The 54,109-nt window shown below is 73.4% G+C and carries 56 protein-coding genes and 3 pseudogenes (2 of these 59 only partly in view); 24 read left to right on the top strand and 35 right to left on the bottom strand.

Going from position 1 to position 54,109, the window contains the following annotated elements; genetic code table 11:
- On the top strand, positions 1 to 1,164 hold the 3' portion of the coding sequence (locus ACFZA0_RS34580; RefSeq protein ID WP_391024358.1) for a uroporphyrinogen-III synthase. The gene continues 543 nt to the left of window position 1, outside the view; 1,164 of the gene's 1,707 nt are visible here — the last part of the coding sequence; its start codon lies beyond the left edge, outside the window; its stop codon occupies positions 1,162 to 1,164.
- A 110-nt stretch (positions 1,165 to 1,274) separates the two neighbouring features.
- Here ACFZA0_RS34580 and ACFZA0_RS34575 read toward each other — a convergent pair whose 3' ends face one another.
- The 4 genes from ACFZA0_RS34575 to ACFZA0_RS34560 all read right to left on the bottom strand — a co-directional run bounded on the left by ACFZA0_RS34575 (position 1,275) and on the right by ACFZA0_RS34560 (position 5,066).
- Positions 1,275 to 2,183, bottom strand: coding sequence for a type II CAAX prenyl endopeptidase Rce1 family protein (locus ACFZA0_RS34575; RefSeq protein WP_391024356.1), 909 nt, complete (start codon positions 2,181 to 2,183; stop codon positions 1,275 to 1,277).
- A gap of 138 nt (positions 2,184 to 2,321) precedes the next feature.
- Positions 2,322 to 3,005 carry a response regulator gene (locus ACFZA0_RS34570; RefSeq protein WP_391024354.1) on the bottom strand — a complete coding sequence of 228 codons (684 nt, stop codon included), beginning with the start codon at positions 3,003 to 3,005 and terminating at the stop codon, positions 2,322 to 2,324.
- Positions 3,002 to 4,222, bottom strand: coding sequence for a histidine kinase (locus ACFZA0_RS34565; protein ID WP_391024352.1), 1,221 nt, complete (start codon positions 4,220 to 4,222; stop codon positions 3,002 to 3,004). The genes ACFZA0_RS34570 and ACFZA0_RS34565 overlap by 4 nt, the downstream gene beginning before the upstream one ends.
- Positions 4,223 to 4,301: 79 nt before the next feature.
- Positions 4,302 to 5,066 carry a helix-turn-helix domain-containing protein gene (locus tag ACFZA0_RS34560; RefSeq protein ID WP_391024350.1) on the bottom strand — a complete coding sequence of 255 codons (765 nt, stop codon included), beginning with the start codon at positions 5,064 to 5,066 and terminating at the stop codon, positions 4,302 to 4,304.
- A gap of 84 nt (positions 5,067 to 5,150) precedes the next feature.
- Here ACFZA0_RS34560 and ACFZA0_RS34555 point away from each other — a divergent pair, with 84 nt between their 5' ends.
- The 4 genes from ACFZA0_RS34555 to ACFZA0_RS34540 all read left to right on the top strand — a co-directional run bounded on the left by ACFZA0_RS34555 (position 5,151) and on the right by ACFZA0_RS34540 (position 9,530).
- On the top strand, positions 5,151 to 5,966 hold the full coding sequence (locus tag ACFZA0_RS34555; protein WP_391024348.1) for a TSUP family transporter: 816 nt from the start codon (positions 5,151 to 5,153) through the stop codon (positions 5,964 to 5,966).
- 175 nt (positions 5,967 to 6,141) lie between these two features.
- Positions 6,142 to 7,137, top strand: a complete 996-nt coding sequence (gene hemB / locus ACFZA0_RS34550; protein WP_391024346.1) for a porphobilinogen synthase — start codon at positions 6,142 to 6,144, stop codon at positions 7,135 to 7,137.
- A 116-nt stretch (positions 7,138 to 7,253) separates the two neighbouring features.
- A complete protein-coding gene (locus tag ACFZA0_RS34545; RefSeq protein ID WP_391024344.1) occupies positions 7,254 to 8,486 on the top strand; it encodes an aminotransferase class I/II-fold pyridoxal phosphate-dependent enzyme in 1,233 nt (410 codons plus the stop codon).
- A gap of 636 nt (positions 8,487 to 9,122) precedes the next feature.
- On the top strand, positions 9,123 to 9,530 hold the full coding sequence (locus tag ACFZA0_RS34540; protein WP_391024342.1) for a MerR family transcriptional regulator: 408 nt from the start codon (positions 9,123 to 9,125) through the stop codon (positions 9,528 to 9,530).
- 91 nt (positions 9,531 to 9,621) lie between these two features.
- On the opposite strand, the gene ACFZA0_RS34535 is transcribed toward ACFZA0_RS34540, so the two are convergent.
- From ACFZA0_RS34535 to ACFZA0_RS34515, 5 genes are all read right to left on the bottom strand, one after another.
- On the bottom strand, positions 9,622 to 10,524 hold the full coding sequence (locus ACFZA0_RS34535; protein WP_391024340.1) for a DUF4253 domain-containing protein: 903 nt from the start codon (positions 10,522 to 10,524) through the stop codon (positions 9,622 to 9,624).
- 72 nt (positions 10,525 to 10,596) lie between these two features.
- Positions 10,597 to 11,565, bottom strand: coding sequence for a hypothetical protein (locus ACFZA0_RS34530; protein ID WP_391024339.1), 969 nt, complete (start codon positions 11,563 to 11,565; stop codon positions 10,597 to 10,599).
- Positions 11,562 to 12,494 (bottom strand): ATP-binding cassette domain-containing protein, encoded by a 933-nt coding sequence (locus ACFZA0_RS34525; RefSeq protein WP_391024337.1) that lies wholly within the window; start codon positions 12,492 to 12,494, stop codon positions 11,562 to 11,564. Before ACFZA0_RS34525 ends, ACFZA0_RS34530 begins: the two co-directional genes overlap by 4 nt.
- Complete coding sequence (locus ACFZA0_RS34520) at positions 12,491 to 12,886, bottom strand: GntR family transcriptional regulator (protein ID WP_391024335.1); 396 nt, start codon at positions 12,884 to 12,886, stop codon at positions 12,491 to 12,493. The genes ACFZA0_RS34525 and ACFZA0_RS34520 overlap by 4 nt, the downstream gene beginning before the upstream one ends.
- Positions 12,887 to 12,961: 75 nt before the next feature.
- Complete coding sequence (locus ACFZA0_RS34515) at positions 12,962 to 13,771, bottom strand: DUF4232 domain-containing protein (RefSeq protein WP_391024333.1); 810 nt, start codon at positions 13,769 to 13,771, stop codon at positions 12,962 to 12,964.
- A gap of 218 nt (positions 13,772 to 13,989) precedes the next feature.
- On the opposite strand from ACFZA0_RS34515, the gene ACFZA0_RS34510 reads away from it, so the two are divergent.
- Complete coding sequence (locus ACFZA0_RS34510) at positions 13,990 to 15,348, top strand: helix-turn-helix domain-containing protein (RefSeq protein ID WP_391024331.1); 1,359 nt, start codon at positions 13,990 to 13,992, stop codon at positions 15,346 to 15,348.
- Between the two features lie 61 nt (positions 15,349 to 15,409).
- Here ACFZA0_RS34510 and argS read toward each other — a convergent pair whose 3' ends face one another.
- Positions 15,410 to 17,185, bottom strand: coding sequence for an arginine--tRNA ligase (gene argS, locus ACFZA0_RS34505; protein WP_391024329.1), 1,776 nt, complete (start codon positions 17,183 to 17,185; stop codon positions 15,410 to 15,412).
- 219 nt (positions 17,186 to 17,404) lie between these two features.
- Between argS and lysS the strand changes: the two genes are divergently transcribed.
- Positions 17,405 to 19,153 (top strand): lysine--tRNA ligase, encoded by a 1,749-nt coding sequence (lysS, locus tag ACFZA0_RS34500; RefSeq protein WP_391024328.1) that lies wholly within the window; start codon positions 17,405 to 17,407, stop codon positions 19,151 to 19,153.
- Positions 19,154 to 19,237: 84 nt separating this feature from the next.
- Here lysS and ACFZA0_RS34495 read toward each other — a convergent pair whose 3' ends face one another.
- The 3 genes from ACFZA0_RS34495 to ACFZA0_RS34485 all read right to left on the bottom strand — a co-directional run bounded on the left by ACFZA0_RS34495 (position 19,238) and on the right by ACFZA0_RS34485 (position 23,100).
- A complete protein-coding gene (locus tag ACFZA0_RS34495; protein ID WP_391024388.1) occupies positions 19,238 to 20,800 on the bottom strand; it encodes a DUF2637 domain-containing protein in 1,563 nt (520 codons plus the stop codon).
- Between the two features lie 227 nt (positions 20,801 to 21,027).
- Complete coding sequence (locus ACFZA0_RS34490) at positions 21,028 to 21,981, bottom strand: DUF3558 family protein (RefSeq protein WP_391024326.1); 954 nt, start codon at positions 21,979 to 21,981, stop codon at positions 21,028 to 21,030.
- Positions 21,982 to 22,170: 189 nt separating this feature from the next.
- Positions 22,171 to 23,100 carry a DUF3558 domain-containing protein gene (locus ACFZA0_RS34485; protein WP_391024325.1) on the bottom strand — a complete coding sequence of 310 codons (930 nt, stop codon included), beginning with the start codon at positions 23,098 to 23,100 and terminating at the stop codon, positions 22,171 to 22,173.
- A gap of 205 nt (positions 23,101 to 23,305) precedes the next feature.
- Here ACFZA0_RS34485 and ACFZA0_RS34480 point away from each other — a divergent pair, with 205 nt between their 5' ends.
- Positions 23,306 to 24,499 (top strand): RtcB family protein, encoded by a 1,194-nt coding sequence (locus tag ACFZA0_RS34480; RefSeq protein WP_391024323.1) that lies wholly within the window; start codon positions 23,306 to 23,308, stop codon positions 24,497 to 24,499.
- Here the strand turns inward: ACFZA0_RS34480 and ACFZA0_RS34475 are convergent.
- From ACFZA0_RS34475 to ACFZA0_RS34445, 7 genes are all read right to left on the bottom strand, one after another.
- Positions 24,489 to 25,373: a TetR family transcriptional regulator gene (locus ACFZA0_RS34475; RefSeq protein WP_391024321.1), complete on the bottom strand. Its 885-nt coding sequence runs from the start codon at positions 25,371 to 25,373 to the stop codon at positions 24,489 to 24,491. The two genes, ACFZA0_RS34480 and ACFZA0_RS34475, sit on opposite strands and share 11 nt — an antisense overlap.
- Positions 25,374 to 25,384: 11 nt before the next feature.
- Positions 25,385 to 25,996 carry a DCC1-like thiol-disulfide oxidoreductase family protein gene (locus ACFZA0_RS34470; protein WP_391024319.1) on the bottom strand — a complete coding sequence of 204 codons (612 nt, stop codon included), beginning with the start codon at positions 25,994 to 25,996 and terminating at the stop codon, positions 25,385 to 25,387.
- 4 nt (positions 25,997 to 26,000) lie between these two features.
- Positions 26,001 to 26,408: a hypothetical protein gene (locus ACFZA0_RS34465; protein WP_391024318.1), complete on the bottom strand. Its 408-nt coding sequence runs from the start codon at positions 26,406 to 26,408 to the stop codon at positions 26,001 to 26,003.
- A gap of 173 nt (positions 26,409 to 26,581) precedes the next feature.
- Positions 26,582 to 27,871: a GNAT family N-acetyltransferase gene (locus tag ACFZA0_RS34460; RefSeq protein WP_391024316.1), complete on the bottom strand. Its 1,290-nt coding sequence runs from the start codon at positions 27,869 to 27,871 to the stop codon at positions 26,582 to 26,584.
- An 81-nt stretch (positions 27,872 to 27,952) separates the two neighbouring features.
- Positions 27,953 to 28,129 carry a hypothetical protein gene (locus tag ACFZA0_RS34455; protein WP_391024314.1) on the bottom strand — a complete coding sequence of 59 codons (177 nt, stop codon included), beginning with the start codon at positions 28,127 to 28,129 and terminating at the stop codon, positions 27,953 to 27,955.
- Complete coding sequence (locus tag ACFZA0_RS34450; protein ID WP_391024313.1) at positions 28,126 to 28,905, bottom strand: SDR family NAD(P)-dependent oxidoreductase; 780 nt, start codon at positions 28,903 to 28,905, stop codon at positions 28,126 to 28,128. Before ACFZA0_RS34450 ends, ACFZA0_RS34455 begins: the two co-directional genes overlap by 4 nt.
- Positions 28,906 to 29,077: 172 nt before the next feature.
- Positions 29,078 to 29,413, bottom strand: a complete 336-nt coding sequence (locus ACFZA0_RS34445; protein ID WP_391024312.1) for a YnfA family protein — start codon at positions 29,411 to 29,413, stop codon at positions 29,078 to 29,080.
- A 177-nt stretch (positions 29,414 to 29,590) separates the two neighbouring features.
- Between ACFZA0_RS34445 and ACFZA0_RS34440 the strand changes: the two genes are divergently transcribed.
- From ACFZA0_RS34440 to ACFZA0_RS34420, 5 genes are all read left to right on the top strand, one after another.
- Positions 29,591 to 30,079 (top strand): hypothetical protein, encoded by a 489-nt coding sequence (locus ACFZA0_RS34440; protein WP_391024311.1) that lies wholly within the window; start codon positions 29,591 to 29,593, stop codon positions 30,077 to 30,079.
- Positions 30,080 to 30,382: 303 nt separating this feature from the next.
- Entirely contained in the window at positions 30,383 to 31,498 is a 1,116-nt protein-coding gene (locus ACFZA0_RS34435; protein WP_391024309.1) for a CE1758 family FMN-dependent luciferase-like monooxygenase, read from the top strand.
- Positions 31,495 to 32,172 carry a CE1759 family FMN reductase gene (locus tag ACFZA0_RS34430; RefSeq protein ID WP_391024307.1) on the top strand — a complete coding sequence of 226 codons (678 nt, stop codon included), beginning with the start codon at positions 31,495 to 31,497 and terminating at the stop codon, positions 32,170 to 32,172. The genes ACFZA0_RS34435 and ACFZA0_RS34430 overlap by 4 nt, the downstream gene beginning before the upstream one ends.
- A 114-nt stretch (positions 32,173 to 32,286) precedes the next feature.
- Entirely contained in the window at positions 32,287 to 33,027 is a 741-nt protein-coding gene (locus ACFZA0_RS34425; RefSeq protein ID WP_391024306.1) for a response regulator, read from the top strand.
- A 33-nt stretch (positions 33,028 to 33,060) separates the two neighbouring features.
- A complete protein-coding gene (locus ACFZA0_RS34420; protein WP_391024386.1) occupies positions 33,061 to 34,527 on the top strand; it encodes an ATP-binding protein in 1,467 nt (488 codons plus the stop codon).
- A gap of 25 nt (positions 34,528 to 34,552) precedes the next feature.
- Here ACFZA0_RS34420 and ACFZA0_RS34415 read toward each other — a convergent pair whose 3' ends face one another.
- On the bottom strand, positions 34,553 to 35,608 hold the full coding sequence (locus ACFZA0_RS34415; RefSeq protein ID WP_391024304.1) for a LysR substrate-binding domain-containing protein: 1,056 nt from the start codon (positions 35,606 to 35,608) through the stop codon (positions 34,553 to 34,555).
- 192 nt (positions 35,609 to 35,800) lie between these two features.
- Between ACFZA0_RS34415 and ACFZA0_RS34410 the strand changes: the two genes are divergently transcribed.
- From ACFZA0_RS34410 to ACFZA0_RS34395, 4 genes are all read left to right on the top strand, one after another.
- Complete coding sequence (locus tag ACFZA0_RS34410; RefSeq protein WP_391024303.1) at positions 35,801 to 36,496, top strand: DJ-1/PfpI family protein; 696 nt, start codon at positions 35,801 to 35,803, stop codon at positions 36,494 to 36,496.
- Between the two features lie 58 nt (positions 36,497 to 36,554).
- Positions 36,555 to 37,082, top strand: coding sequence for an SRPBCC domain-containing protein (locus tag ACFZA0_RS34405; RefSeq protein ID WP_391024301.1), 528 nt, complete (start codon positions 36,555 to 36,557; stop codon positions 37,080 to 37,082).
- A 64-nt stretch (positions 37,083 to 37,146) separates the two neighbouring features.
- Positions 37,147 to 38,244, top strand: coding sequence for an NADH:flavin oxidoreductase/NADH oxidase (locus ACFZA0_RS34400; protein WP_391024299.1), 1,098 nt, complete (start codon positions 37,147 to 37,149; stop codon positions 38,242 to 38,244).
- 46 nt (positions 38,245 to 38,290) lie between these two features.
- On the top strand, positions 38,291 to 39,220 hold the full coding sequence (locus tag ACFZA0_RS34395) for a zinc-binding dehydrogenase (protein ID WP_391024298.1): 930 nt from the start codon (positions 38,291 to 38,293) through the stop codon (positions 39,218 to 39,220).
- 53 nt (positions 39,221 to 39,273) lie between these two features.
- Here the strand turns inward: ACFZA0_RS34395 and ACFZA0_RS34390 are convergent, their stop codons facing one another.
- On the bottom strand, positions 39,274 to 40,002 hold the full coding sequence (locus tag ACFZA0_RS34390) for a DUF4241 domain-containing protein (RefSeq protein ID WP_391024297.1): 729 nt from the start codon (positions 40,000 to 40,002) through the stop codon (positions 39,274 to 39,276).
- 234 nt (positions 40,003 to 40,236) lie between these two features.
- On the opposite strand from ACFZA0_RS34390, the gene ACFZA0_RS34385 reads away from it, so the two are divergent.
- A complete protein-coding gene (locus ACFZA0_RS34385) occupies positions 40,237 to 40,830 on the top strand; it encodes a SigE family RNA polymerase sigma factor (RefSeq protein WP_391024295.1) in 594 nt (197 codons plus the stop codon).
- A complete protein-coding gene (locus ACFZA0_RS34380) occupies positions 40,823 to 41,623 on the top strand; it encodes a hypothetical protein (RefSeq protein ID WP_391024293.1) in 801 nt (266 codons plus the stop codon). Before ACFZA0_RS34385 ends, ACFZA0_RS34380 begins: the two co-directional genes overlap by 8 nt.
- A gap of 78 nt (positions 41,624 to 41,701) precedes the next feature.
- Here the strand turns inward: ACFZA0_RS34380 and ACFZA0_RS34375 are convergent, their stop codons facing one another.
- From ACFZA0_RS34375 to ACFZA0_RS34345, 7 genes and pseudogenes are all read right to left on the bottom strand, one after another.
- Entirely contained in the window at positions 41,702 to 42,367 is a 666-nt protein-coding gene (locus ACFZA0_RS34375) for a hypothetical protein (protein ID WP_391024292.1), read from the bottom strand.
- Positions 42,364 to 42,939: a sigma-70 family RNA polymerase sigma factor gene (locus tag ACFZA0_RS34370; protein WP_391024291.1), complete on the bottom strand. Its 576-nt coding sequence runs from the start codon at positions 42,937 to 42,939 to the stop codon at positions 42,364 to 42,366. The genes ACFZA0_RS34375 and ACFZA0_RS34370 overlap by 4 nt, the downstream gene beginning before the upstream one ends.
- 92 nt (positions 42,940 to 43,031) lie before the next feature.
- Positions 43,032 to 43,946 (bottom strand): hypothetical protein, encoded by a 915-nt coding sequence (locus tag ACFZA0_RS34365; RefSeq protein ID WP_391024290.1) that lies wholly within the window; start codon positions 43,944 to 43,946, stop codon positions 43,032 to 43,034.
- Positions 43,947 to 44,340: 394 nt separating this feature from the next.
- A pseudogene (locus ACFZA0_RS34360) lies at positions 44,341 to 44,460 on the bottom strand (DUF397 domain-containing protein); the annotation flags it as partial.
- Positions 44,432 to 44,764, bottom strand: a pseudogene (locus ACFZA0_RS34355) (Scr1 family TA system antitoxin-like transcriptional regulator); the annotation flags it as partial. The pseudogenes ACFZA0_RS34355 and ACFZA0_RS34360, both read right to left, overlap by 29 nt.
- A gap of 87 nt (positions 44,765 to 44,851) precedes the next feature.
- Positions 44,852 to 44,971 (bottom strand): annotated as a pseudogene (locus ACFZA0_RS34350) (DUF397 domain-containing protein); the annotation flags it as partial.
- On the bottom strand, positions 44,943 to 45,857 hold the full coding sequence (locus ACFZA0_RS34345) for a Scr1 family TA system antitoxin-like transcriptional regulator (RefSeq protein WP_391024385.1): 915 nt from the start codon (positions 45,855 to 45,857) through the stop codon (positions 44,943 to 44,945). The pseudogene ACFZA0_RS34350 and the gene ACFZA0_RS34345, both read right to left, overlap by 29 nt.
- 168 nt (positions 45,858 to 46,025) lie before the next feature.
- On the opposite strand from ACFZA0_RS34345, the gene ACFZA0_RS34340 reads away from it, so the two are divergent.
- Together ACFZA0_RS34340 and ACFZA0_RS34335 are read left to right on the top strand one after the other, a co-directional pair.
- On the top strand, positions 46,026 to 46,550 hold the full coding sequence (locus tag ACFZA0_RS34340) for an ATP-binding protein (RefSeq protein ID WP_391024288.1): 525 nt from the start codon (positions 46,026 to 46,028) through the stop codon (positions 46,548 to 46,550).
- 29 nt (positions 46,551 to 46,579) lie between these two features.
- Complete coding sequence (locus tag ACFZA0_RS34335; protein WP_391024286.1) at positions 46,580 to 47,302, top strand: zinc ribbon domain-containing protein; 723 nt, start codon at positions 46,580 to 46,582, stop codon at positions 47,300 to 47,302.
- Between the two features lie 3 nt (positions 47,303 to 47,305).
- Here ACFZA0_RS34335 and ACFZA0_RS34330 read toward each other — a convergent pair whose 3' ends face one another.
- Positions 47,306 to 47,998 carry a DUF4328 domain-containing protein gene (locus ACFZA0_RS34330; protein ID WP_391024284.1) on the bottom strand — a complete coding sequence of 231 codons (693 nt, stop codon included), beginning with the start codon at positions 47,996 to 47,998 and terminating at the stop codon, positions 47,306 to 47,308.
- Between the two features lie 360 nt (positions 47,999 to 48,358).
- Here ACFZA0_RS34330 and ACFZA0_RS34325 point away from each other — a divergent pair, with 360 nt between their 5' ends.
- The 3 genes from ACFZA0_RS34325 (at position 48,359) to ACFZA0_RS34315 (ending at position 50,555) form a co-directional block, all read left to right on the top strand.
- Positions 48,359 to 49,090, top strand: coding sequence for a GntR family transcriptional regulator (locus ACFZA0_RS34325; RefSeq protein ID WP_391024283.1), 732 nt, complete (start codon positions 48,359 to 48,361; stop codon positions 49,088 to 49,090).
- A 442-nt stretch (positions 49,091 to 49,532) separates the two neighbouring features.
- Positions 49,533 to 49,958 carry a DUF6415 family natural product biosynthesis protein gene (locus ACFZA0_RS34320; protein ID WP_391024281.1) on the top strand — a complete coding sequence of 142 codons (426 nt, stop codon included), beginning with the start codon at positions 49,533 to 49,535 and terminating at the stop codon, positions 49,956 to 49,958.
- 129 nt (positions 49,959 to 50,087) lie between these two features.
- Positions 50,088 to 50,555 carry an excalibur calcium-binding domain-containing protein gene (locus tag ACFZA0_RS34315; protein ID WP_391024279.1) on the top strand — a complete coding sequence of 156 codons (468 nt, stop codon included), beginning with the start codon at positions 50,088 to 50,090 and terminating at the stop codon, positions 50,553 to 50,555.
- A 22-nt stretch (positions 50,556 to 50,577) separates the two neighbouring features.
- Here ACFZA0_RS34315 and ACFZA0_RS34310 read toward each other — a convergent pair whose 3' ends face one another.
- The 5 genes from ACFZA0_RS34310 to ACFZA0_RS34290 form a co-directional block, all read right to left on the bottom strand.
- The gene (locus tag ACFZA0_RS34310) at positions 50,578 to 51,114 is read right to left on the bottom strand and encodes a hypothetical protein (protein ID WP_391024278.1); all 537 of its coding nucleotides are present in this window, start codon (positions 51,112 to 51,114) and stop codon (positions 50,578 to 50,580) included.
- Positions 51,092 to 52,366 (bottom strand): WXG100 family type VII secretion target, encoded by a 1,275-nt coding sequence (locus ACFZA0_RS34305; RefSeq protein ID WP_391024277.1) that lies wholly within the window; start codon positions 52,364 to 52,366, stop codon positions 51,092 to 51,094. Before ACFZA0_RS34305 ends, ACFZA0_RS34310 begins: the two co-directional genes overlap by 23 nt.
- 16 nt (positions 52,367 to 52,382) lie before the next feature.
- Positions 52,383 to 52,685 (bottom strand): DUF6317 family protein, encoded by a 303-nt coding sequence (locus ACFZA0_RS34300; protein ID WP_391024275.1) that lies wholly within the window; start codon positions 52,683 to 52,685, stop codon positions 52,383 to 52,385.
- Positions 52,685 to 53,212, bottom strand: coding sequence for an SAV_915 family protein (locus ACFZA0_RS34295; RefSeq protein ID WP_391024274.1), 528 nt, complete (start codon positions 53,210 to 53,212; stop codon positions 52,685 to 52,687). Before ACFZA0_RS34295 ends, ACFZA0_RS34300 begins: the two co-directional genes overlap by 1 nt.
- A 279-nt stretch (positions 53,213 to 53,491) precedes the next feature.
- Positions 53,492 to 54,109, bottom strand: partial view of a ricin-type beta-trefoil lectin domain protein gene (locus ACFZA0_RS34290; protein WP_391024272.1) — the 3' portion only. The gene runs 666 nt beyond the window's last position; 618 of the gene's 1,284 nt are visible here — the last part of the coding sequence; the start codon falls outside the window, past its right edge; it ends in the stop codon at positions 53,492 to 53,494.

The following is a 54,109-nucleotide window of genomic DNA, read 5'->3' as shown; positions in this document are numbered from 1 at the left end:
TGCTGGACCGAGGTCGGCGCCTCGGACGGCACGGTCGTCGTCTCGACCACGCTCGACTCGGTCGCCTCGGCGGCCGGGGAGCTGGTCTCGGCGGGCCGCAAGCCCGACACCCCGATGACGGTCACCGTCGCCGGTACGACGACCCGGCAGCGCACCTGGAACACCACGCTCGGCACGGTGGCCCAGACGCTGAAGCAGGCGAAGGTGCTGCCCTCCCCGGAGGGCGGCCGGCCGGTGATAGCCGTGGTCGGTGAGCGTTCCGCCGTCGCCAGGCGCGACGAGCTGTCGTGGTTCGAGTCCAAGCCGCTGTTCGGCTGGAAGGTGCTCGTCCCGCGCACGAAGGAACAGGCGGTGTCGCTCTCCGACCAGCTCCGGTCCTACGGCGCGGTGCCGGAGGAGGTCCCGACGATCGCCGTCGAGCCGCCCCGCACCCCGCAGCAGATGGAACGTGCCGTCAAGGGCCTCGTCACCGGACGCTACGAGTGGATCGCCTTCACCTCGGTGAACGCGGTCAAGGCCGTCCGGGAGAAGTTCGAGGAGTACGGGCTCGACGCCCGTGCCTTCGCCGGCATCAAGGTCGCCGCGGTCGGCGAGCAGACGGCGAACGCGCTGATCTCCTTCGGCGTGAAGCCCGACCTGGTGCCCAGCGGCGAGCAGTCGGCCGCCGGTCTCCTGGAGGACTGGCCGCCCTACGACCCGGTCTTCGACCCGATCGACCGCGTCTTCCTGCCGCGCGCCGACATCGCCACCGAGACGCTGGTGGCCGGCCTGATCGAGCTGGGCTGGGAGGTCGACGACGTCACGGCCTACCGGACCGTGCGCGCGTCGCCGCCCCCGGCGGAGACCCGGGAGGCCATCAAGGGCGGCGGCTTCGACGCGGTCCTCTTCACCTCGTCGTCGACCGTGCGGAACCTGGTCGGCATCGCGGGCAAGCCGCACAACGTCACCGTCATCGCCTGCATCGGCCCGGCCACGGCGAAGACCGCCGAGGAACACGGCCTGCGGGTGGACGTGATGGCTCCCGAGCCGTCGGTCCTCAAGCTGGCGGCGGCCCTCGCGGACTTCGGCACGCGGCGCCGCACGGCGGCCCTCGACGCGGGCGACCCGGTCACCCGGCCCAGCGAGCGGCGGGCGGGCGCGCGGCGCAGGCGGACGACGACCTGACGCCGGGGCGCTCGCGCCGGGACGTACGACGGGCGGTGTCCCGTACTCCGGAACTCACTCCGGGGTACGGGACACCGCCCGTTCGGGGTTCGGGTTTCGGGGGTCCGGGTTCAGGAGACCTCGGCCGCGGTGGTCGCGCCGCCCCGCCCGTACAGGCGGCCGCGGCGCTTCGCCGTGCGCAGGAACAGGACGGTGGCGACGGTGCACACCAGCAGGGAGAAGACGCTCGCCTCGGGTCCGAAGTCGCCGCCGCTCAGGATCGCCGGGCCGGACACGACGCCGTGGACCAGCCCCGTCGGGCCGCCCCCGCTGCCCGACACGGTGGTGCCGAACAGGGCGCTCTCGGCGAAGTTCCAGGCGAAGTGCAGGCCGATCGGCAGCCACAGGGTGCGGGTGGCCGCGTAGGCCGCGCCGAGCATCAGGCCCGCCTCGACGGCGATGGCCAGCGCGCCCCACGCCGTGGCGCCGGGGTTGACCAGGTGCAGTCCCCCGAACAGCAGGCTCGACGCGATCAGCGCGCCGCGCGTACCGGCGAGTTCCTCGACGATCCGGAACACGACGCCGCGGAAGAGCAGTTCCTCGGTGACGGCGGCCCCGGCCATCACGCCCAGCAGGGCGAGCGTCCCGCCGAAGGACCCGTAGCCGTGCATGGCGTATCCGCCGCACAGGGCGATCAGCGCGATGGTCACGCAGAAGAGGACGAGGCCGTACAGGGTGCCGCGGCGCAGTCCGGCGGGGGCGGCGGCGCGGTCGAGCTCGTGGACGTCGCGCCGCTCGGTGCCCCGTACGGCGGCCGCGTAGATCTTCAGCGCGCCGACGACCGTGACGGCGCCGGCGAGGAGGGCGAGCACGGGGTTGTCGCCGGCCGCCGTGCGCAGTCCGCCGGCGAGCGCGAGCACCAGGCCGAGCACCACGATCATCAGCACCAGCCGCTGCACGGCCGGCCTCGGCCGGCCGTCCGCGACGAACGGCGCCCTTGCGAACAGGCCCTCCAGCGACGGCACGCTTCTGGTCGACATGCGGATTCCTCCCTGCCCGGCGGTGGCGCGATCGCCTCCGCGTCGGTGGAAGGAACGCTAGGGACAAGGGGTGTTCGGGGGCGTCGCCCCGGGGTGGACAGTCGCGTGTGGCTCACGTGGGGGACACGCAGGCGGGTCTCACTCCCGGGCGGGGGCGACGAGACCCACGCGGTGGGCGAACACCACCGCCTGCACGCGGTCGCGGAGGTCGAGCTTGGTGAGGATGCGGGACACGTACGTCTTGACCGTCTCGCGGCTGATGACCATGCGGGCGGCGATCTCGGGGTTGGACAGGCCCTCCGCGACGAGCCGCAGCACCTCCAACTCCCGTGGCGCCAGGGCGGACACGGCCTCCTGCGCGGCGGGCCTCGGGGTGCGGATGCGGTCGGCGAACCTGCCGACGAGCTGCCGGGTGACGGCCGGGGCGAGCAGGGACTCACCGGCGGCGATCGTCCGTATCCCGTCGACGAGTTGGCGCGGCGGGGCGTCCTTGAGCAGGAACCCGCTCGCGCCCGCCCGCAGGGCCTCGTACACGTACTCGTCGAGGTTGAAGGTGGTGACCACGAGCACCTTGACCGGCTCGGCGACACCGGGGCCGGCCAGCAGCCGGGTGGCCGCGATCCCGTCGAGGACCGGCATCCGGATGTCCATCACCACGACGTCGGGCCGGAGCCGGTGGGCGGCCTCCACGGCGGCCCGGCCGTCGGCGGCCTCGCCCACGACCTCCAGGTCGGGCTGCGCGCCGAAGATGGTGACGTAACCGGCGCGCACCAACTCCTGGTCCTCGCAGACGAGTACGCGAATGCACCCGGGACCGCTCATCGGCCGTCTCCGTCCCCGGTCGGTATGCGGGCGTGCACGCTGAAGCCGCCGTCGGGGCCGTGCCCGGCGAGGAGTTCGCCGCCGAACACGCCCACCCGCTCGCGCAGGCCCAGCAGTCCGTGGCCGCCGCCCCGGCCGAGCGGGGTGGCGGTGGGTCTCGCGGCGGCACCCTCGGTGGTCACCTCGACCTCGATCCCGTCGGGGAGGTAGCGCACGCTGACCGCCGTCCCGTTGCCCGGCGCGTGCTTGAGGGCGTTGGTCAGGGCCTCCTGCACCACGCGGTACGCGGCGAGTTCGACGGCGGAGGCGAGGGGGCGCCGTTCGCCGTGCTCGGACAGCTCCACGGGTTGTCCCGCCGCCCGCGTCCGTTCGACGAGGTCGCCGATCCGGCCGGGCGCCGGCCCCTGCGCGGCCGCTTCGCCGCCGGGGCTCTTGAGCACGCCGAGCAGGTGCCGCAGGTCGGTCAGCGCGCGGCGGCCCGAGTCGCCGATGGCTTCGAGGCCGGTGGCGACCCGGTCGGGAGCGGTGTCCAGGAGGAACTGCGAGGCGTCGGCCTGGACGACCATGGCGGTGACGTGATGGGTGACCACGTCGTGCAACTCCCGTGCGATACGGGCCCGTTCGTCCGCCATGGCGGCCGCGACGCTCAGCCGCCGCCGCTCGGCCTCGCTCAGCTGCCGGGCCCGCACCGCGCGCCCGGCGAGCCAACAGCCCACGAGGATCGCGTAGATGAGGGCGAAGTCGGGCACCCGCTGCGGCGACCCCCTGCCGTGCAGCGCCACCGCGAAGAGCGCGAACACCGCGCAGGCCCCGGCGGCGAGCGCGGCGAGACGGCCCGCGCCGTCCGTACGGTCGCTGTGCGCGCCCGCGCCGTAGAGGGCGACGTAGAGCCCGACGCTCGCGAACGTCTGCGGACAGCCCAGGAGTTCGTGCACGGCGAACGCGACGGCGACCACGGCCAGGCACGCCCCGGGCCATCGCCGCCGGACGACCAGCGGCAGCCAGAGGGCGACGGTGAGGAGGACGCCGAGGGCGTCGTACGGACGCGTCGGCAGATCGCCGAACTCGGCCCCGATGTGCGCGGTGAGGGGGGAGAAGACGACGGGGGCGAGCAGCAGGACACCCACGGCGTCGCGCGTGACGGGACGGAGGGCGCTCCACCGGCGGACGCCGGCGTGGGCCTTCCGCAGCAGGGTTGCAGTCGTCGCCTCGAACACGGCGAGAGCCTAGCCGTCCCGGCGGCGGGCGGTGCCGGGGGAGCCGGACGGGCTCCCGCCGGGCCCGCGGCGGACGGTCTCAGGCTCTCGTGCCGAAGCGGGACGGGGGTGTGCCGAAGGTCCGGGTGAAGGCTGCGGTGAAGGCAGCGGGGGAGGCGTATCCCAGGCGGCCGGAGACCTCCGTGACCGACGCGGTGCGCAGGAGCGGCACGGCCGCGAGCAGCCGTGCCCGGCCGCGCCACACGGCCGGGCTGTCCCCGGTCTCGGTGCGGAATCTCCGGGTGAACGCCCTTTCGCTCATGGCCACGTGGGCGGCCCAGTCGGCGTTGCCGACGCCGGCGTCCGGGCGGGCCAGGTAGGCGCGGCAGAGGCCGGCGAGGTCGGCGGAGTCCGGGATGCGCAGGTGGAACGGGAGCGGGGAGCCCGCCGCGATCTCGTGCAGCAGGAGCGTGGCGATGACGCCCTCGCGTCCGGACAGGCTGTAGTCCGCCTCGAACTCGACCGCCGCGGCGAGCAGTTCGCGCAGCAGCGGGGGCACGTCGACCACCGCGCAGGTGGCCGGCCACCAGGGGACGGCGTCCGGCTCGACGTACAGGCTGTGCGTGGTGACGCCGAGCATGCGTACGCGGTGCCGCACGGCGGCCGGGATCAGGACGGCCCGTTCGGGCGGGACGGTCCAGGTGCCCTGGGCGGTGTCGACGACCATGACGCCGGTGGCGCCGTAGAGGAACTGGGCCCGCCGGTGCTCGTGCCAGTCGAGCAGGTGCCCGTGCGGGTAGTCGGTGCCGATCGGGAGGACGGCCCGTTCGTTGCCGTCCTCGTCGTCCAGGGAAACGTTCCTCACCCCGCCACCGTACCGGCCGGGACGCGAAGGAATCCTGCCGACCTTCGCATGCCCGTCGCCGCCGGTCGCTGATGGGGTGGACACATGGACGTGGCGACGGTGGTGGGACTGCTCGGGATCGGGCTGCTCACCGGGGTGACAACGGTGGTCTTCGGGTTCGGCGGCGGGTTCGTCACCGTTCCCGTGGTGGTGTGGGCGGACTCCGCCCTCGGTGCGGACGCGGTCCGGGTGGCGACGGCGACCTCCGCCCTGGTGATGGTCGTCAACGCCGGTCTCGCGACGGCCGTGACGCCGCGCCGGACGCTCGCCGCCCTGCGGGGCAGCGGCCCAATGGTCCCGCTGCTGGCGGCCGGTGCCGCGGCGGGCGCGCTCGCGGCGGGGGCCGCCCCGGCCGGGTTGGCCCACTGGGCCTTCGTCGGCTACACCACCCTGACCATCGCGGACGTGCTGCTGCGCCCCGGGTTCCTGCGTCCGCGCGACGAGGCCGCCGGCGCCGCGGTGCCGCGTCCGCTGCCCGTCGCGCTGGGCGTGCCCATCGGGGGCGTCGCCGCCTTCCTCGGTGTCGGCGGCAGCGTGATGACGGTCCCCGCGATGCGGCGTGCGGGGCATCCGATGCGGGTGGCGACCGCGCTCGCGAACCCGCTGACCCTGGCCGTCGCGGTGCCGGCGGCGGCCGTCTGCCTGACCGGCGCGGGGGTCCCCGACCCGGCTTCCGCGCAGGTGTCCCTGGTGGGCCTGGTCGACGTCCGGGCGGCGGTGTTCCTGCTGGCGGGCGCGCTGCCGGTGATCGCGATACTGCGACGGCACCCGCTCCGTGTCCCGGACCGGGTGCACGCGGTGGCGTACGTGGCGCTGCTGGCCGTGGTCACCGGCGTGATGATCGCCCTCGGCGACTCCTGACGCGCCGCCCCCGCGCGGGAACGAGCGGCGGTGCGCACGGTGGCCGCGCCGCGGCGGGTCCCGCGACGGAGCGGAACTGCCCCAACGCGGGGCGGACCGCACCCGGGATCCGGGCCCGAACCGTCCGACAGGGAGTCGGCAACGGGGCTCCCGGGGCGGGCGTAACTTAGGTGGTATGTCGAAGTACGGATCATTCCCCGGTACACGTCCGCGTCGGCTGCGCACCACCCCCGCGCTGCGCCGCATGGTCGCCGAGACCCGGTTGCACCCCGCCGACTTCATCCTCCCCGCGTTCGTGCGCGAGGGGATCGGCGAGCCCGTGCCGATCGGGGCCATGCCCGGTGTCGTGCAGCACACCCGGGACAGCCTGAGGAAGGCCGCCGCCGAGGCGGTCGAGGCCGGGATCGCCGGGATCATGCTGTTCGGGGTGCCCGAGGAGGACAAGAAGGACGGTCTCGGCACCCCCGGTACCGACCCGGACGGGATTCTCCAGGTCGCCCTGCGCGACGTGCGCGCCGAGGTCGGCGACGACCTGATCGTCATGTCCGACCTGTGCCTCGACGAGTTCACCGACCACGGGCACTGTGGCGTCCTCGACTCCGAGGGCCGCGTCGACAACGACGCCACCCTGGAGCGCTACGCCGAGATGGCACAGGTCCAGGCGGACGCCGGGGCGCACGTCGTCGGGCCCAGCGGCATGATGGACGGTCAGATCGGCGTCATCCGCGACGCGTTGGACACCATCGGCCGCGAGGACGTGAGCATCCTCGCCTACACGGTCAAGTACTCCTCCGCCTTCTTCGGCCCCTTCCGCGAGGCCGTCGGCTCGTCGCTCAAGGGCGACCGCAAGACGTACCAGCAGGACCCGGCCAACGTGCGGGAATCCATGCGGGAGTTGGCGCTCGACCTCGAAGAGGGCGCCGACATGGTCATGGTCAAGCCGGCCGGGCCCTACCTCGACATCCTCGCCCGGGTCGCGGACGCGGTGGACGTGCCGGTCGCCGCCTACCAGATCTCCGGCGAGTACTCGATGATCGAGGCCGCCGCCGAGAAGGGCTGGATCGACCGCGACAAGGCGATCGTCGAGTCCCTCACCGGCATCAAGCGCGCCGGTGCGCAGAACATCCTCACCTACTGGGCCGTCGAGGTCGCGCGCCAACTGGGCCGCTAGGCGGCGACGTCGGGGCACCGCGGCCGCTGTCCGGATCGCGGAAAGGCAGGTGCGGGCGACGGGTGTCTTCCTAGGCTGCGGGCCAGCCGCCGCCGACCCGCCCCAGGAGCCGCCCCGTGACCGTCGCCCAGCAGCACTCCCCGCACGCCGCCGTCGCCGCGCCCGTGCCCCCGCTCGCGGGGCGGGCGCGGTCGACCGGGGGCTCCGCCGTGCGGGACATCCTCGCCATCACTGCCCGGCCGGAGGTCGTCAGCTTCGCGGGCGGGCTGCCCGCGCCCGAGCTGTTCGACACCGAGGGCATCGCGGACGCCTACCGGGCGGTCCTCGACGAGCAGGGCGCGCGGGCGCTCCAGTACGCGACGACCGAGGGCGAGCCCGCGCTGCGTGCCGCGCTCGCCGCGCGGACGTCCGTGCGCGGGCTCGCCACCGGGCCCGACGACGTGCTCGTCACCACGGGTTCCCAGCAGGCGCTGTCCCTGCTCGCCACCGCGCTGCTCGAACCCGGCGACACCGTCCTCGTCGAGCGCCCCTGCTATCTCGCGGCGCTCCAGGTGTTCGCCTTCGCGGGTGTGCGGGTGGTGGCCGTGCCCGGCGACGAGGACGGGCTCGACCCCGCCGCGCTGGAGGAACTGGTCCTGCGGGAGCGGCCCAAGCTGCTCTACGTCGTGCCCACCTTCCAGAACCCGACCGGCCGCACCCTGCCCGCCGCCCGCCGCGCCGCCGTCGCCGAGGTCGCCGCGCGGTGCGGGCTGTGGATCGTCGAGGACGACCCGTACGGGGAACTGCGCTTCGAGGGCGAGCGGGTGGCGTGGATCGCCACGTACCCCGGGGCCGAGGACCGGACCGTGCTGACCGGTTCGTTCTCCAAGGTGATGGCACCGGGCATGCGGCTGGGCTGGCTGCGGGCGCCGGGGGCGCTGCTGCGGGCCTGCGCGGTCGCCAAGCAGGCCGCGGACCTGCACACCCCGACCGTCAACCAGCTCGCCGCCGCCCGCTACCTCGCCGACCGCGACCTCGACGCGCACGTGGCACGGGTGGCCGGCGTCTACCGGGAGCGCCGGGACGCGATGCTCGCGGGGCTCCCCGGCGCGCTGCCCGAGGGAAGCGCCTGGGCCGTGCCGGAGGGCGGCATGTTCGTGTGGGCGCGCCTTCCGCACGGGCACGACACCACCGCGCTGCTCCCGGCGGTCGTCGCCCACGACGTCGCGTACGTGCCCGGCGCCCCCTTCTACGCCGCGGCACCGGACACGGCGACGATGCGGCTCACCTTCGTCACCCAGGCCCCGGACCGCATCGCGGAGGGCCTGCGGCGCCTGGCCCGGGGGCTGGGGACGGCGGGAGCCCGGTAGCCGCGCCACGGCCCCGCCGGTGATCCATGCCACCCGCATCCGGTTTCCTCATCGGCGGACACGCGGAAATCTATGCTGACCGAGGTAGACATTGGGTGCCGGCGTGGTTATGGTTTTCCTCGTAGCCAAGGAAGACAGAAGGACCTGGCAGACACGAACTGCCGGTCGGCGGTACGCATGTGCAGGACGGTGCGGCGGTGGAGTTCCGAAGCCAGTGGGACGCAGGACGGCGACGGGACTGACGGCCGGACCGGGTGGCCCGCGGTCATCAGGGGCCGCCATCGGCAGGACCGCGCTCCGGCGCGGAAGCAGAACCGCAGAACGCGGTCGCAGTACGTGAAACAGCTTTTCGACCAAGTGATCGTCGAGGGAAGAACGGAGGAACCAGCGCGCCATCGGGATCGCCCGGGGAGAAACCCAGAACCCGGGTACCGCAGGACATCGACAGTGAGGTGGTCTCCGGTCAAGCAACCGCGATCCCCGCGCCCCCGGCAGCACGTCGGCCGGGTCCGCGGAAACAGTGAGCCGGCGCAGTTCTGACGCCGGCGGATGGTCAGGCAGTTCCTCCGGGGTCCTGGTGCCACAAGGCACCAGGACCCCTCGACGCGTTCCCCGAAGATGCACGGAGAGGTGCACATGACAGCAGACGACTCGTACGGCCGTCTGGACGACGACGACTACCCCGCCTACACCATGGGCCGGGCCGCCGAGATGCTCGGCACCACGCAGGGCTTCCTGCGGGCCATCGGCGAGGCCCGTCTCATCACGCCGCTCCGCTCCGCGGGCGGCCACCGCCGCTACTCCCGCTACCAGCTGCGCATCGCGGCCCGCGCCCGGGAACTGGTGGACCACGGAACCTCCGTCGAGTCCGCCTGCCGCATCGTCATCCTCGAGGACCAGCTCGAAGAGGCCCGGCGCATCAACGAGCAGTACCGGCGCGCGGCCGAGTCCGAGTCCGACGCCGACTCCGAGTCCGCCGCCGGGTCCGGGACACCGGCCGCCGCCGGGTCCCCGACCGTCGCCGACAGGGACGGGGACGGCTGAGACCGCCGACGCCGGGCGGGGCCGATCCGCTGCCCGCCCCTTCCGGCAGGCAGCGCCGCCGGTCGGTCGACCGGTGGCGCCACCGGGGTCGTCAGTCCCACCAGAACGCCCAGACCTCCTCGTCCAGGACCTCCTGGTGGGCGTAGTCGCGCAGGGTGTCGTGGTTGCCCCGGAGGACCGCGTCCGGGCAGAACGCGAAGTGCTCGGCGGCCACCGCCTCGGCGTGGGCCGCCGTGGTGGGCGGGGCCGCGACCGAGACGACCAACTCGTCGGCGCGGAGCGCCACCACGCGTATGCCGAAGCGGTCCTCCCAGGAGCGCAGCACCGCGCAGAGACGAGCCGTGTCGTCCTCGAAGGGGGCCGCGCCGGTCCAGCCGATCGCGGCCGGCAGGTCGGCGGAGCGACGGGCGGGGACAAGGGCGAGCCGGCCTTCCTTGACCCGGGTCCCCTCGCGGAGGAGAAGGCCGACGACGTCGGCGGCACACTCGTCCGGGTCCCGGCGGAGCGTGCCCGCGGGGGCCGTGCCCGGCCAGTCGGCCCCGAGCAGCGACACGATCCCGCCCAGGGCCGCCGGGGAGCCGGGTGCGGTGTCCGTGACGTCGATGTCCGTGACGTCGGTGTCCGCGGCGTCGATGCCGGCGTGGTTCTCGTCGGAGTGCAGGGCGTCGGCCATGTGGTCGTCCCAGGAGTGCGCCAGGACCTCTTCGGCGTCGTGGTCGCCCGGATAGGAGACGTCACCGGGGCGCAGATACCAGTCGGGACCGATGTCCGTCGCACCGTCGACGAGCACCGGGAGCAGGCCCACGCGCCGGGCGGGGGCCAGCGCGGACCACTCGCCGGGGGCCGGGGGCTCCCCGGCGCACCACAGCAGTGGCTCGTGCCACCGACCGTGGTCCGTCGTGTCGATCAGTCGCCCGGCGGGGAGTCGGAGCCCGAGCGAGCTTCCGCTCGGGTCGTCAGCGAGGCGCGGCAGCGGGTTGGGAAGGGTCGCCATGCAGCGGACTTTAGGCGGTGGCACCGACAGCGGGCCCGGCCCCCGGCCGGTGCCGCCGCCGGACGCCGCGCCCTACACGGCCCTGCGGCGCAGCAGCAGGAACGCTCCCGCGACGGCGAGGGCCGCGAGCCCCAACAGGATGCCGGTCTCGGCCAGTTGGCGCGGCCAGTAGTCGGGGGAGGGCAGGTAGGTGCGGGTGAAGCCGACCACGTCGTGCCGGGCGAGGCACTTGGCGTTGTCGTAGCAGCCGGGGTCGGGAATCCTCGCGCCGGACGAGGTGATCACCCGGCTGCGGACGGTGAGTTCGGGGGTCTCGTACGCGCGCTGCACCGGCCAGAAGTTGCGGCGCACCGCGAGCGCCACGTACTGGACCAGTCCGGCGAGGACCAGCGCCGGTACCGGGCGGCGCAGCAGCAGACCGCTGAACACCCCGACCGCCAGGCCGAACAGCGGGGCCGCGACGGTGGCGATGCCCATCGTGAAGTAGAGCTGGCGCGGGCCGATGCCGGCGAGCAGCAGGTCGCTGTGCGCGGACCAGAGCAGGCGGTAGAGGGCGACCAGCAGACCCGTGCCGACGGTGATCGCCGCCGCCGGTACGGCCAGCCTGGCGGTCAGCCAGCGGGCCGGCGAGATGCCCTGCGACCAGGCCAACCGGACAGTGCCGCTGACCAGTTCGCGCGAGGTGAGCGTGGCCGCCGCGTACAGCGCGACCAGGAACGAGGCGAGCGTGATGAGGGTGTTGCCGTCGTAGAACAGGTCGTTGTAGGTGGTGGAGAGGTAGTCGCCGGTCACGCCGCGCGACCACGCGTCCTTCTGCACCCCCGCGTAGCCGTAGGCGTCGAACAGCTTCTGGGTCGCGTCCGCGCCCGGTCCGTACAGCCACAGCAGCAGGGCCGCCACCAGCACGACGAAGCCGGACCAGACGTACAACGCCCGCCGCTGGAGGCGCAGTTCCGCGACGAAGAGGCCGCGTGTCGGGTGGTCCCGCCGGGGGCCGGCCGGGGTGGGGGGCGTGGTCTTCGCCACGGGCAGGGTGCTCATCGGGATTCCTTGAGGGGTTCGGCGCAGTCGCGGTCGGCGGTGCCGACGGCCGTGGGCAGTGGTGGTACGGACGGGGCGCGCAGGTGGGCGAGGACCAGTTCTTCGAGGGTCGGCCGGTCGTGGTGCCAGTCGTCGGGGAGCGGCCCCGCCGGGCGGACCAGCGCCCGGACGCCGTGGCCCATGGGCCGGGACTCCACGACCGTGTGGGGGGAGAGGTCGGGCTCGCGTGCCGTGACCACCGCGTGCGCTTCGAGCAGGTCGTCGATGGGGCCGGCCAGCCGCACGACGCCCTCGCCGAGGAGCACCAAGTAGTCGCAAGAGTCGACGAGTTCGGCGACAATGTGCGACGACAGCAGGATCGTCGTGCCGCGTTCGGCGGCGTCCGCCAGCAGTGTGCCCAGCAGTTCGTGCCGGGCGAGCGGGTCGAGGTCGGCCATCGGTTCGTCGAGCAGCAGCAGTTCGGGCCGCTTGCCGAGGACGAGTGCGAGGGCGACGCGGGTGTGCTGGCCCCCGGACAGCGAACGCACCCGCGCGGCCGGGTCGAGCCCGCCCTGCTCGACGACACCGGCCGCGTAACCGGCGTCCCAGCGGCCGGGGTTGAGGTCCGCGCCCAGGGCGAGGGTCTCCGCGACGGTCAGGTGGTCGTACAGCGGCTTGCGCTGGTCGAGGTACCCGACGCGGTCGCGGTGCACGCCTGCCTCCGCGCCGAGGACGGCGAGGGTGCCCGACGTGGGCCGGACCAGGCCCGCCGCCATCGTCAACAGGGTGGACTTTCCCGACCCGTTGGGGCCGACCAGGGCGCAGACGGCGCCCTGGGGTATGCGGAACGAACAGTCGGCCAGGGCGTTCTTCGCGCGCCGGCCGCGACCGTACGTCCGGGACAGGCCGGTCGCCCGTATCGCGTCCGGGACGGTCGGGTTGGTGGTCACTGGTTCCCCTCCGGGAAGTGCTGGTCCAGTACGGACGTCAGGAGGGCCGCCGCGTCCTCGCGGCCGAGCCCGGTCTCGCGGGCCCGCCGGGCCCAGTCGTCGAGTTCGGCACGCAGCGGCGACTCGGCCGCCGTGCCGAGCGACCTGCGCACGAACGTGCCGACACCGCGCCTGGCCTCGACCAGGCCGTCGCGCTCCAGCTCGCGGTACGCCTTCAGGACCGTGTTCGGGTTGATGGCGGTCGCCTCGACCACCTCGCGTGCGGTGGGGAGCTTGTCTCCCGGTTCCAACAGGCCCATGCGGAGGGCCTGTTGGGTCTGCTGCACGATCTGGAGGTACGAGGGGACACCACTCCGCCGGTCGATGCGGTACTCGATGCTGTGCTCGGGCACGCCTGCACCCCCCTTTCACTAATTGATTAGTGAAAGGGGGGTGCAGGGGTTCTGTCAAGCGGGAGGGGTGTGCCGTCAGTAGGTGAGCGCGTCCGCCATCGAGAACTGCCAGTAGGTGACGAACGCCTTGCTGTCGACGTACGCGCTGCCGCCGGGCAGGGAGAGGTTCGTGACACCGCCCACCGAGCCCCGCAGGTCCCGGCCCTGGAAGAAGAGGCGGAGGCCGCTGACCTTGCGGCCGTTGTCGCCGTCGCCCGAGAGGCCGATCGAGGCGTACGCGGACTCGCCCGGTGCCAGGGTGACCACCGCCTGCGGCTTGCTCGCGTCCAGGATCTGGAGCGTCGACTGGTCGCCGTCGAAGCCGAGGAGCGGGGCGCCGTACGCGTCGCAGGAGGTGCCGCCGGTGTTGGTCACCGTCAGCAGGAGGTGGTTGATCGGGCGGGTGACCGGGCTGAGCGTCGCCCTGGTGTCGGCGTCGGTGCAGGTGACCCGCTTGGTGGTCGTGGACGTGGCGTCCGAGCCGGAGCCCGAACCGGAACCGGAACCAGAAACGGAACCCGAGCCCGAGCCGGAGTCGCTGCCGCCGCCGGTGCTCGTGCCCTTGTCCGTCGCCGCCGGGGCCGCGGTGCTCGTGCCGCCGGAGCCGGCCGCGCCGCCCGTGCCCGTCGCGCCGGTGGTCTGCCTGGCGGACGGCGAGGACGAGGGTGCCGGCGAGGACGCCACCGGCTGCGAGTCGGAGGTGCCCGACCCCTGCGTCCCCGCACCGCTCGTGTCGGTCCCGCCCCCGCCGTTGCACGCCGACACCGTCAGTGCGAGGACGGAGACGGCCGTGGCGAGCAGGTAGCGGGTGCGGACGGCGCGGTCGGTGCGGCTGTTGCGAGACATGCTGTTCTCCCGTTGTGGTGCGTGAGTCCGAGGTGGTGCCGGGGGCGCCGCCCGGTGGCTCGGCGGCCTGTCGCCCTGACGACCGCAGAGTGGACCGGGATCCGTCCCACCTGCGAGGGGTGACATGATTTCCGGGACGCTGGAACGCTTACGTGCCGTGTGACCTGCGCGAATACGGGTTGCCTGGGACGCGCGGTGGGACGGGGAGAGGGAGCGCGATGGGTGCGGCCGAGGATTTCGGGACGCTGCTGCGGCAGTTGAAGGACCGTTCGGGACTCAGTTACGGGGTCCTCGCCAAGCGGGCCCACCTGAGCGCGTCGACCCTCCACCGCTATTGCAACGGTGAGGCGGTCCCCCTCGACTACGCCCCCGTCGAACGGCTGGCGCGGGTCTGCAAGGCCGCCCCGGAGGAACTGGTCGCCCTGCACAAGGGATGGGTCCTCGCGGACGCGGCGCGCGGCAAGGCGGAGCCGCCGCCGATCCCCGCGCCGGTCCCCGCCCCGGACCCGGATCCGCAGCCGGAACCGGAACCGGAACCGGAGGTCGGGCAAGAGCCGCACTCCGGCGGGGAGTCGGCCCCCGACCCCGCCTCCGGGGCCGGCACGGACCCCACCGCGGCCGAGGCCGCCCCCGCCGCCGGGGCGCCCGCCCCCGTCGCCCGTGCCCTGCGCACCCGGCGTCGCGCCCTGCTCGCCACCGCGACGGCGGTCGTCCTGCTGGCATGGGGTTCGGCCGTGGTGGTCGGGATGGGGAACGACAACGGGGGCTCCCCGTCCGCCGGTTCGGCCGCCGACGCCGTGGACGGCCGGACCGGTGACGCCTCGCCCGACGGCTCCGCGAGCCCGTCCGCGCGCGCCTCCGCCAGTCCTTCCGTGTCGGCCTCCGGCACCGGGTCCGCCTCCCCGTCGGCCACGGCGACGTCCGCGAGTCCCGCCGCGAACTCCGGTGCGGGGAGCGGCGGTTCGAAGGACGCCGCCGGCGTGCCGGTCACCGCCGTGGTCAGCGGGTACACCTGGGACAGCCCGTGCAGCCAGCACTATCTGATCGACCAGGAGCCCGGCCGGGTGCCGCCCCCGCCCTCCGAGCAGCTCGCGCCCGCCTGGGCCGCCGCCCTGGGCGGGGTCTCGGCCGGAGGGCAGCGGGTCGCCGTCACGCTCCAGGGCACCGGCTCCGCGACCGTGGTCCTGGAGTCGATGCGGGTCCGCGTGGTGTCCAGTTCGGCGCCGCTCGCCTGGAACGACTACGCGATGGGCGACGGCTGCGGCGGCGGTGTCGACACCGCCGGGTTCAAGGTCGACCTGGACTCCGCACAGCCCGCGGTGGTGCCCGGCAAGGGGCAGGGCGACTTCCCGTACAAGGTCAGCGAGAGCGACCCCGAGGTCTTCTACGTCAACGCGGCCACGGCCGCGCACGACGTGAGCTGGTACCTGGAGCTCAACTGGTCCAGCGGCGCCCGGCACGGCACCCTGCGCCTGGACGACTCCGGCTCGCCGTTCCGCTCCAGCGCCAACACCGGGCGGCCCACGTACGTGTACCCGAACGGCACCGGCGGCTGGGTCACGCCCACCGGCGGCTGACACACGGACGGCGGCCGCCCCGTGGGGGGTGGCCGCCGTCCGCGGTCGGCTCGGCGCGGGGTCAGAGCCGTTCGGGCGTCCTGATGCCCAGCAGCGCCATGCCCTGGTGCAGGGTGCGGGCGGTCACGTCGCCGAGGAAGAGGCGGTTCTCCACCTGGGCCGGGGTCTCCGCCTTCAGGACCGGGCACTTGTCGTAGAACGTCGTGTACAGCGAGGCCAGTTGGTAGAGGTACGCGGCGAGCTTGTGCGGCGCGTACTCCTTCGCCGACTCCGCGACCGTCTCCGCGAACTGGTCGGCGTGCAGGCCCAACGCCCGCTCCGCGTCGGCCAGTTCCAGCTCGGGGTGCGGAACCGGGCGGGTCTCGCCGGCCTTGCGCAGGATCGACTGGATCCGGGCGTACGCGTACTGGAGGTACACGCTGGTGTCGCCGTTGAGCGAGACCATCTGGTCCAGGTCGAACTTGTAGTCGCGGTTCGCCGACGTGGACAGGTCGGCGTACTTCACCGCGCCGATGCCCACCTGCGTGCCCCGCTCGACGATCTCCGCCTCGGAGAGCCGCTGCTGGGTGTCCTTCTCCCGCACCACGGCCGTCGCCCGCTCGATCGCCTCGTCCAGCAGGTCGATCAGCCGGACCGTCTCGCCCTCGCGGGTCTTGAACGGCTTGCCGTCCTTGCCGAGCACGGTGCCGAACGCGAGCTGGTGCGCGGTGACGTCGTCGCCGAGCCAGCCGGCCCGCCGTGCCGTCTCGAAGACCATCCGGAAGTGCAGCGCCTGGCGGGCGTCCACCACGTAGAGCAGCGAGGTCGCCTTGAGGTTGAAGACGCGGTCGCGGATCGCGGAGAGGTCGGTGGCCGCGTAGCCGTAGCCGCCGTCCGACTTGCGCACGATCAGCGGGACGGGGTTGCCGTCGGGGCCCTTGACGTCGTCGAAGAAGACGCACAGCGCGCCCTCGGAGCGCACCGCGACACCGGACTCCTCCAGGAGCCGACAGGTCTCCTCGAGCATGTCGTTGTAGCCCGACTCACCCACGATGTCGGGGTCGTCGATCTTCATGTCGAGCTTGTCGAAGACCGAGTAGAAGTAGATCTTCGACTCGTCCACGAACCGCTGCCACACGGCGAGCGTCGCGGGGTCGCCGGCCTGGAGGTCGACCACCCGGCGCCGCGCCCGGGTCTTGAACTCCTCGTCGGAGTCGAAGAGTTGACGCGATGCCTTGTAGAGGCGGTTCAGGTTGGACATCGCCTGTTCGCCGCTCACCTCGTCGGTGCCCAGCTCGTGGTCGAGCGTCTCGGGGTGCTCGTCGACGTACTGGATGAGCATGCCGAACTGGGTGCCCCAGTCGCCGATGTGGTGGCGCCGCACGACGGTCTCGCCGGTGAACTCCAGGATCTGCACCATCGCGTCGCCGATCACCGCGGACCGCAGGTGGCCGACGTGCATCTCCTTGGCCACGTTCGGCTGCGCGTAGTCGATGACGGTGGTGCCGGCGTCGTCCGCGTGCGGCACGCCGAGCCGCTCGGCGGGGTCGGTGGCCCGCGCCGCGAGGTTCTCCAGGATCGCCCGGTCGGTGACGGTGACGTTGAGGAAGCCGGGTCCCGAGACCTCGATCTCCTTGATCACGTCACCGCTCTCGACCCGCTCGACGACCTGGGCGGCCAGCTCCCGCGGGTTCGCCTTCGCCTTCTTCGCGAGGGCGAGGATGCCGTTCGCCTGGTAGTCCGCCCGGTCGCTTCGTCGCAGCAGCGGGTCCGCGTCGGCGGTTCCCGGCAGGGCAGCCGAGAGGGCGGACGCGAGGCGCTGGTGGACGGAGGCGGTGAGGGACGTGACCGAGGCCATGGAGTGGTTGCCGTTCTCCTCGTGCGTACAGATGGATGCCGCCAGTATCCCACGGGGCGCAAAGCGGTTTTCCGTGCGCGGATCCCGGCCGCCCGCCGGAGGGCCGCCGGGCCGGGCCCGACAACCCGTTTTCGTGGATGCCACCGGAGCTGGGAGAATGAAGGACCCCGCCGGGCGCGGGGCCGGAGCAGCTTCCAGGAACTCATCGAAAAAGAGGACGTGCCGATCGTGGCTCAGAGCACCGAGACCACCGACTGGGTCTCCCGTTTCGCGGACGAGGTCATCGAGGCGTCGGAGCGTCGGGCCCCGGGCAAACCGGTCGTCGTCGCCTCCGGCCTGTCGCCGTCCGGGCCGATCCACCTCGGCAACCTCCGCGAGGTCATGACCCCGCACCTCGTCGCCGACGAGGTCAGGCGGCGCGGTCACAAGGTGCGCCACCTGATCTCCTGGGACGACTACGACCGGTACCGCAAGGTCCCGGCCGGCATCGACGGCGTCGACGAGACCTGGGCCGAGCACATCGGCCGGCCGCTGACGTCGGTGCCCGCGCCGAAGGGCTCGTCGTACCCGAACTGGGCCGAGCACTTCAAGGCCGCCATGACCGCGGCCCTCGCCGAGCTGGGCGTCGAGTTCGACGGGATCAGCCAGACCGCGCAGTACACCTCCGGCGTGTACCGCGACCAGGTGCTGCACGCGATGAGGCACCGCGGCGACATCGACGCGATCCTCGACCAGTACCGCACCAAGGCCAAGCCCGGACAGAAGCCGAAGCAGGGGCAGAAGCCGGTCGACGAGGCCGAGCTGGAGGCGGCCGAGGGCTCCGGCGCCGCCGCCGAGGACGACGGGTCCGCGGGCTCCGCCGGGTACTTCCCGTACAAGCCGTACTGCGGCGGCTGCGGCAAGGACCTGACCACGGTGACGGCGTACGACGACGACACCACCGAGCTGACCTACACCTGCGCCGGGTGCGGCTTCTCGGAGACGGTCCTGCTCAGCGAGTTCAACCGCGGCAAGCTGGTCTGGAAGGTCGACTGGCCGATGCGCTGGGCCTACGAGGGCGTGATCTTCGAGCCCAGCGGCGTCGACCACTCCTCGCCGGGCTCCAGCTTCCAGGTGGGCGGACAGATCGTCGGGATCTTCGGCGGCGAGCAGCCGATCGGCCCGATGTACGCGTTCGTCGGCATCAGCGGCATGGCCAAGATGTCGTCCTCGCGCGGCGGCGTGCCCACCCCCGCGGACGCGCTGAAGATCATGGAGCCGCAGCTCCTGCGCTGGCTGTACGCCCGCCGCCGGCCCAACCAGTCCTTCAAGATCGCCTTCGACCAGGAGATCCAGCGCCTCTACGACGAGTGGGACAAGCTGGCCGCCAAGGTCGAGGACGGTTCCGCGCTGCCCGGCGACCTCGCCGCGTACGCGCGTGCCGTCGGCACGGCCGCCGGTGACCTGCCGCGCACCCCGCGTCCGCTGCCGTACCGCACGCTCGCCTCGGTCGCCGACATCACCGCCGGGGACCGCGCGCAGGCCGTGCGCATCCTCTCCGAGCTGGACCCGGCGCACCCGCTGGCCGCGCTCGACGAGGTGCGCCCGCGCTTCGACCGCGCCGAGGAGTGGATCAACACGCAGGTCCCCGCGGACCAGCGGACGGTCGTCCGCGCCGAGCCCGACGCGGAACTGCTCGGCTCGCTCGACGAGGAGGCCCGTACCTCGCTGCGGCTGCTGCTCGACGGCCTCGACGACCACTGGTCGCTGGACGGCCTCACCCACCTCGTCTACGGGGTGCCGAAGGTGCAGGCCGGGTTCTCCGCCGACGCGACGCCCAAGGAGCTGCCGCCGGAGATCAAGGTGGCCCAGCGGACGTTCTTCGCCCGCCTCTACCACCTGCTCGTCGGCCGCGACACCGGCCCGCGGCTGCCCACGCTGCTGCTCGCCGTGGGCCAGGAGCGGGTGCGCACCCTGCTGGGCGGCTGACGCGCGCGACGCGGAAACGGCGGAGGGGCCCGGCGACCATCTGATCGCCGGGCCCCTCCGCCGTTCGTCCCCCGCGGGGGACCGTCACGCGATGTGGTCCTCCTCCAGCTCCAGCTGGAAGCGGTTGGAGAAGCGGCCCACGTAGCGCTTGAGCGAGCCCTCGCCGAGCGTTATGCCGTACGAGGCCTGGAGGCTGTCGCCGAACTCGCGGGGCGTGGGGATGCTCCCGTTGATCGACTGGCGGAACACCTGGTAGTACGCCTCCTCGCGGGACATGTCGTCCGGCAGGCCCGGCTGCGTCTCCTCGCGGGGCGAGGGGATGGCCACCTGCTGGTCGGCCGGGGCGGCACCGCCCGTCAGCTCCGCGAAGACGTCGGGGGCCTCCTGCGGACGGTCCTGCGCGCCGCCCTCGCCGAGCTGCCGGGTACGGCCGGGGCCCGCCGGGATGGGGAAGCTGCCGGTCTCCTCCGAGACCGACTCCCGGTACGGCTGCTGCGGGGCGCGGGGCGCCTGCTCCTGGGGCGCCTGCTGCGGGCCCGGCGCCTGCTGCTGGAACTGCTGCGGGGCGGGGCGGGTCAGGAAGCGGGGGCCGTCCTCCTCGTGACCGGGGCCGCCCTGGAGGTCCTGCGGGTCCGGCGGGTACTGCTCGGCGTACTCGCGCGGGTCGTGGTGCTGCTCCTCGTACCACTGCTCGTACTGCTCGTCCGGGTTGTACGAGGGGTCGTAGCCGCCCTGGTAGTCGACCTCGCGGGGGGTCTGGAACCAGGGGCTCTGGTCGTCCGGGCCGCCGGGTCCGCCGGGGCCGTCCGGGCCGCCCCGGGCGCGCGGGCCGCCGGGGGCCTGCTGCGGGGCGGGGGCGTGGCCGGGCGCACCGGGGTGCGGGGCATGCGCGGGCGCCGGTCCGGAGGTCACCGCGGCGTGGGCCGGGCCGGTGGCGGCCGGGTCGAGGGCGGGGCGCGGTGCCGCCGCGGGCACGACCACCGGTTCGATGCCCGCGGCCGCCAGGCCGTTGGGCGCCGTCTCCGCGAGGGGGACGCCGTAGCGGGCGAGCCGCAGCGGCATCAGGGACTCGACGGGGGCCTTGCGGCGCCAGGCGCGGCCGAAGCGGGAGCGCAACCGGGCCTGGTAGACCAGGCGTTCCTGCTCCAGCTTGATGACCTGCTCGTAGGAGCGCAGCTCCCACAGCTTCATGCGGCGCCACAGCAGGAACGTCGGCAGCGGGGAGAGCAGCCAGCGCGTGATGCGCACGCCCTCCATGTGCTTGTCGGCGGTGATGTCCGCGATCCGGCCGATGGCGTGCCGCGCGGCCTCGACGGACACCACGAACAGCACCGGGATCACCGCGTGCATGCCGACGCCCAGCGGGTCGGGCCAGGCCGCCGCGCCGTTGAACGCGATCGTTGCCACCGTCAGCAGCCACGCCGTCTGGCGCAGCAGCGGGAACGGGATGCGGATCCACGTCAGCAGCAGGTCGAGGGAGAGCAGTACGCAGATGCCCGCGTCGATGCCGACCGGGAAGACGTACGCGAAGTTCCCGAAGCCCTTCTGCAGGGCCAGCGTCCGGACCGCCGCGTACGAACCGGCGAAGCCGATCCCGGCGATGACGAGGGCGCCCGCGACGACCACCGCGATGAGGATGCGGTGCATCCGTGTCAGCTGGATTGGGCCGGCCACCCGTACTCCCCTCCCTGTGCGTGTTGTTGCGCGCAACAGAGTGGCACATGTGTGCGGCGGTCGGGTTGCCGGTACGCGCGGAGCCCGGCCCTCGCGGGGCCGGGCTCCGTCAAAACGCCTTGCTGAGCTGGGAGTTGACCGTCAGTGTGACGGTCGGCTCTTCTTTTGCCTCTTCTGGGCCCGGCCGCCCGGGACTTGGCCTAGGAGCCGGCCTTGGAAGCGGTCGAAGACGGCGAAGCGGACGACTTGGCCGCCGACTTGTCCGCCGACTTGGACGACTTGGACGCGGACGGCGAGGCGGACGGCGAGGCGCTCTTGGACGCGGAGCCGGAGCCGGAGTCCGAACCCGAACCGGAGCCCGTGCTCCTGCTGTCGTCGCCGTTCGACCTGGCGACACCGGCGACGACCTCCGCGGTCGCCTTCTCGGCGTTCTTCGTCAGCCCGTCGGCGGACGGCGTCTTGTCGCCGGAGAGGCCCGCGCCGTTGTAGTCGACGGTGACGACCACGTTCTCGACGCGCGCGACGATTGTCTGCTGCTTGAAGGAGCCTTCCTTCTTCTTCAGGTCGTAGCGCACGGCCGTGGCCGTGTCGCCCGTGCCGGACACCGGCTGGGACTTGACGTTCTTGGCGCCCTCGACGGTCTGCGCGGCCTTGACCTGCTGCGTGTAGTAGTCCTGCGCGCGCTGCTCGCCGGAGCCGCGGGAGGTGTCCGACTCGAAGCGCAGCAGCGAGACGTTGAGCCAGCGGAACTGCGAGCCCTTCACGCCGTTGTCGTCCAGGCTCGACCAGGAGCAGCTCGCCCGGGTCGCGGTGTCCTCGGAGGTGCCCTCCTTGCCGTCGTTCACGGCCTTGGGCACCAGCGAGGACAGGGTCTTCTTGGAGAGGACGTCGCAGGACTCGGGAAGCTTGGCGTACCGCGCGGCCTGCACGGTGGGGGAGGCACTGGCGGAGGCGCTCGCCGAGGCGCCCGACCCCGGCTTCGCACCGTCGCCCGAGGACGACGCGGAGTCGGACCCGGAGCCGGAGGAGCAGCCCGCGGCCACCAGCACCGCGGGTACGGCCGCCGCGCAGACAAGGGCGCGGCGGAGGAGCCTCACGCGCCCGCCGCGCTCGTCGTGCTGTTCACCCTGGGCTCGCTGTGCTCGTCGCTGCATGGTTCCTTCACTCGTGACGCTTGCGGTTCCGTGCGCCCGGCGCGGTCCAGTGCCGCCGATCGGGCCGGGTCCAGGACGCCGAATCCAGCGGTCGGATCGGGTCCGGTGGGCCACGGTACGCGGTGCCGGAGGCGGACCGCCCCGGTTCGGGCGCTTCGCGAACGGGTCCCCGGGGGGCGTCGCGGGCCGCTATTCGCTGAGTGTGCCGACGAGCTGCGCGGCCAGTTTCCGCGCCCTGTCCTGCATTTGTTCGCTGTCCGGCGTGACGCCGATCGTCGCCGGCTGCTCCTCGTACTCGATCGTGACGATCACGTTGGACGTGCGGAACGCCACAGTCACGGTGCGCTGCTGGGCCGTCGAGCCGGCGCTGCCGAGCTGGTCGTCGAGGAACGCCTCGTCGCCGAGTCCGTCCAGCACGCGCGGCTGGAGGTCGGTGGCCGACGCGGAGGGCGAGGAGGAGGGCGACGAGGACGCCCCCGGGTCGCCCGAGGGGTCGCCGGTGCCGGTCGCGGAGGGGGTCGGGGTCGCGGACGTACCGTCACCGGAGCCGGTCGCGTCGCCGCCCTTGCCGGAGTCGTCCGTGCCGCCGGTCTCGTCGGAACTGCCCGAACTGCCCGAACTGCCCGATTCGGTCTGTTCGTTGGCGCTCTCGGTGGTCGTCGGCGCCGGCTCGGGCAGGTCCGCCGCGTCCTGCTTCGTCGCGAACACGGTGTGGGCCTGATTGTCGTCGCTGACGGCGTTGTCGTAGGAGACGACCCGTTCCAGGTCGATCGACAGGTGGTCGGTCGCGTCCGTCGAGGCGACCTTCCACCGGCAGCCCACCCGGCGGTCGGTGTCGTACGTGAGGGTGGCCTCGCCCTCGTAGGCCTTCGCGCGCTGCTCGGTGTCGGTGATCTGCTTGATGCCGGGCAGCAGCGAGTCCAGGGTGCTCTGCGAGACGGCGCCGCACGCCTCGGGCAGGGTCCGGTACTTGCCGGGCTGTGCCGCCACGGAGGCGGTACCGGCCTCGCCGTTCTTCGCCTCGTCCGCCGTCCCGGCGTCGTCCGAGCCGCCGGTGCAGCCGGCCAGCAGGACGGCGAGGAGTGCGGTGGCGCCGGTTACACAAGCCTTCCGCTGCACGGTCGGGCTCCTCTCGACGGATCGGGCTGCTGCCGGGGTGCGGGGCGTCCCCGCTGCTTAATCGCTTGCGGGGCGGGGGCGCCCGCAGAAGACAATGTGTATCGCACGCACTGCCGTGGACGCCGGTCCGTCGTCCCATTCGTGGATCTTGGCGCCGGTTTTGCGATTAAAGACTTCTGTTGTTTTCCGGGGGATTGAGGAAGAAATGTCGTACGTGGAGGTGCCCGGCGCGAAGGTTCCGATCCGGATGTGGGCGGACCCGGCGACCGTGGAGGAGGGCGCGATGCAGCAGCTCCGCAACGTCGCGACCCTGCCCTGGGTGAAGGGTCTGGCGGTGATGCCGGACGTCCACTACGGCAAGGGTGCCACCGTGGGATCCGTCATCGCGATGCGCGGGGCGGTCTGCCCGGCGGCCGTCGGGGTCGACATCGGCTGCGGGATGTCCGCCGTGCGTACGTCGCTGACGGCGAACGACCTGCCGGGCGACCTCTCGCGGCTGCGCTCGAAGATCGAGGAGGCCATCCCGGTCGGCCGGGGCATGCACGACGGTCCCGTGGACCCGGGCCGCCTGCACGGGTACCCGACCGCGACGTGGGACGACTTCTGGGGGCGCTTCGACGGCGTCGCCGACGCCGTCCGGTTCCGCCAGGACCGGGCCACCAAGCAGATGGGCACGCTCGGCGGCGGCAACCACTTCGTCGAGGTGTGCACGGACACGGCCGGCGCGGTGTGGCTGATGCTGCACTCCGGCTCGCGCAACATCGGCAAGGAACTGGCCGAGTTCCACATCGGCGTCGCGCAGAAGCTCCCGCACAACCAGGGCATCGTCGACCGCGACCTCGCCGTCTTCGTCGCGGACACCCCGCAGATGGCGGCGTACCGCAACGACCTGTTCTGGGCCCAGGAGTACGCCCGGCACAACCGCTCGATCATGATGGCGCTGCTCAAGGACGTCGTCCGCAAGGAGTTCCGGAAGGCGAAGCCGCTCTTCGAGCAGGAGATCAGCGCGCACCACAACTACGTCGCCGAGGAGCGCTACGACGGCGTGGACCTGCTGGTCACCCGCAAGGGCGCGATCCGCGCGGGCTCCGGCGAGTTCGGCATCATCCCCGGCTCGATGGGGACGGGCTCGTACATCGTGAAGGGCCTCGGCAACGCGGCGGCGTTCAACTCCGCGTCGCACGGCGCCGGACGGCGCATGAGCCGCACGGCGGCGAAGCGGCGCTTCTCGACGCGGGACCTGGAGGAGCAGACGCGGGGCGTGGAGTGCCGCAAGGACTCCGGTGTCGTGGACGAGATCCCGGGCGCCTACAAGCCGATCGAGCAGGTCATCGAGCAGCAGCGCGACCTGGTGGAGGTCGTGGCGAAGCTGAAGCAGGTGGTGTGCGTCAAGGGCTGAGGGGGCTCTTCCCCCCGTCGTCCTCGGCAGCACCCCCGCCGCCCCCGTCGTCGTTCCCGGCGGGGGCGGACCGCTGCCGCCGCCTCGCCGCCCCGCGGGCCGGGTCGGGGAGGGCGCCGGTCATGCCGGGCAGGAAGTCCGTGAACAGTTCGTGCACCTCGTGCACGAGCGGGCGCAGCACCCGGAACCGGGCCAGTGCCACCCCGCGCGCGGTGAGCCGGGCGCCGCGCGCGGCGAGCCGGTAGCTGCGCTCGCGGTCGGGGGTGCGGTCGAAGACCCAGTACAGGACCAGGCCCATCTGCGAGAGCCACATCAACTCGGGCAGGACGTCCTTGAGTTCGTCCGGGACCTTCGCCTTCGACCCGGCGAGCACCTCGCGGTGCACGGCGACGGCGGCCACGCGCGCGTGCTCCGACTCGGGGGAGAAGGGGCTGAGCGGGCTGTCCGGGTCGGCGGCGTTCTTGAAGAACTGCACGGCGAACTCGTGGTACGGCGTCGCGATGTCCAGCCACGCCTTCAGCACCCCCGCGAGCCGCGCCTCCAGGCCGGTCTCGCGCGCCAGGACCTCCCGGACCGCCTCCTGGTGCTCGCCGGCGATCCGGTCGTAGAAGCCCTGGATCAGGTGCTCCTTGCCGCCGAAGTAGTAGTACGCGTTGCCGACCGAGACGCCGGCCTCCTGGGCGATCGCCCGCATCGTGGTGCGGTCGTAGCCCCGCTCCCGGAACAGCCGCATCGCGGTCTCCAGGATGAGCGCCCGGGTCTGCTCGCTCTTGGCGGGGGCGCTCTTGGCGGGGCCGCGGCCGGTGTCACGGCCGGTGTCGGGGGCGGAGTCGGGGCCGGGGGCGGGGTCGGCGTGGTCGTTCGATGCGGGCACGGTGGGACAGCCTAACGAGGTGCGCAGGTGGCGCCGCCGCCGTGGCAGCCGGGGGCGTCGTAGACCCAGCCCGCGCGGGGGTCGTAGGACCATCCCGCGTCCCGGGCCGCCCCGCCGGCCGGGGCCCACGCGGCGTAGCCGCCCCCGGCCGCGGCGGGCGCCCGGACCGCCGCGCCCCAGGGCTGTCCGCCGGGTTCCCCGCCGGTGCCGGTGCCGGTGCCGGTGCCGGGTGAAAGGCGCGTGCGCGAGCGCCACTTGGCGGCCGCGATCACCGCACCGCGGGCCAGCGCCGCACCGCCCGGCGAGGCCAGCCGGTGGGCGAGCGGGCGGTGGGCGCGCAGGGCCCAGAGGGTGACGATCCAGGCCGACGCGCCCCGGTACACCTGGCCGGCGTCCCCGACCACCGTGATCTCCTCGAAGGTCGCCGCGTGGTCCAGTGCGGGAAAGCGCCTCCGCGCCTCCTCGGACCCGGCGGGCACCAGGTCGAGCGGCACCATCTGGCGCTGCCTCACGAGCCAGTCGCAGAGGTGGACGCAGAGCGGGCAGTCGGCGTCGTACAGGACGGTCAGCGCCCGGACCGGGACGCGGCGGGCGTCCCGGTCGGCGGGGGTGAGGGATGCCACGACCTCACGCCCCGGCCGTGGGCGCGGCCCAGCCCTGCGGCGGGACGGGCGGGACCTGCTCCTGGTCCTGGATGCCCCGGCGCCGGATCCGGCTGAGTACGTACACGTTGCCGAGGTGCAGGACGCCGAGGACGAGCAGGACCACGCCGAGCTTGGTCGACAGGGCCTCGAAGACCCCGCGGGCGTCGTCGATGACGGCGTCGTCGCTCAGGTAGAGGGCGACGAAGCCGAGGTTGACGAGGTAGAAGCCGACCACCAGAAGGTGGTTGACGGCGTCGGCGAGCTTCTCGTTGCCGTGCAGGACGTCCGCGAGGAAGACCCGCCCGTTCTTGCTGAGAGTGCGTGCCACCCAGACCGTCAGACCGATGCTGACGACCAGGTAGATGACGTACGCGACGACCGTGAGGTCCATGTCCCCACCCTTCTTGAACGTGTTCAAAAAGCTGACGGGCATGAATGTAGACCTGTTTTTGAACACGTTCAAGTCCATGCCGGAGGCGCTCGGGCGCAACGCGAAGGCGGCCGGCCACCTCCCGTCGCGGGGGTGACCGGCCGCCTGTGCGCGCCGAGTTGGAAAGGGTGAGGTCAGGGGGACAGCCGCTTCTCCAGCAGCGTCACGGCGTACGGGCTGCCCAACCCGTGCGGCTTCGCCGCCTGTTCGCCCACCACCGTGTAACCGGCCGCCTCGTAGTACGCGCGCAGACGGGAGTTGGCGGCCAGGCAGTCCAGACGGGCCAGGGAGCGGCCGTGCTCCGCGACGCGGGCCTCCGCGCGGGCGAGCATGCGGGCGCCGGTGCCGCGGGGGGCGGTGTGCGGGGCGGTCATCAGGCGGTGCAGGTAACCGGCCTCGGGCGGGCGCGGGCCCCAGGCGGCCGGGTCGTCCCACCAGATCTCCCAGGCACCGGCGAGCCGGCCGTCGGCGTGCGCGAGCCAGACCTCGCCGTCGGCCATGCGGGCGCGGAAGTGTGCCTCGTCCTTCTCGCCGACCCGCCACTGGTCGATGCCGCGCGCCAGTTGCCACAGCGCCGCGCGGTCGCGCAGCCGCACCAGGGCGGGGGCGTCGGCCGGCACGGCGAGCCGGAACTCCAGGTCCGGCCCGCCGTCCCGGCCCAACGGCCCTTCCGCCGGGGCCGGTTCGAGCAGGTGCTCGCGCAGGGACGCGGAGAGTGCGGCGGCGTCCATGCCCAACGCCTTGGTGACGTACCCCTCGACCGAGCCGTACCGCTCGTTCTGCCACGCCAGGAACAGCCGCATGACCTCGCCGGGTGCCCGCCCGACCCACGGCCACGTCGGGGCCCGGCCCCCGTGCCGGGCGCGCCAGTCGGCGAGCAGGGCGGGCGCGGCCAGTTCGGTGAGGCTGTAGTCCTCGACGACGGTGTCCTCGGGTACGCCGAGCAACAGCAGGACCAGGGCGGACAGTTGACCGGTCCGGTCCTTGCCGCCCGCGCAGTGCAGGACGAGGGGTCCGCCCGCGGCGGCCGACGCCGCGATCAGCTCAAGTGCCGTGCGGATCTCGGCCGTTCCGTCCTCGGCGACCTCCGCGTACCGCTCGGCGAGGTACGGGCCGGGAGCGACGTCGGGCGCCTGCGCGGACTGGTCGTAGAAGCGGTGCTCGATGCTGATGTTGTGGTAGCCGAACGAGGGGTGGGCCGGGACGCGCCCCCGCTGGTCGGCCTCCCAGGGGTGGCGCAGGTCGACGACCGTGCGGATGCCGAGGGCGAGGAAGCGGTCCCAGTCCGGTGTGCCCTCGCTCAGCTTGGAGAGCGCGTCGGCCCGGTACACGAGCCCGGGGCGGGTGCGCCGACCGTCGGAGGTGGCGTAGCCGCCCAGGTCACGGAAGTTGTGCAGCCCGTCGAAGGGCACGTGTCTGTCCACGGGGGCGACCCTAGGCGCCGGGGCGGGGAGGGCGCCCGCCGTTTTCCGCCCGGCCCCGGGACAAGGGCCCCGCCGCCCGGCCTACTTGGCGTGCCGGACCGCGTAGATCATCACGAACGCGACGATGTGGATGCCGAAGAGGAAGTACGCGAGGTAGTACCAGACGAACCGCTCGCGCTTCTTCTCCAGGGCCAGCGCCGCCCGTTCGCGGTCGCGGCCCGTGTCCTCGCCGGCGTCCTCCGCGGGGGCCCCGCTCATCGCGGTTCCCGGTGCACCTTGGAGTTGGACGCCTGGGCGCGCGGACGGACCACCAGCAGGTCGATGTTGACGTGGCTCGGCCGGGTCACCGCCCAGCCGATGGTGTCGGCGACGTCGTCGGCGGTCAGCGGCTCGGCCACCCCCTCGTACACCTTGCGCGCCCGCTCCTCGTCGCCGCCGAAGCGGGTCAGCGCGAACTCCTCGGTCCTGACCATGCCGGGCGCGATCTCGATCACGCGGACCGGGGTGCCGACGATCTCCAGGCGCAGCGTCTCGGCGAGGACGTGGGCGCCGTGCTTGGCGGCGACGTAGCCCGCGCCGCCCTCGTACGTGCCGTGCCCGGCGGTCGACGACACCACGACGACCGTGCCGTCGCCGCTCGCGGTGAGCGCGGGCAGCAGGGCCTGGGTGAGGTTGAGGGTGCCGATGACGTTCGTCTCGTACATCGTGCGCCAGTCGGCGGGGTCGCCGGTGGCGACGGGGTCGGCGCCGAGCGCGCCGCCCGCGTTGTTCACGAGGACGCCGACGGTCTTGAACGCCGTGGCGAACTCGTCGACGGCCGCCCGGTCCGTGACGTCGAGCGGGTACGCCGCCGCCTGGTGGCCGGCGGCGTTGATCTCCTCGGCCAGCGCCTCGATGCGGTCCTTGCGGCGGGCGGTGAGGACGACGCGGTAGCCCTCGGCGGCGAGCCGCCGGGCCGTGGCGGCGCCGATTCCGCTGCTCGCACCGGTGACGACGGCGATGCGGGAGGCTGCGGACGGTGCGGCGGTGGCCATGGGGCTGCTCCTCGGTGCGACGGCTGTGCGACGGCTGTGCGGGACGGTACGGCGGGTACGGCGGTGCACGGGCGGCCCGGCAGGGGCCCGGCGCCGGTTTTCCAGAGTAGGCGACGTGCGGGAACGCGCGGCGGGCCGTCCCGGGGCCGCCACGGGCACCCTCCGGGCCGGTTCAGTCGCCGCGCGGCGCCCACATGATCAGGGCCATCCCGGCGAGGCAGACCAGCGCGCCGGCGATGTCGTAGCGGTCGGGCCGGTAGCCGTCGGCGACCACGCCCCACAGGATCGAACCGGCGACGAAGATCCCGCCGTACGCGGCGAGGATGCGCCCGAAGTGCCCGTCGGGCTGGAACGTGGCCACGAACCCGTAGGCGCCGAGCGCGACGAGCCCGCCGCACACCCACAGCCACCCGCGGTGCTCGCGCGTCCCCTGCCAGACCATCCAGGCGCCGCCGATCTCGAAGAGGGCGGCGACCACGAACAGGGCGGCGGAGCGCAGCAGCAGCATGCGCGCCACTTTTTCACGGCTCCCGCCGGGCGCCCCGGCGGGAGCGGCGGCAGGTCACGGCCCGCGTCACCTGTTGGACGGCGCCTGGGGCCCGCCCCGCGTGGGATACATCCGTACGACCCGCACGACTGCTGCGGAACGAAGTGGCCGAGTACGAGGTGGCGAGGAGTGGCGGGCATGCGCTGTGTGCGGGTTCTGCGGGGCGTCGTGGTGGGGGGTGCCGCGCTGGCGGCGGCGGCCGGGGGCGTCCCGGCGGCCCTGGCGGCGGGGGAGCCGCGGGCGGGGGAGGCGGACCTCGCGTACCACGGGGACGCGTCGATGTCCGGCGGCCGGGTGGACCTGCGGGTCACGCCGCGCAACCACGGCCCGTCCGACGTGGCGGACGCCACGGTCCGGGTGCGCTGGTCGACCGCGCTGGAGGTCCGGCAGACCCTGCCGGCCGGCTGTGCCCGCGCGGACGTCCGCACGGTGCTGTGCGGCACGGGCGCGCTGCCGGCGGACGGGGCGGGGGAGCAGATCCGGCTGCGGGTGCGGCTGCGGGGCGCGCCCACCGAGGTGCGGGTGGACCTGGAGACGGTGTGGACCGGTGACACCGCGGACCACAACCGCGTCAACGACCGCCAGCACGTCCTGGTCCTGGACACGGGGGACGCGTACAGCTTCTGAGGAGCCGCCGCGGGACCGGGACCGGGGGCGGCGACAGCACCCCGGGGCATGCGCTACGCTTGATCTTGGTCGAGCGGCGGAGCGCAACTCCGCGGTGTGGCCCGTGCGTTGGTCGTCCAAGGAAAGACGCCCCACTTCCCGTGGGGAAATGCAGGTGCAAGGCCTGCCCAGCGCTCCATCCGGACCCCGTCCCCCTTCGTGGGGGGCGGGGTTTCGTGCGTTCCGGGCGATGCGGAATAACGGGGGGCGGGGGACGGTTCCAGGGGTATAGTTGAACCGTCAACAACCGGAGGGTGAGCGATCATGCAGTTCGGGATCTTCAGCGTCGGCGACGTCACGGCCGATCCGACGACCGGGCGCACGCCGACCGAGCGCGAGCGCATCAAGGCCATGGTCGCGATCGCCCTGAAGGCGGAGGAGGTCGGCCTCGACGTCTTCGCGACCGGCGAGCACCACAACCCGCCGTTCGTGCCGTCGTCCCCGACGACGATGCTCGGCTACATCGCCGCGCAGACCGAGAAGCTGATCCTGTCGACGTCCACGACGCTGATCACCACGAACGACCCGGTGAAGATCGCCGAGGACTTCGCGATGCTCCAGCACCTCGCCGACGGCCGCGTGGACCTGATGATGGGCCGCGGCAACACCGGCCCGGTCTACCCCTGGTTCGGCAAGGACATCCGCGAGGGCATCAACCTCGCCGTCGAGAACTACGCGCTGCTGCGCCGGCTGTGGCGCGAGGAGACCGTCGACTGGCAGGGCAGGTTCCGCACCCCGCTCCAGGGCTTCACGTCCACTCCGCGCCCGCTGGACGGCGTCGCGCCGTTCGTCTGGCACGGGTCGATCCGGTCGCGGGAGATCGCCGAGCAGGCCGCCTTCTACGGCGACGGCTTCTTCCACAACAACATCTTCTGGCCCGCCGACCACACCAAGCGCATGATCGACCTCTACCGCGCCCGGTACGCGCACTACGGCCACGGCACCGCCGAGCAGGCGATCGTCGGCCTGGGCGGCCAGGTGTTCATGCGCAAGAACTCGCAGGACGCGGTGCGGGAGTTCCGCCCGTACTTCGACAACGCCCCGGTCTACGGCCACGGCCCGACGCTGGAGGAGTTCACCGAGCAGACCCCGCTGACGGTCGGCTCGCCCCAGGAGGTCATCGAGAAGACGCTGGGCTTCCGCGAGGTCGCGGGCGACTACCAGCGCCAGCTCTTCCTGATGGACCACGCCGGCCTGCCGCTGAAGACCGTCCTCGAACAGCTCGACCTGCTGGGCGAGGAGGTCGTGCCGGTGCTGCGCGAGGAGTTCGCCAAGAACCGTCCGGCCGACGTGCCGGACGCCCCCAACCACCAGTCCCTGCTGGCCGCCCGTGAGGACGCGGCGGCGAGCACCGGGGCGGAGGAAGTGACCGCGTCATGAAGCTCGTCGTCGTCTCGGCGGGGCTGAGCGTCCCGTCGTCCACCCGGCTGCTGGCCGACCGGCTGGCCGCCGCGGTGGGCGCGCGCACCCCGGTGGACGTCGAGGTCGTGGAGGTGCGCGACCTCGCCGTGGAGATCGCCCACCACCTCACCAGCGGGTTCCCCGGCAAGCACCTGTCCGCCGCGTTCGACGCGGTGACGGGCGCGGACGGCCTGGTCGTCGTCACGCCGGTGTTCTCGGGCTCGTACAGCGGGCTGTTCAAGTCCTTCTTCGACGTCCTCGGGGCGTGGGACAAGGACGCCCTGGCCGGCAAGCCGGTGCTGATCGCGGCGACCGGTGGCACCGCCCGCCACTCGCTGGTCCTCGACCACGCGCTGCGCCCGCTCTTCGCGTACCTGCGCGCGGTGGTCGTGCCGACCGGCGTGTACGCCGCCTCGGAGGACTGGGGCGCGGAGGGCCTGCACGGGCGGATCGAGCGGGCGGGCGGTGAACTGGCCGTCCTGCTGGGCGGTCCGGGCGCGGCCCGCACGGGCGCGCCGGACGTTCCCGCCGCCGCACCCGCCGACGCGCCCGTACCGGTGCCCGTGCCCGAGCAGGCGCCCGCCCCCGCCCCGCGCCCCGACGCCGACGGGGTGGTCCCCTTCGAGCAGCTCCTGGCGTCGCTGCGGCCGTGAGGCGCCGTCCGGCCCCGCGTGACACGCGGGGCCCGTGGTGAGAGCCGAGTAAGAAGGGCACCTCCGGCCCAGCTCGACGGGTGGTCCGCCCGGCCGCCTTGGCACACTGGACCCGTGCCTCAGACCGTGCTGCTAGCCGAAGACGACCGAGCCATCCGCCACGCCCTGGAACGCGCCCTCACGCTGGAGGGCTACCGGGTCGTCGCGGTCGCCGACGGCGTCGAGGCGATCGCGCAGGCCCACCGCACCCCGCCGGACGTGCTCGTCCTCGACGTGATGATGCCCGGCATCGACGGCCTCCAGGTCTGCCGGGTGCTGCGGGCCGAGGGCGACAGCACCCCGATCCTCATGCTCACCGCCCTGGTGGAGACCGCCGACCGGATCGCCGGTCTGGACGCGGGCGCCGACGACTACGTCGTCAAGCCGTTCGACGTCGAGGAGGTCTTCGCCCGTCTGCGGGCCCTGCTGCGCCGCACCGGCCCGGTCCGCGCGGCCGACGCGGCGGACGGTCCGGACGGCACCTTCCCGCCGGGCACCGGCCCGCACACCGACGGCCGGCAGATCGCGGCGGCCGGCCTGCGCGTCGACCCGCAGGCGCGGCGCGCGTGGCGCGGACGGCGCGAACTGGAGCTGACCCGCACCGAGTTCGAGCTCCTGGAGCTGCTCGTCCGCAACGCGGGCGTCGTCCTCGACCACTCGACGATCTACGACCGCATCTGGGGCTACGACTTCGGCCCCGGCTCCAAGAACCTCGCCGTGTACGTCGGCTACCTGCGGCGCAAGCTCGACGAGCCGGGCTCCCCGCAGCTCATCCACACGGTGCGCGGCGTGGGTTACGTGCTGCGGGAGGACTGAGTGGCGCAGCCCGCGGGGCCCGCGCCGGGCGCGGTGCGGCCGGAGCGGTCCCGCTCGCGCTCACGCACCCGGCTGTCGTCCCTGCGGACCACGTTCGCGGTGTCGTTCGCGCTGGTCGCCGCCGCCGTGACCGTGGTCGTCGGCATCCTGTCGTACAGCGCGGCGGCACGGCTCGTGCGCGTCGACCAGCAGTCCGTGTTCGACGAGGTCGTGCAGGACCTGCGCGACGAGGTGCGCCAGCACGACATGACCCCCGAGGACTTCTCCTCCGCCGCGCCCGGCCACGACATCGTCCGGCCCAGCCGCACGGACGTGCAGGTGCTCGGCCCGGACGGCGCGGTCGTCGACAGCGGCAGCCCCGGGCTGCCCGTGACCGCCGCCGACCGCCGGGTCGCGGCCTCGGCCGCCGCCGCGCTGCTGGTCGAGCACAAGGACGTCGGGGTCGGCAGCGACGTCTACCGCAGCGCGACCGTCGCGCTCGGCGGCGGGCGGGGCGCGGTGCAGGTGGCGCAGGAGTTCAGCGACACCGAGGACCTGCTCCGGACCTTGCAGCAGCGGACGTTCCTGATGATGGCGGCCGTCGTGATCGCCGCGGGCCTGAGCGGCTGGTGGCTCGCCCGCCGGATCACGCACCGCCTGGTGATCCTGACCGCCGCCGCCGAGGACGTGGCCCGCACCCGGCGCCTGGGCATCGCGGTGCCGGTCGCGGGCTCCGACGAGGTCGGCCGGCTGGGCCGCTCCTTCGACCGGATGCTCGGCCGCCTCGCGCAGTCCGAGGACGACCAGCGCCGCCTGGTGCAGGACGCCGGCCACGAACTGCGCACCCCGCTCACCTCCCTGCGCACGAACATCTCCCTGCTGCGCCGCATCGACGAGCTGCCGCCGGACTCCCGCGAGGACCTGGTCGCCGACCTCAGCCAGGAGGCGCGCGAACTCACGGACCTGGTCAACGAGTTGGTGGCACTGGCGGCCGGACAGTCCGACGGCGAGCCGGTGCAGCGCATCGACCTCGCCGACGTCGCGGAGGACGTGGCGGGCCTGGCCAGGCGCCGGACCGGCCGCGACATCGTGGTGGACGCGAGCGGCGACACGACCACCGACGGGCAGCCGGCCCTGCTGCAACGGGCGGTGTCCAACCTGGTGGAGAACGCCGCGAAGTTCGACCGGGGCGGCAAGCAGCCCATCGAGATCTCCGTCACCGGCAGGGGGCCGGCCCGCCCCGGCACGGTCCGCGTGGAGGTCCTGGACCGCGGCCCCGGCGTCGCCGAGTCCGACCTCGACCGGGTCTTCGACCGCTTCTACCGCGCCCCGGACGCCCGCTCCCAGCCCGGCTCGGGCCTCGGCCTCTCCATCGTGCGGGAGGTGGCGGTCGCCCACGGCGGCACCACGTTCGCGTTCCGCAGGCAGGGCGGCGGCGCCGTGATCGGCTTCACGGTCGGCGGCGAGGAGGGCGGGGACCCGGCGGGCGGCACGGCGGCCGGCCATCACGGGGGCCGGTGAGGGCCGCCCCGCCCGGTGGTCCCTCTCACCAGGCGCGGGCGCGGTCCTGGAGGCGGGCGCGGACGCGGACGACGTCCGGGTTGGAGTCGGCGCCGGGCCGCTGGACCAGGAACAGGGTGTTGAGCGGCGGCTCGGCGGGGGAGTGCAGCAGGACCAGACGGCCCGTGCGCAGGTGCTCCTCGCACAGTGAGCGCGGCAGCACGCTGTACCCGGCGCCGGCCGTCACCGCCGCGACGACCGCGTGCAGGTTCGGCACGGTGAGGGCGGCCCGGGTGGTGAGCTGCTTGCCGAAGACGGTCCGCCAGTAGCGCCGCGCGATGGGCAGGTCCTCGGCGAACGCGACCAGCGGCACGTGCCGCAACTGGAGCGCCGCGCACGGCAGGTCCGCGCACAGGTCGTCCACGCACAGCTCGCCGTCGACGGTGAACAGCTCCGGCACGCCGTCCTCGCCGGGGCCGCACGCGTCGCCCTCGTCGTGGGCCTCCGCCATCCGCCGCGCCCATTCCGGCGCCGCGACCAGTACGTACTCCTCGTCGGCGAGCGGGTACGACGTGAGGGCCCGGCCGCGCGGGCGGCGGGTGGTGATCACCAGGTCGTGGCGGCCGGCCCGCAGGTCGTCGAGGAGCGGGTCGGTCAGGCCCTGCGCGATCCTGACCTCCACGCCGTCCGCGACGAGCGGCGCCAGCGCGGGCAGGACGCGCGTGCAGAGCAGTTCGGACGGCCCGCCGAGGTGCACGGGCGCGGCCTGGCCCGCCGCCGCGCCCTCGCGTCCGCCGAGGCGGGCGAGGGCGTCGAGCGGGCCGGAGATCTGCCCGGCCAGCTCGTGGGCCGGCTGCGTGGGCTCGGCGCCCCGGGGCAGCCGGTGGAACAGCTCCTGCCCGGTCTGCTGCTCCAGCGAGCGGATCTGCGCCGTGACCGTCGGCTGCGACAGGCCGAGCAGCGGGGCCGCGGCCGTGAAGGAACCCTGGCGGTAGACGGCCAGGAACGTGCGCAGCAGGTTCAGGTCGACGTGCGCGAGGGCCGCCCCGGGACCGGCCAGGTCGGCGGGGTGTGCGGCGGGTCCCGTTGCCGTTGCTGTCATGACCTCAGCGTACCGCTGTCCTCCATCGGAGTTCCGATGGGTGTGATCGGTTCGCCTATTGGATTTCCGATGTCCCGCCTGTCTAGTGTCGGTGGCAGCCGGGGCATGCGGCGTGCTGGGGGTACTCAGTGCCACAGCGTGTCCCGAGACCCCGTACGTCCCGCCCCGCCGCGGGCCGCCCTAGGAGAGCACATGTCGAAGATCCTGTTCGTGATGACCGGCGCCGACACCTGGACGCTGGCCGACGGCACGAAGCACCCCACCGGTTTCTGGGCCGAGGAGGCCGTGGTCCCGCTGGAGGCGTTCCGCGCGGCGGGCCACCGGGTCACCGTGGCGACGCCCGGCGGCGTGGTCCCGCCCGTCGACAGGGGGAGCCTCGCGGCCGAGGCGAACGGCGGCGCCGAGCAGGCCGCCCACCTCAAGGAGGTCGTCGAGAGCGCACCCGAGTTCGCCGCCCCCGTCGCGCTGACCGACGTGGACCTCGCCGACTACGACGCCGTCTACGTCCCCGGCGGCCACGGCCCGATGGAGGACCTGGCGGTGGACGCCGACTCCGGCCGCCTGCTGACGGGCGCGCTGAAGGGCGGCGTGCCGCTCGGCGTGGTGTGCCACGGCCCGGCCGCGCTCCTCGCGGCGGTCGCCGAGGACGGCACGAACGCCTTCGCGGGCTACACCGTCACCGCGTTCACCAACGACGAGGAGCGCCAGGCGGGCCACGCCGACAAGGCCAAGTGGCTGCTCCAGGACCGGCTGACCGAGGCCGGCCTGAAGGTCGAGACCGGCGCCGCCTGGGCGCCCCACATCCAGACCGACCGCAACGTCGTCACCGGCCAGAACCCGGCGTCCTCGGCCGCGCTCGCCGAGGAACTCCTCGCCCGCCTGGCCTGACCGCGGGCCCGGCGGCGCAACTCCCCACCCGCTTCACCGACTTGGAACCGGAGCAACCGTGACCACACAGAACGCCATCACCTGGCCCGACGCCTACCTGCCCGGAACGGGCGACAACTTCGTGTCCAACGAGGTGATCGTCAAGGACCTGGCGGCGGCCGACGTGTGGCCCCTGCTCGTCGACACCTCGGTGTGGGAGTCGTACTACGACAACGTCGCCGACATCGCCTTCCCGCAGGGCGGCGGACCCGAGCTGAAGGCCGAACTCGACTTCAGCTTCGGCACGTTCGGCTTCCCGCCCCTGGACGCGCACGTGGTCGAACTGCGTGCGCCGGGGGACGGCACCCCGGGCCGGCTGTCGTGGACGGCGAAGCAGGACGGCACGCCCGACGAGCGGCTGAACGTGCTGCACGCCTGGCTGGTCGAGGACCTGCCGGGCGGCCGGGTGCGGATCCTCACCCAGGAGAGCCAGTTCGGGAAGCCCGCGGCGGAGCTCGCGGCCCGGACGCCGAACCCCATGCTCAACGGGCACCAGGCGTGGCTCGACGGCCTGGTGTCGGCGGCCCGCCGCGGGCGCGATTCCTGACCCCCCTGCCCGGCCGCCCCGTACGACGCGACGCGGAGAACCACCGATCAAGGAGCAACACCCCATGCCCAGCCGTCTGTTCACGCCCCTCACGCTGCGCGGCGTGACCATGCCCAACCGGGCGTGGATGGCCCCCATGTGCCAGTACAGCGCCCCCTCCGAAGGCCCCGAGACGGGGGCGCCCGTCGACTGGCACATGCAGCACTACGGTGCCCGTGCCGTCGGCGGCCCCGGCCTGATCCTGGTGGAGGCGACCGCGGTCCGTCCCGACGGCCGCATCACCCCGTGGGACCTCGGCATCTGGAACGACAAGCAGGCCGAGGGACACCGCAGGCTCACCTCGTTCATGCGGGAGCAGGGCGTGGTCCCCGGCATCCAGATCGCCCACGCCGGCCGCAAGGCCAGCACCGACAAGGAGTTCCTCGGCGGCCGTCCGCTCACCCCCGAGCAGGGCGGCTGGCAGCCGGTCGCGCCCAGCGGGGTGCCCTTCGACGACGGCCACCTCGTGCCGCAGGAACTGTCGGCGGACGAGATCGCCCGCCTGGTGGCCGACTTCGCGCGGGCCGCTCGCCGCGCGGTGGACGCCGGTTACGAGGTGATCGAGGTGCACGCCGCGCACGGCTACCTCGTCCACGAGTTCCTGTCGCCCGACTCCAACCGGCGCACGGACGCGTACGGCGGCTCGTTCGAGAACCGCGCGCGGCTCGCCCTGGAGATCGCCGACGCCGTGCGCGAGGCGGTCCCCGAGGAGACGGCCGTCTTCTACCGCGTCTCCGCCACGGACTGGATCGAGCCCGACGGCTGGACCGCCGACGCGACGGTCCGACTGGCCGCACTGCTCAAGGAGCACGGCGTGGACCTCGTGCACGTCTCGACCGGCGGCAACGTGCCCCGCGCCGCCATCCCCGTCGAGCCGGGCTACCAGGTCCCGTTCGCCGCCCGGGTGCGCCGCGAGGCCGGCCTGCCGACGGCGGCGGTCGGCCTGATCACCGACCCGGAGCAGGCCGAACGCATCCTCGCGGACGGCGAGGCCGACGCCGTGGCGCTGGGCCGCGAGCTGCTGCTCAACCCGTACTGGCCGCGCGCGGCGGCCCGCACGCTGAGCGAGCGGGCACCCTTCCCGCTCCAGTACGCGAGGGCGGAGCGCAGCAGGGCCGCCTGACGGCGAGGCTCCGGAAAACCACCAACTCCACGCCCCAGGAGGCGACATGCGTGCGATCAGTCAGGAAACCTACGGCGGCCCCGAGGTACTGCGGGAGACCGAACTGCCGCGGCCGAAGCCGGGACCGGGCGAGATCCTGGTCGCCGTACGGGCCGCCGGCGTGAACCCGACCGACTGGAAGCACCGCGCCCAGCCGCTGTTCGTGGACCGGCTGCCGCTGGTCCTCGGCTGGGACGTCTCCGGGGTGGTGGAGGAAGTGGGCTACGGCGTGACGCTGTTCGCGCCGGGCGACGAGGTGTTCGGCATGCTGCCGTATCCCCACGGGGTGGGCGCCTACGCCGAGTTCGCGAAGGGGCCGGCGCGGTCGTTCGCCCGGAAGCCGGAGTCGATCGACCATGTCCAGGGCGGCGCGCTGCCGTTGGCCGCGCTGACCGCGTACCAGGCACTGGTGGACACGGCGGACGTACGGCCCGGTCAGCGTGTCCTGATCCACTCCGCCGCGGGCGGCGTCGGCCACCTCGCGGTGCGCATCGCCAAGCACCTGGGCGCGCACGTCATCGGTACGGCGAGCGCGGGGAAGCACGCCTTCGTCCGCTCGCTGGGCGCCGACGAGGTGATCGACTACCGCACGACGGACTTCCGGGACGTGGTGAAGGACGCGGACACGGCGCTGGTCCCCATGGGCGGCGACACCCGCACCCGCACGCTGGACGCCCTGCGCCCCGGCGGCACCCTGGTCACCCTGATCGGCGGCACCCCGCAGGAGGAACTGGCCGAGGCGGCCCGCCGGGACGTCCGGCACGCGACGATGCTGGTGGAGTCGGACCACGCGGGCATGGAGGCGGTGGCCGCCATGGTCCGGCAGGGCGTCCTGCGCGCCCACGTCCAGGAGATCCTCCCCCTGGCGGAGGCGCCCCGGGCCCACCGCCTCGGCGAGGAGGGGCACTTGACGGGCAAGCTGGTGCTGGTGCCCTGAGCGTGCGGCGCGGACGGGGGAGGGCGCCGACCCGGGCGTCGCCCCCCGCCGCGCTAGTCGTCGCGCCCGCCGTCGGCGTCGGCGGCACCGTCGTCGTCGGCGTCGTCCTCGTCGAGATCGACGAAGTCCGTGAGGAAGCAGGCCACTTCGTCGTTCGCCGTGCGGCCGATCCAGGTCGCGTAGACGCCGTCGCCCCAGCCCGTCGAGAAGGCGACCACGGCCGTCGGGTCGTTCCCGACGGCCAGGGTCAGCGGGTCGGGGGTGCGGTCGCCGCCGCCGGGGGTGGTGGCCGCGTCGGCGTACATGGCGTCGAGGACACGTTCGGCGAAGTCCTCCTCCGTGTGCAGCGCGCGGTACGTCGTCGCGTCGAGGAAGCAGCCGGTGCCCCCGTCGACCGGGTAGCCGAAGTAGCTGTCGTCGTCCAGCTCCTTCGGGTCTTGGCCGGCCGTGACCGCCAACTCCCAGCGGACGACCGGCTCTTCGCGTATCACCAGACGGGCGGTGGCCGTGCGCGTGTCGATGACGCGGCCCGTCCCGTCGATCAGGTCGATCTCGGACAGCTCCACCGGGTAGACGCCCGGCTTCACCTGCTCCCCGAACGCCATCTCCTCCTCGTCCTCGCCCCCGGCCATGAACGGCTCCAGCGCGACGACCCGTCCGCTCGGCAGCGACAGCGGGACGGCGGGCAGCAGCCTCACCCGGGCCTCGACGCCGTCGAGGGGGAACGGGTACGGTCCGCCGGGCGTGAGGAACCGGGTGAGGTCGGGCGCGGGCATGGGCATGGGTCCTCCTGGGGCGGGGGTGGGTCCGGTGGGGCCGCACCACGTCCCGTCGGCCCCTTCGCCGGGAAAGCTAGCCCCGGCCACTGACATCGGACACGCCCGCTCCGACGTCCGGGCAACGCGCAAACCCCTTGCCAAGGAAGCGTGTTGGCACGCAACCGGCCCCCGGGGTCGGGCGTGACCAGTTGCTGAAGGGGGCGGGAGGTGCCCGCGCCCCCGACGCGGAGAGGGCATATGCGTGACCCCGACGACTTCGACCGCTTCTACACCGCCGGCGTCCGGCGGCTGACCAGCCAGCTCTACGCGATGACCGGCGACCGCGCCGAGGCCGAGGACCTGGTCCACGAGGCGTACGCACGGGCCTGGCAGCGCTGGGACAAGGTGTCCGGGTACGCCGATCCCGAGGCGTGGGTACGGACCGTGGCATTCAGGATCCGGGTCAGTACCTGGAGGAAGACCGTCAACCGGCTTGCCGCGCACCGCCGTCACGGCGTGCCCGACCCGCAGCCCGAACTCCGCCCCGACTACGTCGCGATCGTCGCGGCACTGCGCCGCATACCCGCGGAGCAGCGGCGGGCGGTCGTGCTGCACCACCTGGTCGGCCTCAGCGTCGACGAGATCGCCCGCGAGACGGGCGCCGCGTCCGGCACGGTCAAGGCCCGCCTGTCCCGCGGGCGGCAGGCCATGGCGGGATACCTCAGCGAGGCACCGCCGGACCCCGGGCCCGCCGGTGTCCGTACCGCCGGCGCCCCCGCCTCCCCCCGGGTCGCCCCGCGTCACCGCACACGTCTCGGCGCTGCCGGGAAGGAGGACCACGGTCATGTCTGAGGGCAACTCCACTGACGCGCAGGGCGAGTTCGGTGCCACGCTGCGCGCGGGCTCCGACGAGTTCGGCGCGCGTGTCGCACCCCTCCCGGCGGCGGCCGTCCGGGCCAGGGGCAACAGCCGCCGTACCCGCCGCCGGGTCACCGCGACCCTCGCGGCAGCCGCGGCGACGGCGGTCGTCGTCACCGGCGCACACGCCCTGGCGGGGCCGTCCGGCGACCGGGACGTCCTCCCGGCGGCGCCCACGTCACCGTCGGTCACGGCGTCCCAGGCGTCGCCCACCACCTCGCCGGCGGACAGCCCGTCGCCGCCCGCGGCCTCCGCCTCGGGCAACACCACTGCGCCCGCGCGGAGTTCGGCGAGCGCGTCCTCGACGCCCGGCCGCACCGGCACGGCCGCCCCGGGAGGCACGACCGCCTCCGGTACGCCCGACGCCGCCTGCCGCTCCCGTGCCGTCGCGGCCGCGACCAAGAGCGCGGTGACCGACGCCTTCCGCGCGAACGCCGGTCTGACACACGTGGCCCCGGCACCGGGCACCTTCTACTACGGGACGTGCGGCACGACCGCCTACGCCGCGTCCCGTTTCCAGCCGACGTCCGGCGCGACGACGGGAGAGCAGGTCCAACTCCAGGACGAGGGCGCGGCGATGAAGTACTTCACCCTCGCGCAGGGCGGCACGTGGCGGCTCGTCGCGAGCGACGGCTTCCCCCGCGACGCCCGGGGCTGCGCGGCCGTCCCGCAGATCCCGAAGGCCCTGGCGGCTGCCTGGTCGAACTGCCCGCTGGACGTGTCGTAGGCGGAGGCGTGCGGCGGCCGGTCGCGGTGGGCACGGGAAGGCACCCGTGCCCACCGCGCGTCACCACGTGCGCGGTGCCTACGCGGCCGGGACGCAGTCGGGCACCTCGGTGACCAACTTGTATCCCATGGTGCTCACTTGGTCGGGCCGGAAGGAGGCGACGAACAGCAGGTGGTCACCGGCGGGGATGGCGGTGGGGTCGATCAGGTGGTAGATCACCCCGTTCTCCCGGTACGGCTTGGACGGGGGCAGCACCTTGTCGAGGTCTCCGCGTGCGCCGGTGTCGGTGTGGACCACGGCCCGGCAGGAGGCGGACGGAACCCTCACCGCGGCGCGGATCCCGGCACCGGCGAGGGCCTTCTCCAGACCGGCGGCACCCTTGGGGTCGAACAACTGGACCGCCACCAGGCCGTCGGGGCGGGACTTCACCGCGTAGTCGGCGTCGGCGATGTTCAGGCCCCCGCCGGTGCCCTTGCCGGTGCCCCCGCCGGTGCCGGACGCGGCGGTGTGCGGGGCCGCGGCCTGCCCGCCGGCACCGTCCTGCCCCGAGAGCAGCGGCAGGGCCGCCACCACGGCGGCGGCCGCCGCGGCGACACCCACGGTGAACACCACCCGGCGGCGCAGGGGGTGCACGCGTGCCGGAGCGGGGCTGCGCGTTCCGGGAGTGGAGAACGCGGTGGCCGCTCGGGCCCGCGCGTCGAGCTCGTCGGCGAGCTGCCGCTTGAAGTGCAGGGGAGCGTTCATCGGGCGGCCTCCAGAAGGTCCTTGCTGGAAAAGACGTGGTCCTGAACGGCGTGCAGCGCCTTCCGCGCGCGGTGCAGCCGGACGCGCGCGGTGGTGGCGTTGATGCCCAGCGCCTGCGCCGCCTCGCGGACCGTGAGGCCGTCCAGCGCGACGAGGTCGAGCACACCGCGCAGTGGCTCGGAGAGCCCGGCGTGGGCGGCGGCCATCCGCCGGGCGGCACGGTCGGCGTCGATGCGTGCCTCGATGGCCTCCACGTCCTGCTCGTCCAGGAGGCGCCGGCCACCGATCCGCGCCACGGCCTGCCGCTCGCGGACGCTGCCCCGGAAGTGGGTGGAGATGACGTTGCGGGCTATGCCGTAGAGCCAGGCGACGGGCGTGCCGCGCCGCGCGTCGTACGTGTGCGCCCCTTCCAGGGCGGCCAGGAAGATGTCCGCGGTGAGGTCCGCGGCCAGGTGCGGGCTTTCGACACGCCTGGTCACGAACCCGAGCACGGCGTCGAACTGCTGCTCGTAGAAGGCGGCGAACCCGGCCGGGTCGCGCGCCGGGGGCGCTGGGGGATGCTCCGATGGCAACGGACGGCTCCTCAGAACGGACAGTGGCTGCGATGCCCTTGCACCCGGTACTAGTCCGCGGCCGGGGAAAGCGTTACACGGCCGGTCCCCGGTCAGGCGACAGCGGCCTCCGCGGCCGACCGCGACTGCGCCGCGGCATCCTCGCGGCAGTCCCGGCAGGTGGCGGGCGCGGCCCCGCGGAACGGCCGTTCGCACGTGTCGCAGCTCTGCCAGGGCAGTCGGACGGGCTCCGGCGCGACCGGCGGAGCCGGAATCGGCGCGTCGCGCAGCCGGTAGGCGATCAGCCGGACGGGGCGGGTGCGGAGACGTCCGGGGAGCCCGGTGGTGAGGTGTCTGGTGAGCTCTCCGACGGTGACCCCGGAGGCCAGCAACTCCGCCACCCGAGGCGCGAGTTCGGCGACGTCGCCGCGCGTGAGTACGAGACGTCCGTCGAGGATGCGCAGTGAGGCCAGGAGTACGACGGCGTGGGGGTCGGCGTCCTCGATGCCCAGCGGGGGCGGGGGTGTTGATCCCGTCGGGAGCGCGGCGGAGACCGCGCCCGCGGGGACGGCCTCCGGCGCGGGTGCGGGGGTGTCGTCCGCAGGCCGGGGCGCCGCGGGCCGCTCGGCGGCCGGGGACTTGGGCCGCCGAGGCCCACCGGGTCCGTCCGGTCCGCCGCCGGGTACGTCGTAGAAGAAGGTCCGTGTACGGACCCGCCCGCCCGCCGTGCGCTCCCGCCGCCGTTCCAGGTACCCGGCGGACTCCAACTCCCGCAGCGCGCGGGAGATCAGGATCTCCCCCTCGCTGAAGTGCGCGCAGAGCGCGGCGATGCTGACGGGGGCGCCGTCGGGCAGGGACAGGATGTAGGCGGCCACCCCGACGGTCACGGCACTGCCGCGTCGTTGGGCGAGGGCGTTGGCGAGAATGGTGAACTCGCCGGTGAGGCGCGTGCGGACATGGAGCACGCCGGTGGCGGGAGCACCCCGGAGGTCGGGGCGGGAGGGCGCGTTAAAATCCTTGGTAGCCATTGGGAAGGGCTTTCTTCCTGAGCGGTCAGGCCCTCGATCGGGATGCCAGTCCCGGCCGGGGGCCGTCGCATGTGCGGTTCTGGGGGAGCCGGACGCCGATGCCGCGGGGCGGACGGACGTGGGCTCTGCGGCGAAAGTAACCGCCGCCGAGCACGCTCCGCAACCAAGTCACTCCTGGGAGTGAAAAGGGCCGAGCGACTCCTCGCGCCCTGAACGGACGGGCGGGGAAGGGGGGTTGGTTCTTTCCCCGGAGTCCTTTGGTGGGTGGGCCGTGCCCGACCGACCCCTCGGCGTCGAGGACCCGGTGACGCCGGTTCGACAACGACGAAGCCCGCCCACCGGGACCGCGTCAACAGGGTCCCGGAGGGCGGGCTCGTGGCACCGGGCGTGGCGGCTAGGGGAGTTGGCGCGACTTCAGCTCGCGGACGAAGGAACTCCAGGGCCGCGCGCCGAACATGACGACGGCACGCGCCGGGGCCTTGCTGTCACGCACGGGGACCACGCCGAGCACCCCGCGGCCGACCTCGACGCAGTCGCCCCCTGCCTGGTTGCTGTAGCTGCTGCTGTGCCAGACGACGTCGCTCACTTCGCGTCGGGACATTTGTGTCACGGTAAGCGCCCTCCATCGCTGTCCGGATCATGTCGAGGGACATGAGCGGGGGTAGGGCTGTCGCCCGCAGGCGATCGTAAGTCACCGAGTAGCGCCCGACATTGACCGGATCCTCGACGAGACGGCCGTAGTCGGCGCCTTCGGTGTAGGCGACCTCCGAACCGTCCGGCAGCGTCAGGAGCGTCAACGAGCCTCCCATCGCCTCGTGTCCGACCGGACCATGGGGGCCGAGGGCCCGGCGGTGCGGCGCCGGTTCGCCCTGCGACGAAGCCCGCCCACCGGGCCCGCGTGGCGACTAGGGGAGTTGCCGCGACTTCAGCTCGCGGACGAAGGAACTCCAGGGCCGCGCGCCGAACGTGACGACGGCACGCGCCGGGGCCTTGCTGTCACGCACGGGGACCACGCCGAGCACCCCGCGGCCGACCTCGACGCAGTCGCCACCCTCCTGATTGCTGTAACTGCTCTTGCGCCAGGTGACGTCGCTCGCTTTGGGACGGGACGTGTGCGCCACAGTTGATGCCCTCCATCGCCGATCGGATCATGTCGAGAGACATGCGTGGGGGCAGGGCCGCTGCCCGAAGCCGATCGTAGGCCAGTGCGAAACGCTTGACCTCGGCCGGTTCTTCGATGAGTTGGCCGTAGTGGGCGCCTTCGGAGTAGGCGATCTGCTCCGACCCGGGCAGATCGAGGACGGTCAGCGAACCGCCGATCATGTCGTGCTCCCCCTGGTCGAACGGCAGCACCTGCAAGGTGACGCGGGCCTCGGCTGCTGCGCGCAGCAGGTGGGCGAGTTGCGCGCGCGTCGTGGCCCACCCGCCGACAGGGCGGCGCAGTACGGCTTCGTCGAGCACGACCCAGAGGTCGGGTGGGTCGGGCAGCCGGAGGCGTTCTTGTCGAGCCAGCCGGGTGCTGACGCGCTCTTCGAGGTGGGCGTCGTCCCTGAGCGAGAAGCCGACGCTCAGAACCGCCCGTGCGTAGGCGGGCGTCTGTAAAAGGCCCGGCACCAGTTGGGCCGCGTACTGCCTGATGCTCGCGGCGCGTTCCGAGTGGGCGATGAACGCCCGTGACCAGTCCGGGAACGCCTCCCGGTGGACGTACGGCCAGAGGTCGACGAGCAGTCCGTCGGCGCCCAGTGCCCGGTCCAGCGCGCGGGCGAGTTCCAGGGTCGGCCTGGCGCCGGAGGCCCGCTCGACCTGGGTGATGCGGGAGGCGACGACGTGGACGCGTTCGCCCAGTTCGGCCTGGGTGAGGCCCGCGGCGAGGCGCAGCCGGCGGACACGGGAGCCGAAGAGTGCCGCCATGGACGCCTCGGGGTCGATGTCCTTGACCAAGGGACCACTCCCTTCCTTACGGCCCGATCGGTAAGGCCGTGACCCCTGTTGAGCGTAGGGCCGCGCGTCGACTCTTGAGTACGGAACGTCACGACCCGTGTACGGCGCGGGGTCGGGCGCGCAGGAAGGGAGCGACGGATGGACGCGAGGTCACGGACGGGTGGGAGCGGCGAACAGGAGGCGCCGGGCGCGCGGTTGGAGTTCGCCATGCAGTTCACGTCGTCACCGAGAGGCGCGCGGCTCGCCCGCAGGTTGGCGGAGGACCGCCTGGCCCGGTGGGGGTACGGCCCGGGGTCCGAGGTGTCGGAGACCGTGCGGCTGCTGGTGGCCGAGCTGACCGCGAACGCGGTGCGGCACGGCACCGTGCCCGGCAGGGACTTCCGGCTGCGCGTGGCGCTGGACGGGGAGGCGGGGTTGGTCCGGATCGAGGTCGCGGACTCAAGGGCCCGACTTCCGCGCCGAGTTGGCCCTTCGGGAGAAGAGGAGGGCGGCCGGGGGCTGCTGCTCGTGGAGGCGCTGGCGCGGCGGTGGGGAGCGGAGCCCAGGTCGCCGGTCGGCAAGACGGTATGGGCGGAAGTGGCCGTGGAGCCGCCGACTTCCCCTGGAAAGGGTCAAGTCGGTCCGCGGACCCTGTCCGGTTCGGCCCGTGCTGTGGCACTCTGACTGCTGCCCAGAACCACACAGAACCGGCCGTGCTCCCCGTTCTCGCCGCAGATCGGGAGAGCCGGTCCACGGCCCTGTACTCGGGGGAGCGCATGGACGCGGAGATCTACTTCAGCCACAACTACCGCGACCTGTGCGACCAGCACGGTACGGGTGCGGGGTTCCAGTTCGAGTTCTCGTGCGCACGCTGCTACGACACCTGGCGCTCGCCGTTCGAGGGGTACTCCAGCGGCCGGGCGGCCGGCTGGCTCAACAAGGCCGCCTCGACGGCGTTCGGTCTGGTGGGCAACACCGGCTACGGGGTGGGCAGCGCGGCGGACGGGCTGGCCAACGCGGGCTGGGGGTCCGCGCGGGACGCGGCGTTCCGGCGGGCGATCGGCAACGCGCAGGGGCACTTCAACCGGTGCGCGCGCTGCACGTCGTACGTGTGCGGTCGTTGCTGGAACGCCGGCCAGGGGCTGTGCCTGAACTGCGCGCCCGACACGGCGGCCGAGGCCATGGCGTCGCGGCAGCGGGGCCTGAACGACATGGCCTCCGAGCGGGCGTACGCGATGGGCCAGGACGCCGGGCAGGGCTTCGACGTGTCGACGCCGCGCCAACTCGTGTGCCCGCAGTGCCGGACGGAGACGCACGGCGGCGCGTACTGCGCGGGGTGCGGCCACCACCTCGCCCAGCAGAACAACTGCGCCGCGTGCTCGGCGGTCCTGCCGGACGGGGCGGCCTTCTGCCCGGGGTGCGGGACGCGCCGGTAGACGTCAGAAGACCTGCCTGTTAGGCGAGTTGACGGCCGGCCCCCACGGGGCGGACGCGTGCTCCGCCTTGCGGCGCGCCAGATCCGTCAGCCGCACGACGAAGTACACGGCCGCGCCCGCCGCGACGATGTTCGCCGCGTCGACGACCATGTACTCGACGAGTGCCTGCCGGAGGCGGGTCAGGGTCACCGCGCTCCGGTAGGCGGACGAGGCGAACCGCTCGAACAGCGTGGTGCCGGCGAACAGGATCCACCACAGGGTCAGCGGCCACGACGGCGTCCCCCGGGGGTCCGCGCCGGTCCGCCGGGTGACGGAGGCGGCACGCCACATGTCGAGGGCGACGCCGTACGGCAGCCAGAAGTTGCCGATGGGGACGAACCAGCAGGCGACGGCCCAGCCGGGCGCCCTGCGGAACCGGTCCGGCGCCAGGAGGCCGGTGCACCGGCGCATCCGAAGGAACCAGGTGATGAAGACCGCCGCGCAGGCGATGTAGGCGACGGCCTGGAAGAGACCGGCCGCCCGGTAGAGGTTGTCCGCGGCTTCGAGGTCGTGCTGCGCCGCGAAGACGAAACCGCTGTCGCCGCTGATCAGGGAGTAACTCCTCGCCCCGGCGACGACGGCGAACAGGTCGCTGAGGGCGACGACCCCCAGCAGGACCGTGACGGCGACGCCGAGGCCACGAGGGACGCCGACCACACCGGAGAATACGGGAGTTGGGGCTGGTGGCACGGAGTGCGGACGTGGGTCACCGGTTGCGGACACGAGAAGAAGCCCCCCACGGGCGAGAACGGGAACCGCCCGCGAAGACCGCGTGCCGCAAGATCGTAAACGGCCCCTGATTCTGCGTCCATGACAATTGTGCCGCGCGCGCCGGAGCGGCCCGGCACGGGTGCGGGTGGGGACGTGCGGGTGGGGACGTGCGGATGCGGACGGCGCGGCAGGGGCGGAGCGCCCGCGCCGTCGCGCGCCCCCCGTTCGGTGCTGGCCCCCGGGACGGGGCAGCGGGCATTCTGGTGGTTCACCGGTGGACCAGTCCAGCGATCGGAAGCGCGCCCCATGCCCCTGCTGAAGTACGAGCAGATCGCACAGGATCTGCGGACGCGGATCTCCAACGGGGAGTTCGGGCCCGCCGACCTGCTGCCCTCCGGCCGTGATCTCGCGGAGCAGTGGAGCGTCTCCCGGGCCACCGTCGTCAAGGCGTACGACGTGCTGCGCGCCGACGGGCTCGTGGTCGCCCGGCAGGGAGCCGGCTTCACCGTCGCGGAGACGCCGAACGGGCGCTCGTCCGGCGGTGGTTCGGGCGGATACCGGGGGTGGCCGCATCGCACGGCGGGCGGTGCGCCGTTCCGGCGGCTCGGGGTCCCGGACCGCGCGGTCCCGCCCCCGCACGTCGGGCAGGCGCTCGGACTGGGCCCGGCCGAACGGGCGTTGCGGCGGATGCGGCTGATGCTGCGCGAGGACGGTTCGCCGCGCACCCTGGTCACCGCCTGGTTCCCGGCGGAGGTCGTGGACGCGGCGCCCCGGCTGTCCCTGCGGGGGCCGATCGCCGAGGGGATCGCGCACTACGTCCGAAGCGAGACCGGCCGGTCCCCGGTGGAGGGGACCGACATCACGACCGTACGGCTGGCGGCGAGCGAGGAGGCGCGGCTGCTGGAGTCGGACGGACCGGTCGCGGTGGCGGTCGTGCTGCACGTCGCGTTCGACGAGCAGCACCGGCCACTGGTGTGCGAGGAGGGCGTCACGGCGTCCCACGCCTTCGAACAGGTCGACAACTACCCGATGGGGTAGAAAAACCGCGAATCGCTTGACTGGACCGGTCCACCCGTCCAATGTCGGGCATAGCCCGTGTGCCGTGACGCGGGCCCGGGGGCCTCGGCGGCCGGGCGCGCGTGCGGCCGACGTGGCCGGTCCCGGTGACGGCGAGATCGGCCCCGGGGTGTGATCCAGCGCTTCGGAGGAGCAGCGAGATGGCCAACGCGACCGCCCCGCCCGGCGAATTCCCGCCGGGGGCACGACCATCCGGGCCGGCCGACGCCCCGCGTCCGCGCCTCCCCCGCACGCGGGGGGCGGCATCGGGTGTGGCGAGTTTGCCCTACCCGCCGGACCCGCAGGACCGGTTCGGCGAATCGGTACGCCTGACGTCGTACGGCCGTCCAGCGCGGCGGCGGACGGGCGCCGCCCGGTGACCACGGCCTCGCGCGGAGACGCCGCCCCCCTGGACATCGCGTCCATGAGGCAGAGCGTCGCGCTGCTGCTCGCACCGGACGCGCAGGCCCCCTCCGGGGCCGAACTGACCACGCTCACCGAGACGTTGCGCGCGCACGTCGCGCTCATGATCCCCGAGGTCGAGTGGCGCGCCGAGCGGGCGCCGAAGGACGACATCCCCCGCTACTGCGCGCTGGCCTGCGTGGGAGAGGCCCGCCGCAAGCTGCGCGCCGTCCCGCCGGACCCGCACGGTGACGACGCGGGCCACGCGCGGCGCCTGGCACGGGCGTTGTGCGCGCTGTGCGACTACTACGAGACGCTCACGGGCGTACGCATGTGCGTTGCCTGCGACCAGCCGATCCACGACCTGGACGACTCGTTGCCGTACGACCAGCTCAGCCCGTCCGGGCACGGGCTGGCGGCCCGCATCCACCCGGAGTGCCGTCGCTGACGCGGCCACGTCCCCGCCGCGTCACAAACCGGTCACCCCCTGCCCACAGCGCCGCACACGTCCCGGCCCCGGACTAGCGTCGGCGCCCTCACCACGGCACCACGGCACAGGCACCACAGGGGGAACACCATGACCAACCCTTACAACGCGCCCACTGTCCGCTCCGCTCCCCGCTGGGCACGCAAGAGGTTCGTGCTGCCCGCGCTCGGGCTGGCCTTCTTCCTGGGCATCGCGGCGGGCTCCGGCGACACCGACCCGGCGAAGGACGCGAAACCGGCCTCCCAGGCGGCCCGCCCCGCAGCGACCGTCACCGCGACGACCACGGCGACGGCGACGGCCACCGAGACCGCCGACCCCGAGCCCGCGCCGACCGTGACGAAGACCAGGACGGTCAAGGTGAAGGTCACGGTGACGGCGGCCGCCGCGGCCGACGGCTCGACGGGCGGCGGCGGTTCGGACGACGACAGCGGCGGCGGCAGCACCTACTACGCGAACTGCACAGCGGTCCGCGCGGCCGGTGCCGCCCCCATCCACGCGGGCGAGCCCGGTTACTCCTCCAGCCTGGACCGCGACGGCGACGGCACCGCCTGCGAGTGACACCGCCGGCCCGCGGGCCGCGTCATTCCGCCACGGCCCGCCGGGCCCCGGCCTCGGCCGGGTACTCGCGAACGGTGAGCCAGGCGGCCGACCAGCCGACGACGTACGCGGCGACCGCCGGCATCACCGGCGCGGCCAGCAGCACGACCCCACGCAGGGCGAACACCAACGCCACGTTCCGCCGAGCCTGCCGACGCCGCACGAGCCGCGCCCGCGCGGGGGCGGGCGGATCGAGCATCTCCCGCCGGTGCTCTCGCCGCTGCTTCACCCACCCCCACACCAACGCGCCGCATCCGCCCACGACTTGCACCGTGTTCCACGCGGTACGCAGGGCCGACGGCCACTGCTCGGTGAACCCTCGGTAGAGCTCGACGGCGAAGAAACAGAACGCGGCGACGACGAGAACCAGAACCACGCCCGACCACACTCGCCGCAGCCAGTAGCGCGGGCCGCGGTCGTACCAGGTCGTACCCAGGCGAGGCAGGACCGGCACACCACGCGAGCCGCTCGAACCCGGCCGGCCCGCGGAGGGCATCTCAGAAGATGCTTGAGACGCCATGCCAGACATCCTTTCCCAGACGTGTGATGTCGTCCCCCGTCTCCGAGACGACGTGACCGCCGCCGTCGAGCACACCGCCGACGACACCGTCCTTGTGGATGTCCTCCCGCCAGTGCTCGTGGAACGCGTGGTCGAGGACACCCGTCGCCACGATCACCGTGCCGACCCCGGCCGCGGCCACGGCCGCCGCCCCCTCGACGGGCAGGGCAGCCACGGCAGCGGTGCCGACCGCGAGACCACCGAGTGCCGCGCCACCGTCCACGACGAGCGAGTGCTGCCAGGACCAGCCCTTGTCGTGGTCGTCGGAAGCCTCCAGGAAGCCGCACGCCGCGGCTGCCGCGACGTCCAGCACAGGTACCTCCTTGAGGAAGTCCGGCAGCTTTTCCACGCCCTCGCCGAGCCTGAGAGCGTCCGCGGCGTCCGCCAGCTTGACGTTCAGCGCCCGGTCGTAGGGGAGAGCCGTGCTTCCGTGATCGGCGCGGGCGATGTCGTCCTCCAGCGACGCGACATCGGCGACGGCGTCGCGGTACGCGCCCTTGGCGGGAAGGTCCTTCGGCAGAGCGCGGCCCGCCTTCTGGAACGCTTTGCGTTCCGCCCGCAATTGCTTCTTCGCCGCCCGTTCCTCGGCCTTCGCGTCGTCGATGCGGGCGCGCGCCTCGATGCCTCCGGCGCGGGCGTCCTCCGCGTCATAGGCGTACAGGCCGCGCAACGCGTCGATGAGGGTGACCTTGTCGCCCTTTGACGTCGGCGCGGTGACCTGACCGTACAGGCCGCGCAACTGGTCCGCCGCGACGAGCCGTGCGTGCTGGGCGGTCTGGAGGACTTCCTTGCGCACCGTCCCGTACTCGTTCAACGCGGCGATCGTCTTCTGATCGTCGGCGCTGGGCGGGTCGGCGGTGGCGAACGCGAGGGGGAGGCCCTTCCCGTCCGTGGGAACGCCCTTCCGGGTGGCGACGTGCTCGGCGTTCTGCAGAGCGGTCTCGCACGACGACAGGGCGTCGGCGAGGGTCTCGATGATGTCTCCCGCATCGTGCACGAGTTGGGCGAAGGCCCCCGCCGCGAGAGCGTCCTCGCTCCACGTCGCGCGAAACGTCTCCGCGGCCTCGCCCTTCCACCCCGCGTCGTCGACGAGTCCTTCGACGGCGGTCGTGAGCGGGTGAACGACGTCGTCCAGGAGTGCCTTGGCGCCCGAGTACGTCACGGCCATCGTGCGCAGGGCGGCGATGTCGCCACCGACCCAGCTGTCCGCCATCAGTCTCCGTCCATGGTCAGTCGTCGTCCGCCATCAGGTCCTCGAACAGGCCGTGCACATCGACGTCATGGCGCCGGAAGGAGTCCCGCGCGTCGGTGACCTTGTCGCCCTTGTCGTCCAACCGGTCGGCGAACCCCGTGTGCAGGGCGACGATCAGGTCGGCGACCTCCTTGAGGGCATGGTTGAGACCGGCGTCGCCGCCGTCGGCCGGAGGGGGAGCGACATGGGCGTGCAGACCGCGGTAGGAACGGGCCTGGTCGTGGAAGGTCGAGGCCATCGAGGTGAGGTCGCTCAGCACCGCCTTGAAATCCGCCGCCATCAGCGCACCGCCTCCGCGTAAGCGGCCAGGTCGGCGGGGAGCCAGTTCGGCGGACCCGGAGCGACCCGCGGGTCGAGGAGGACGCGGATGCCGCGCTCGCCCACGCTCTCGGTCAGCGGACCGATCGAGGCGGCGATCCACGGCTGCACGGGGCCGAGTGCGGCAGCGAGTTTCGACGGGGAGGAGAAGGCGAACACCACGGTGTCCCCGGCGGGGTGCCCGAAGAGTTCGACGGTGACGACGGCGACCCGGTCCGGCTGTCCTGCCGCGCCCACGATGTCGACGTACCGCGGGTGGGCGGGCACGCAGACGGGCATGGAATAGGCCGGCGCGGGGGGTCGGCGGTCGGCGGGTGTCCCCGCGCCGACGGGCGAGGTCTGCTCCATTTCCGCATTCCCGGCAGGGGTGGCCTCGGCGTAGTCCAGCAGGCGCGAGCGGCGTTGCCCGGACCCCGGTTCCGTCGCGGGGCGGGGCGGTCCGGGCTCCAGGAAGTCGAGCAGGCGTGAGGGGACCGGCCGTTCTCGCACTGCCGTTTCCTTCCGCCGTGGACTGACCCTTCCCCCGTACACAATCAGCAGACCGCCGGGGCGAATCCGTGTTTGTCCGGGCATGACGAATCGCCGCGACGAACCCATACGACAGCTTGACCAAGCACTTACCCCCCGTTGGGCCTCGAATGGCCGCCTCATGGGAGGGAAGGCGGCCGGACGAGGCGGGTCTCGCCGCGTACCCCTCGCGACGCCGACGCGCCCCCGGCCGGTGGGGCGGTCGGGGGCGCGGCGTGGGACGTGCGGGAAGCCGGTGGGTCAGGCGATCGTCCACTTCTGGTTCGCCGTGCCCGCGCACGACCAGATCTGGAGGCGGGTGCCGTCGGCCGACGAATTGCCCGTGGCGTCCAGGCACTTGCCCGAGCCCGTGTTGGTCAGGGCGCCGCTCGTCGCGTACGTCCACTTCTGGGCGGCGGTTCCGTTGCAGGTGTAGAGCTGGACCGGGGTGCCGTCGGCGGTGCCGGCCGCCTGGACGTCGAGGCACTTGCCGAGGGCGCGCAGGGTGCCGTCCGCGCCGAGCGTCCACTTCTGGGCGTCCGCGCCGGTGCAGTCGTGGAGCTGGATGGCGGTCCCGTCGGCGGTCGCCGCACCCGCGACGTCGACGCACATGCCGCCGATGCCCTTGATCGCACCGGCGGCCGTGGTGGTGCCGGACCCGGACGGGGAGTCCGAGGTGGTCACGTGCACGTAGTCCACGGTCATCGTCTGCGGGAACGACGTGCTCGCGTCCGGGCTGCCCGGCCAGTCGCCGCCGACCGCGAAGTTCAGGATGATGAAGAACGGGTGGTCGAAGACCCAGGTGCTGCCGTTCGTGTCGGCGGGGGTGCGGGTCTCGTAGACCTGGCCGTCGACCGACCAACTGATGGAATCCGGCGT

It is taken from the genome of Streptomyces sp. NPDC008150 (genome assembly GCF_042956945.1).
Taxonomy (GTDB): Bacteria; Actinomycetota; Actinomycetes; order Streptomycetales; family Streptomycetaceae; genus Streptomyces.
The sequence above is the reverse complement of the archived record's forward strand: the minus strand, read 5'-3'. Positions and strand labels throughout refer to the sequence as shown.

Bases quoted from the DNA above. Each gene is read 5' to 3' on its own strand.
- ACFZA0_RS34400 (WP_391024299.1), top strand. From the start codon at position 37,147: ATGCCCAGCCGTCTGTTCACGCCCCTCACGCTGCGCGGCGTGACCATG.
- ACFZA0_RS34540 (WP_391024342.1), top strand. From the start codon at position 9,123: ATGACAGCAGACGACTCGTACGGCCGTCTGGACGACGACGACTACCCC.
- ACFZA0_RS34480 (WP_391024323.1), top strand. From the start codon at position 23,306: ATGTCGTACGTGGAGGTGCCCGGCGCGAAGGTTCCGATCCGGATGTGG.
- ACFZA0_RS34555 (WP_391024348.1), top strand. From the start codon at position 5,151: ATGGACGTGGCGACGGTGGTGGGACTGCTCGGGATCGGGCTGCTCACC.
- ACFZA0_RS34380 (WP_391024293.1), top strand. From the start codon at position 40,823: ATGTCTGAGGGCAACTCCACTGACGCGCAGGGCGAGTTCGGTGCCACG.
- ACFZA0_RS34535 (WP_391024340.1), bottom strand. From the start codon at position 10,524: ATGGCGACCCTTCCCAACCCGCTGCCGCGCCTCGCTGACGACCCGAGC.
- ACFZA0_RS34515 (WP_391024333.1), bottom strand. From the start codon at position 13,771: ATGTCTCGCAACAGCCGCACCGACCGCGCCGTCCGCACCCGCTACCTG.
- ACFZA0_RS34410 (WP_391024303.1), top strand. From the start codon at position 35,801: ATGTCGAAGATCCTGTTCGTGATGACCGGCGCCGACACCTGGACGCTG.
- ACFZA0_RS34575 (WP_391024356.1), bottom strand. From the start codon at position 2,183: ATGTCGACCAGAAGCGTGCCGTCGCTGGAGGGCCTGTTCGCAAGGGCG.
- ACFZA0_RS34495 (WP_391024388.1), bottom strand. From the start codon at position 20,800: ATGCACCGCATCCTCATCGCGGTGGTCGTCGCGGGCGCCCTCGTCATC.
- ACFZA0_RS34415 (WP_391024304.1), bottom strand. From the start codon at position 35,608: ATGACAGCAACGGCAACGGGACCCGCCGCACACCCCGCCGACCTGGCC.
- ACFZA0_RS34365 (WP_391024290.1), bottom strand. From the start codon at position 43,946: ATGGCTACCAAGGATTTTAACGCGCCCTCCCGCCCCGACCTCCGGGGT.
- ACFZA0_RS34440 (WP_391024311.1), top strand. From the start codon at position 29,591: ATGCGCTGTGTGCGGGTTCTGCGGGGCGTCGTGGTGGGGGGTGCCGCG.
- ACFZA0_RS34395 (WP_391024298.1), top strand. From the start codon at position 38,291: ATGCGTGCGATCAGTCAGGAAACCTACGGCGGCCCCGAGGTACTGCGG.
- ACFZA0_RS34445 (WP_391024312.1), bottom strand. From the start codon at position 29,413: ATGCTGCTGCTGCGCTCCGCCGCCCTGTTCGTGGTCGCCGCCCTCTTC.
- hemB (WP_391024346.1), top strand. From the start codon at position 6,142: ATGTCGAAGTACGGATCATTCCCCGGTACACGTCCGCGTCGGCTGCGC.
- ACFZA0_RS34300 (WP_391024275.1), bottom strand. From the start codon at position 52,685: ATGGCGGCGGATTTCAAGGCGGTGCTGAGCGACCTCACCTCGATGGCC.
- ACFZA0_RS34490 (WP_391024326.1), bottom strand. From the start codon at position 21,981: ATGCAGCGACGAGCACAGCGAGCCCAGGGTGAACAGCACGACGAGCGC.
- ACFZA0_RS34375 (WP_391024292.1), bottom strand. From the start codon at position 42,367: ATGAACGCTCCCCTGCACTTCAAGCGGCAGCTCGCCGACGAGCTCGAC.
- ACFZA0_RS34325 (WP_391024283.1), top strand. From the start codon at position 48,359: ATGCCCCTGCTGAAGTACGAGCAGATCGCACAGGATCTGCGGACGCGG.
- ACFZA0_RS34305 (WP_391024277.1), bottom strand. From the start codon at position 52,366: ATGGCGGACAGCTGGGTCGGTGGCGACATCGCCGCCCTGCGCACGATG.
- ACFZA0_RS34430 (WP_391024307.1), top strand. From the start codon at position 31,495: ATGAAGCTCGTCGTCGTCTCGGCGGGGCTGAGCGTCCCGTCGTCCACC.
- ACFZA0_RS34310 (WP_391024278.1), bottom strand. From the start codon at position 51,114: ATGGCGTCTCAAGCATCTTCTGAGATGCCCTCCGCGGGCCGGCCGGGT.
- ACFZA0_RS34530 (WP_391024339.1), bottom strand. From the start codon at position 11,565: ATGAGCACCCTGCCCGTGGCGAAGACCACGCCCCCCACCCCGGCCGGC.
- ACFZA0_RS34435 (WP_391024309.1), top strand. From the start codon at position 30,383: ATGCAGTTCGGGATCTTCAGCGTCGGCGACGTCACGGCCGATCCGACG.
- ACFZA0_RS34465 (WP_391024318.1), bottom strand. From the start codon at position 26,408: ATGGACCTCACGGTCGTCGCGTACGTCATCTACCTGGTCGTCAGCATC.
- ACFZA0_RS34340 (WP_391024288.1), top strand. From the start codon at position 46,026: ATGGACGCGAGGTCACGGACGGGTGGGAGCGGCGAACAGGAGGCGCCG.
- ACFZA0_RS34450 (WP_391024313.1), bottom strand. From the start codon at position 28,905: ATGGCCACCGCCGCACCGTCCGCAGCCTCCCGCATCGCCGTCGTCACC.
- ACFZA0_RS34315 (WP_391024279.1), top strand. From the start codon at position 50,088: ATGACCAACCCTTACAACGCGCCCACTGTCCGCTCCGCTCCCCGCTGG.
- ACFZA0_RS34510 (WP_391024331.1), top strand. From the start codon at position 13,990: ATGGGTGCGGCCGAGGATTTCGGGACGCTGCTGCGGCAGTTGAAGGAC.
- ACFZA0_RS34390 (WP_391024297.1), bottom strand. From the start codon at position 40,002: ATGCCCATGCCCGCGCCCGACCTCACCCGGTTCCTCACGCCCGGCGGA.
- ACFZA0_RS34320 (WP_391024281.1), top strand. From the start codon at position 49,533: ATGAGGCAGAGCGTCGCGCTGCTGCTCGCACCGGACGCGCAGGCCCCC.
- ACFZA0_RS34455 (WP_391024314.1), bottom strand. From the start codon at position 28,129: ATGAGCGGGGCCCCCGCGGAGGACGCCGGCGAGGACACGGGCCGCGAC.
- ACFZA0_RS34385 (WP_391024295.1), top strand. From the start codon at position 40,237: ATGCGTGACCCCGACGACTTCGACCGCTTCTACACCGCCGGCGTCCGG.
- ACFZA0_RS34570 (WP_391024354.1), bottom strand. From the start codon at position 3,005: ATGAGCGGTCCCGGGTGCATTCGCGTACTCGTCTGCGAGGACCAGGAG.
- argS (WP_391024329.1), bottom strand. From the start codon at position 17,185: ATGGCCTCGGTCACGTCCCTCACCGCCTCCGTCCACCAGCGCCTCGCG.
- ACFZA0_RS34345 (WP_391024385.1), bottom strand. From the start codon at position 45,857: ATGGCGGCACTCTTCGGCTCCCGTGTCCGCCGGCTGCGCCTCGCCGCG.